The organism is Nonomuraea sp. NPDC003804 (assembly GCF_040610675.1).
Lineage (GTDB): Bacteria > Actinomycetota > Actinomycetes > Streptosporangiales > Streptosporangiaceae > Nonomuraea.
Map to the genome: position 1 here is coordinate 55949 of NZ_JBEXMT010000037.1, position 42615 is coordinate 98563.

Here is a 42615-nt window from a genome sequence, read left to right on the forward strand (position 1 = left end):
CGGGGCCGCCGCCGAGCGACTGCACGTAGGCGCCGAGCTGGCGGGTGGTGTCCTCGTTGACCCAGGCGGGCACCGGCTTGCGCGGTGCCTGGGCACCAGGGTTGGCGGCGGGCATGCGGCCGCTGCTCACCTGGAAGTCGACTGCCGCCGCGCCCACGCCGACGAGCGTGGGTCCGGTGGAAGTGCCCTCGGCGTTGAGGCCATGGCAGCTCGAGCAGTGCGCCTGGAACAGGCTCTTGCCTTCAGCGACGTCGTCGGCCTTGCCGGCCGCCAGAGCGGCGTCCGCCGGCCTGCCGGTCGGCGAGATGAGGGTATACACCCCCCCGACCAGCGCCAACGCGAAAAGCAGGACGGCGTATCTCGCGAGCGGATGCCGCCGCCGAGCGGTGATCCTAGTCACAGAGATCCCCGTTTCCTTACTGAATGATGTAGATGGTCGCGAAAAGGCCGATCCAGACCACGTCAACGAAGTGCCAGTAGTAGGACACGACGATCGCGCTGGTCGCCTGCTCATGTGTGAAGCGCTTCGCGGCGTACGTGCGTCCCAGCATGAACAGGAACGCGATCAGTCCACCGGTCACGTGGAGGCCGTGGAAGCCCGTGGTCAGGTAGAACACCGAGGTGTACGGGTTCGCGGAAAGCGTCGCGCCCTCATGAGCGAGCTGCATGTACTCGTAGATCTGGCCGCCGACGAAGACGGCGCCCATGATGAAGCTGACGAAGTACCAGAAGCGGAGCTTGCCGACCTGACCCTTTTCCGCGGCCCACACGCCAAGCTGACACGTCACACTCGACAGGACCAGGATGATCGTGTTGACCGTAGAGAACGGAATGTTCAGCTCTGCCTCTGGCCAGGCCTTGCCCTGACCGAGACTCACTGACCGGATGGTGAAGTACATCGCGAACAGCGCCGCGAAGAACATGAGCTCAGAGGACAGCCACACGATCGTCCCGACGCTGACCAGGTTCGGTCGCCGGGACGCGTGAGCTGTCGTCGTCGTAATTGCGGATGCTGTCGCCACGGGCAGCATTATTGCGGCTCTGGTGGTCGGGTCGCCGCACGACCCCCCGTTAGGGGGTCCGCCCACACCCCCAGCCTGGGAGAATTAGTGCAAAACGCCCGCCGACCCCGGCGGCCTGGGTTTCCGCCTGGAGGCACCGGTACGATCCCAGGTGACCATACTGCTACCACTGATAGTGAGCTGTGACCGTGAGCACCGACGACACCATGAGGGTCCTCGTCTACAGCGACGACGCCAGGACCCGCGACCAGGTACGGCAGGCCATCGGGCGCCGTCCCGCAGCCGACGTCCCGCTGGTGGAGATCGTGGAGTGCGCCACCCAGCCGAAGGTCCTGCAGTTGCTCGACTCGGGCACGATCGACGTCGCCGTGCTCGACGGTGAGGCCCAGCCCGCCGGTGGCATGGGAGTCAGCAAGCAGGCCAAGGACGAGGTCTACGACTGCCCGCCGATCCTGCTGCTCGTCGCCCGCAAGGACGACCGCTGGCTGGCCAACTGGTCGCGCGCCGACGCCGTCCTGCCGCAGCCGCTGGAGCCGATCGCGGTCGCCGACGCCGTCGCGACCCTGATGCGGCAGCGCTCCTCGACCCGACTCAACGCGAAGTAGGTTCTCCCATGGACGCTCGCACCACCTGGCCCGCACTGCTGTCAGCCCTCCTTGCGGGGGAACACCTGACCGCCGACGAGACGGCGTGGGCGATGCGGGAGATCATGTCGGGCTCGGCCACCCCCGCGCAGATCGCCGGGTTCGCGGTCGCGCTGCGGGCCAAGGGCGAGACCGTCGCCGAGGTGACCGGCCTGGCCAGGACGATGCTCGAGCTGGCCACCCCGTTGCGGGTGGAGGGGCCCGTCGTCGACATCGTGGGCACGGGCGGCGACCGCGCGCACACGGTCAACGTCTCCACGATGGCGGCCATCGTCGCCGCCGCCGCCGGCGTGCGCGTGGTCAAGCACGGCAACCGCGCCGCCTCCTCCTCCTGCGGCGCCGCGGACGTCCTGGAGTACCTCGGCATCAAGCTCGACCTGCCGCCCGAGGCGACCGCGCGGGTGGCGGCCGAGGCGGGCATCGCGTTCTGCTTCGCGCCCGTCTACCACCCGGCGCTGCGCTTCGCCGGTCCGCCCCGCAAGGAGCTGGGCGTCCCGACGATCTTCAACTTCCTGGGCCCCCTGACCAATCCGGCCCGCCCGTCCGCGCAGGCCATCGGCGTCTACGACGCCCGCATGCTGCCCGTCCTGGCCGGCGTCTTCGCCGAGCGCGGCGTCTCGGCCCTGGTGTTCCGCGGCGACGATGGGCTCGACGAGCTGACCATCGCCACCACCTCCACGGTGTGGGTGGTGCGCGACGGCAGCGCGACACAGACCGTGTTCGACCCTGCGGTGCTGGGGATCCCCCGCGCGGAGGTGGGCGCGCTGCGCGGCGGCGACGTGGCGTTCAACGCCCAGGCGGTGCACGACCTGCTGCGCGGGAAGACCGGCCCGGTGCGTGACGCGGTGCTGCTCAACGCCGCGGCCGCACTGGTGGCCGCCGACGGTCCCGGCGACGACCTCGACTCCGCGATGATCGACGGCTACGCGCGTGCCGTCCAGGCGGTCGACTCGGGGCGCGCCGCGGCGACGCTCGACCGGTGGGTCGAGGTCAGCCGCGCCCTCAGCATGGCCTGAGCCCCTTCCCCGGCGCGGTGGTGGCCGCGCCGGCCCGCCCTACGCTCGGGGGTGGAGTGAAGATCCACCGCCAAGCGGATGCGCCGCACGGGACCCGCGCCTACGCTCCCGGCCATGCCGCCTCTCCTGTCATGGCTGGCCGCCGTGACCACGGTAGTCCTGTGCCCCGCAGTCGTCCTCCTGCTCCGGCTGCGCGCCCGTTCCGCGGCCGAGCTGGCCGCCGAACGGCGCGCCCGCGCGCAGACCGTACGGCACGCCCTGATCGTGCAGGAGCTGCACGAGGTCGTGGCGCACCAGGTCAGCGTCATGACCCTCGGCATCGGCGCGGGCCGGATGACCATGGGCAGGGACGCGCGCAGGGCCGCCGGCACGCTCAAGGACGCGGAGGAGTCAGGCCGCCAGGCGCTCGGCGAGCTGCAGCGCATGCTCGGCGTCCTGAGCGCCTTCACCGGCGTCCCGCCCTCGCGCACCCCGCAGCCCTGTCTCGACGACCTGCCCGACCTGCTCCAGGAGATGCGCGGGAGGGGCCTGCCGGTGGACCTCGTCCAGGACGGCTCCCCCGCGCCGGCCGCGCCGGGGGTGGAACTGTCCGCCTTTCGGATCGTTCAGGAGGCCCTCAGAGACACCGAGGGCGCGTCCAGGGCCACGGTGACCCTGCGGTGGCGGCGGCGCCTCCTGGAGGTCCTGGTGAGCGACGACGGGCCTTCCAGGCCCATCGGGCAGGCGGCGCGGGAGCGGGCCGCCCTCGTCGGCGGCTCCCTCACGGTCGAGGGGCACGCCGACGGGCATGCGGTCCGCGCCCGTCTCCCGCTCCACTAGGGCGACGGCGTTACAGCGACTCGGTGGTCATCGACTTCAGCGAGCTCCACTGCAGCCACTCCTTCCAGTTCTCCTGCCAGTGGCCCCAGCCGTTGGTCGGCTCGAGCGGGCGCGGGGACCCGGTGATGACGATCGGGTCGCCGATCAGGGTGTTCTTGATGAACCACGCCGCGTTCTCGGGGCTGACGTTCACGCACCCGTGGCTGACGTTGGAGTACCCCTGCGACCCGACCGACCAGGGCGCGCTGTGCACGTACTCGCCCGAGTTGGAGATCCGCACGGTGTTGTAGACCGTCAGCTGGTAGTAGCCGGCCTGCCCGGGCCCGATCCCCGGCGAGGTCATGACCGTCACCGGTTCCCTCGACATCGCCAGGTGGATGCCGGAGGTGGTGTAGTACTTCCACTCCCCGCCCTGGCCGGCGCTCATCGGCATGTTCCTGACGACCTTGCCGTCGCGCTTCACCACGAGGTGGTGGTTGCCGGTGCTGCCGGAGGTGATCTGCGACCTGCCGACGGTGAAGTCGAGGGTGTAGTCGCGCTTGCCGTAGATGCCGGGGGCGCCGGGCACGTTGGCCAGGCGAGCCTCGAGGCGGACCTTGGTGCGGGCGGGCCAGTAGGTCTTCGGCCGGAAGTCCACGTGCCGGTCGTCGAACCAGTGCCAGGCGCCCTGGACCGGCTTGGACGTCTTGACGACCAGGTTCCGCTCGACGGCCACGCGGTCCGTGACGTCCTTGTCGAACGTGATCATGATCGGCATGCCGACGCCCACCGTCAGGCCGGTGTCGTCCTTGTGCGGCAGCAGCTGCTCGATGCCGAAGGTGCCGTGCGCCTTGACCGTGGTGAAGGTGCTGGTGGTCCTGGTCGTCTGACCGGCGGGGTTGGCCACGAGCGCGCTCACGGTGTAGGTCGTGCCGGGGCGGCTGTACCGCTTGCTGCGCCACTTCGTGCGGTCCGCGCTGAGCTCGCCCTCCAGACCGCCGGACGGTCCGGTGACGGTGACGTCCCTGAGCGTGCCACCGCGGGCCGTGACCAGGACGGTCTGGCCGGTCGGCACGTTGCCCGACCTGTCGGCAGGGACGATCGCCACACTCGCGGGCGGTGGCGCCGCGCTGGGCGAGGCCCCGCCCGTGGTGCTGCCTGCCGAGCACGCTGCGAGTACGGCGAGGGCCAGAACTCCAGCCGATCCTTGAGTCATCCGCCCCACGGGTACTCCCCTCTCCGTCGAAGCCCTAACGCCCCCTTACTACCCGCAGTGATCGTTTCGCCACATTCGGCATGGAGTAAAAAACACCAAAAGCGGGCGCCCTCGGACAGGGCACCCGCTTCTGTGCTGGTCGGATCAGTGGGAGAAGTTACCCCGGTAGTACTGGAAGACGAAGCCGACCATCGCCATGATCACCATGAAGACGCCGATCAGGAACATCCACAGGCCGATCACGAAGCCGACGAACGCGAACGCCGCCGCGAGGCAGACGAACAGCGGCCACCAGCTGCTCGGGCTGAAGAAGCCGATCTCCCCGGCGCCGTCGCTGATCTCGGCAGTCTTGTTGTCCTCCGGCTGGTCGCCGATACGGCGAGCCGTGAACATCAGGTAGTAGCCGATCATGAAGGCGAAGCCGACCGAGATGGCCATGGCCGTGGTGCCGACGGGCTCCTTCGACCAGAACCAGTAGACGACGTCCACGCCCGCGAAGAACAGTCCGCAGAGCAGGAACAGCCAACCCTGAACCTTCATCAGGCCTCAACCTCCTGCGGCTTGGCCGACACGTGCGGGTAGTGCAGGTCGAACGCGGGACGCTCGGACCTGATGCGCGGCAGCGAGGTGAAGTTGTGCCGCGGCGGCGGGCAGGAGGTCGCCCACTCGAGCGAGCCGCCGTAGCCCCACGGGTCGTCGACGGTGACCTTGGGCGCGCTGCGCCAGGTCTTCCAGACGTTGTAGAAGAACGGCAGGGTCGAGGCGCCGAGGATGAAGGCGCCCACCGACGAGATGAGGTTCAGGTCGGTGAAGCCGTCGGTCGGGGCGTAGTCGGCGTAACGGCGGGGGAAGCCCACCATGCCCAGCCAGTGCTGGACGAGGAAGGTGGTGTGGAAGCCGATGAACAGCAACCAGAAGTGCACCTTGCCGAGCTTGTCGTTGAGCATCCGGCCGGTGAACTTCGGCCACCAGAAGTAGAAGCCGGCGAACATCGCGAACACGACGGTGCCGAAGACCACGTAGTGGAAGTGGGCCACGACGAAGTAGCTGTCGCTGATCTGGAAGTCCAGCGGCGGGGAGGCCAGGATGACGCCGGTCAGACCGCCGAGGAGGAAGGTGATCAGGAAGCCCACCGAGAACAGCATCGGCGACTCGAAGCTCAGGTGGCCTCGCCACATCGTGCCGATCCAGTTGAAGAACTTCACGCCCGTCGGAACCGCGATGAGGAACGTCATGAACGAGAAGAACGGCAGCAGGACCTGGCCGGTGGCGAACATGTGGTGCGCCCACACGGTGATCGACAGACCGGCGATGGCGATGGTCGCGGCCACGAGACCGATGTAACCGAAGATCGGCTTGCGGCTGAAGACCGGCAGGATCTCGGTCACGATGCCGAAGAACGGCAGCGCGATGATGTAGACCTCGGGGTGGCCGAAGAACCAGAACAGGTGCTGCCACAGCATCGCGCCACCGGTCTCGGAGGCGAAGATGTGGGTGCCGAGCTTGCGGTCGGCCTCCAGCGCGAGCAGCGCGGCGGCCAGCACCGGGAAGGCCATCAGCACGAGCATGCTGGTCAGCAGGATGTTCCAGGTGAACATCGGCATCCGGAACATCGTCATGCCGGGCGCGCGCATGCAGATGATGGTGGTGATGAAGTTCACCGCGCCGAGGATGGTGCCCAGACCGGACAGCGCCAGACCCATGATCCACAGGTCACCGCCGACGCCGGGCGAGCTGATCGCGTTCGACAGCGGGGTGTAGGCGAACCAGCCGAAGCTGGCCGCGCCGTTCGGGGTCAGGAATCCGCTGACCGCGATGATGCTGCCGAACAGGTAGAGCCAGTAGCTGACCATGTTGAGCCGGGGGAACGCCACGTCGGGCGCGCCGATCTGCAGCGGCATCAGCTCGTTGGCGAAGCCGGCGAACAGCGGCGTCGCGAACATCAGCAGCATGATCGTGCCGTGCATGGTGAACAGCTGGTTGAACTGCTCGTTCGTGGTGACCTGCAGCCCCGGCTGGGCGAGCTCGGCGCGCATGATCAGCGCCATCACGCCGCCGATGAGGAAGAACACGAACGACGTGATGAGGTAGAGATGCCCGATGACCTTGTGATCGGTGGAGGACATCCACTTGGCGATGGCCAGGCCCTTGCGGGTCGGCCGCGCCGAGACTGAGGGTGCTTGGATGGCGGTCACTGGGCTCTCCCAGCCTGGGTCGTCATGTACTGGTCGAACTCGGCCTGCGAGACGAGCTTGACCCTGAAGAGCATGCGGCTGTGGTCGACGCCGCACAGTTCGGCGCACCGGCCCGCGTAGACACCAGGCTTGTTCAACGTGGTGATCACGAACTTGTTCTTCTCGCCGGAGATGCCGGGGATCACGTCACGCTTGAACATGAACGCGGGCACCCAGAACGAGTGGATCACGTCGTCGGCGTCGAGCTTGAACAGCACCTTCTTGTTCACCGGCAGCACCAGCTCCGGCGACTGGGGCGCCTGGTAGTCGCTGACCGGCATGCCGACGACCTTGGCGGTCTTGCCACCGGCGTCGGTGGTGAACCGCCAGCTCCACTGGAACCCTTCCACGTGGACCGTGACGTCAGGCTGCGCCGAGGTGTCCATGAGCACGTTCTCGTCGCGGGCGGTGAAGAAGAAGAACACCGACACCATGACGAGCGGCACGACCGTGTACAGGATCTCGATCGGCAGGTTGTAGCGAACCTGCGGAGGAAGCTCGGCCGACGCCTTGCGCTTGCGGTGGAAGGCGCACGCCCACAGGATCAGCACGATGACGACGAGCCCCGTGGCCAGCGCCGCGATCCAGGCCCCGTTCCACAGATTCGTGACGATGTCAGCCTGCTCGGTGGCACCCTCAGGAAGAAGACCACGCGACCAGTCGGCCTCGGGCACGTCATTTGCACAGGCCGTCGCGGAGGCCAGCAGCAACGCCAAACCGGCGGCGCTGGACACTCTGCGCCGGCCCAACGGACGCCGCTCAGTACGGCGGGTCGGACTCACGGATCGCCTACCCCACAGATGAAGCCCAGAAGTCTCTCCTGGGCGCTCGTATTTCCATATGCACAGCTGATTGCAGACACATTAGCGTGGGGGGTGGTCGGCTCCCCGCTCGCCCCCGTTAATGTCTCGATGTGGCTGTTTACTTCGACGCGGCATCGACCGAGCCCCTGCATCCCCAGGCACGCGAGGCGCTGATCGCGACCCTGGACGCGGGCTGGGCCGACCCCGCGCGGTTGTACGGCCAGGCCCGCCGTGCCCACCTGCTTCTCGAACAGGCGCGCACGGAGGTGGCCGAGGCGCTCGGCGCCAGGCCGGACGAGGTCTCCTTCACCTCTTCCGGCACCCAGGCCGTGCATCTCGGCGTCCTGGGCACCCTACACGGCAGGCGGAGGGCCGGACGTCACCTCGTCACCAGCGCGGTGGAGCACTCCAGCGTCCTGCACGCCGCGGCGGTCCACGAGAGCCAGGGCGGCACGGTCACCACCGTCGGCGTCGACCTGGCGGGCCGCGTCGATCTCGACGCCTTCACCGCGGCGGTCTCGGCCGAGGGCACGGCGCTGGCCTGCCTCCAGACGGCCAACCACGAGGTGGGCACGCTGCAGCCGGTCGCCGAGGCCGCGGCGGCGTGCCGGCGGCTGGAGGTGCCGCTCCTGGTCGACGCCGCCCAGACCGCGGGCCGGCTGCCGGTGCCGGAGGGTTGGTCGGTGCTGACCGCGAGCGCGCACAAGTGGGGCGGGCCCGCGGGGGTCGGGGTGCTGGCCGTACGCAAGGGCACCCGGTTCCGCTCGTTCCTGCCGGAGGACGAGCGTGAGCGGCGCCGGGTGCCGGGCTTCGAGAACGTCCCGTCGATCGTCGCGGCGGCGGCGGCGCTGACGGCGATGCGGGAGGAGGCGGCGCTGGAGAACGCCCGCCTGTCGGCCCTCGTCGACACGATCAGGGAGCGGATCCCCACGCTCGTGCCCGACGTGGAGGTGATCGGCGACCCGGTCGGCAGGGCGCCGCACATCGTCACCTTCTCCTGCCTCTACGTCGACGGGGAGGCGCTGCTCACCGAGCTGGACAAGGCGGGTTTCGCGGTATCGTCCGGGAGTTCGTGCACGGCTAGTACGCTTCGTCCATCGCACGTTTTGGAGGCGATGGGCGTGCTTACTCATGGAAACGTCCGGGTATCGCTGCCCAGGGGCGCTGCCGCCGCCGAGGTGGACCGGTTCCTGGCCGTCCTCCCTGAGATGGTGCGCCGGATACGTCAAGACGCAGGGGTCGTATGACCGGGTTCGGGGTCGTCGTTCATGGACGCGGCACGGGGGTCATGAGACCGACGAAGGGGGCCTCGTGACCGTCGCAGCTCAGCCGACCCTGACCATCGACGCGCTCGGCAAGAAGTGCCCGATTCCGATCATCATGCTCGCCGAGCGGATCAACCACGTCCCGCTGAACGCCATCGTCGCCGTCCTGGCCGACGATCCGGCCGCCTACACCGACGTGCCCGCCTGGTGCAGGCTCAAGTCGCATCCCCACGTGGGCACCTACGAGCTGCCCGCGGGCGGCTGGGCGATCCACGTGCGGCGCAACTACTGACCTGCCGGCGTTCCCGGTGCGGGACCCGCTCGCGCGGGATCCTGCGGGCGGGCCTGAAGTCTGTGCCGACGGTGCAGGCCACGGGCACGAACGCGGCCGGCATCACCTCGTCGTACGGCACGCCCGGCACCGCCGCCGGTTCGCGCTCCTGAGGCGCCCGCGCGTCGACATGGTCTGCACCACAAACGGTATGAGCACAGACGATCTGGCGTCAAACGAAGAGTGCTAGGCTGGACCTCCAGGGTGATGAGAGGTTTCGATGCAGGTCAGGCCGACGTACTTTCCCAAGCTGGCCGGCGAGCGGCTCGACATCGCGCTGTGCCGGGCCTCGGCCTCCGTCGCCCGCGCGGCCGACGCCCACGCGGCCGGGCAGGGCATCGGTGTGGGCCAGCACCTGGTGCTGAAGATGCTCGACGACGTCGGCCCCTGTTCCCAGCAGGCGCTCAGCGAGGAGCTGCGCATCGACCGCAGCGTGATGGTGACGATCTGCGACGACCTGGAGCGGGCGGAGTGCGTCAGGCGCGAACGCAACCCCCGCGACCGGCGCTCCTACGCGGTCACCATCACCGACGCGGGACGGCACCGGCTGGCCGCGGCGGAGGGGGCCGTTCCCGCGTTCCTCCACGACACCTTCCAGGTGCTCACCCCCGACGAGCGCTCGCAACTGGCGGCGCTCCTCAGCAAGCTGCTCAACCTCCCCGGCTGACGCCAGCCGCCGGGCCTGTTCCCGCGGCAGCCGGCCCGAGCATGTCGGCGACGTGGCGGAGTGGTGCCTTCCCAGGGTCACAAAGGGTGCAAATGGGTAGAAACCTCACGGACCACCGTCATCAACTTCAGGGGGGATCACATGACAAGCGGACATCCGCACAACACCGCGCGTGACCTCATGAACCCGGGCGTGGAGTGCATCGCCGCTCACGAAACCCTCGACCGCGCGGCTCAGATGATGCGCGAGATGAACGTCGGCGCGCTGCCCGTCTGCGGGCCCGACGACCGCCTCAAGGGCATCATCACCGACAGGGACATCGTCGTGAACTGCATCGCGTCGGGACGCGACCCCTCCCGCACGACGGCCGGCGACATGGCGACGGGCCTCGTCTGGGTCCCCGCCGACGCGACGGTGGAAGAGGCGCTGTCCCGCATGGAGGAGCACCAGATCAGAAGGCTGCCGGTGATCGACCAGCACCGCATCGTCGGCATGATCACCGAGGCGGACCTCGCCAAGCATCTGCCCGACGACAAGCTCGCCGAATTCTGCCACCGGGTCTACGCGACCTGACCGCGCCCGCGGCCACGGCGGAGACCGAAAGGTAGGCCGGGGACGGCCCGGCCTACCTGACCACCCAGGAGGCGGGCGCCCCGGCGGGCAAGCCGGAAGGAAGCGACGTGCCGCCGCAGCGGCGTGAAGGACCGACGGCCACCGGTGAACCCGGTGGCCGTCGACCGGCGGTCAGGCGTAGTGGCAGCGGAGGTGCTGGGCGACCTCGTCGGCGGCCGGCTGGCCGTACGCGGCGGCGAACCGCTCGAGGAACACCCGCTGGCCCAGCTCGTACTCCTGGCAGCCCACCCGCTCCAGGACGTGCGTGGCCGTCAGGTTGCCGATCTGGCCCGCCCGCTCCAGCGGCAGCCCCCAGGCGACGCCCGCGAGGAAGCCTGCCCTGAACGCGTCACCGACACCCGTCGGGTCGGCCTTGCCCAGCTCGGGAGCGGGGGTCACGTGGAGCGAGGGCTCCCCCTTGCGGTCGATGACCGCGCCCTTCGGGCCGAGCGTGGTGACCCGGACGCCGACCCGGTCGAGCACCTCGGCGTCGGACCAGCCGGTCTTCTGCTCGATGAGGCCCTTCTCGTAGTCGTTGGAGAACAGGTACGCCGCGCCGTCGACGAGCTGGCGGATCTGCTCGCCGGACATCCTGGCCAGCTGCTGCGACGGGTCGGCGGCGAACGGGATGCCCCGCTGGCGGCACTCGTCGGTGTGGCGCAGCATGGCGTCGGGGTCGTTCGGGCTGATCAGCACCAGGTCGAGGCCGCCCACTCGGTCGGCGATCGGCTGCAGCTCGATGAGCCGCGCCTCCGCCATCGCGCCGGTGTAGAACGAGGCGATCTGGTTGTGCTGCTCGTCGGTGGTGCACAGGAAACGAGCGGTGTGGTGGGTCTCGGAGACGTGAACCGAGTCACAGTCGACCCGATGGCGCTCCAGCCACGAGCGGTAGTCGGCGAAGTCCGCCCCGACCGCTCCCACAAGGATGGGGCTGAGGCCCAGACAGCCCATCCCAAAGGTGATGTTTGCCGCGCAACCACCGCGCCTGACCTGCAGATCGTCGACGAGGAACGACAGGGAGACCCGGTCGAGCTGGTCGGCGATGAGCTGGTCCCCGAAGCTTCCGGGGAAGGTCATCAGATGGTCGGTCGCGATGGAGCCGGTGACGGCGATGCGCACGGGGTTCTTCTTCCTCGTTGTCAGCAAGCCAATGAGCCCCAAGAGAATACGCGAAGGTCCCGCGCGCACAAAGGCGAGCGGGACCTGGAGGCGCCGACCTAGTTGAACGAGTCGCCGCAGGCGCAGGAGCCCGTGGCGTTCGGGTTGTCGATCGTGAAGCCCTGCTTCTCGATCGTGTCGACGAAGTCGATGGTGGCGCCGATGAGGTACGGCGCGCTCATCCTGTCGGTCACGACGCCGACGCCGCCGAAGTCGGACACGATGTCACCGTCCATCGAGCGGTCGTCGAAGAAGAGCTGGTAACGCAGACCGGAACAGCCGCCCGGCTGCACGGCCACACGCAGCTGGAGGCCCTCTTCACCCTGCTGCTCCAGCAGGCTCTTGACCTTGGCCGCGGCCGCATCGGTCAGGATCAGGCCCTGCGCCGTGGTCTCGCTGCTCTCAACCGTCATGTGCTGACTCCCGCGTCTGGATCAGCCGCAGTGTCACGGCTGTCTGTTTCTGACGTCCTACTAAGACGCTACCAACACCGGAGGCGAGCTATGCATTCCGCGTCTGTGAGGTTGTTATGGATCGTCCAGAAGAACCGGAAACCGACCCCTTCCCGTGACGCGCCCCACGGAACGCGGACCGGCGCCCACCTGCTCCTCCCGATACGGCCGGCGCGACCGGACCCCCTCCGGCCTGCGGCGATCACCTGAAACGGGTGGCCGGAACAAATCGCCCCAAGCCGTGTGTCATCATTAGTCGTCACTTCGACGATAAGGGGGTACGGCCATGGCCACCCAGACAGGGCTGCCGCTCTTCGTCCTCGGGCAGGGCACCGATCCGCACAGCGAGAAGGGCGTCGACTGTCCCGGCGAGCTTCCCCCGGCCTCCGACCCGGGGCTGGTGGAGCGCGCGCGCAAGGCGAAGGAGGCGCTGGGCGACAGGCTGTTCGTCCTCGGCCACCACTACCAGCGTGACGAGGTCATCCAGTTCGCCGACGTGACCGGCGACTCCTTCAAGCTCGCCCAGCAGGCCGCGGCCCGCCCCCAGGCGGAGTACATCGTCTTCTGCGGCGTGCACTTCATGGCCGAGTCCGCCGACATCCTGACCGGCGACTCCCAGAAGGTGATCCTGCCGGACCTGGCGGCGGGGTGCTCGATGGCCGACATGGCCACGTTCGACCAGGTCGAGGAGGCGTGGGAGCTCCTGGAGGACGCCGGCATCGCCGACGTCACCGTGCCCGTCACGTACATGAACTCCAGCGCCGACATCAAGGCCTTCTGCGGCCGGCGCGGCGGCGCGGTGTGCACCTCGTCCAACGCCAGGCGGGCTCTCGAGTGGGCCTTCGAGCAGGGCCAGAAGGTGCTCTTCCTGCCCGACCAGCACCTGGGCCGCAACACCGCCGTGCTGGAGATGGGCATGTCGCTGGACGACTGCGTCGTCTACAACCCCCACCGGCCGCCGAGCGTGGAGGAACTGCGCCGGGCCAAGATGATCCTCTGGAAGGGTCACTGCTCGGTGCACGGCCGCTTCACCGCCGACTCCGTCGACGACGTACGGCGCCGCATCCCCGGCGTCAACGTGCTGGTCCACCCCGAGTGCAAGCACGAGGTCGTGCTGAAGGCCGACCACGTCGGCTCGACCGAGTACATCATCAAGAAGCTCGAGGCGGCGCCGGCCGGCTCCCAGTGGGCCATCGGCACCGAGCTGAACCTGGTCAAGCGCCTGGCGCAGATGTTCCCCGACAAGGGCGTCTCGTTCCTCGACAAGACGGTCTGCTACTGCTCCACGATGAACCGCATCGACCTGCCGCACCTGGTGTGGGCGCTGGAGTCGCTGGTGCTCGGCGAGGTGGTCAACCAGATCACGGTCGACGCCGACACCACCCACTGGGCCAAGGTCGCCCTCGACCGCATGCTGGCCCTGCCGTAGACCGCCGGATGCGGGCCCTCCCGCGTGGGAAGGCCCGCACCGCCGTTCTTCGGCGGGCTACCTCAGCTCGTAGACCACCCGGACGTTGATGCCAAGGTTCTGGCGTCCGGGGTTCACCGACGCCTTGTCCTCCGCGAGCGTGGCGGAGACGTGCATCGGGATGGGGCCGCCGGTGATCTCCTCGGTGATCTCGACCACGTTGCCGAGCCGCCGTCCGGCCAGCGCCGCGTAGTGCCTGGCCTTGTCCGCCGCGTCCTTGAAGGCGGCGGCGCGGGCCGCCTCCATCAGCCTGGTGCGGTCGGAGACCTCGAAGGAGACGCCGTTGAGCCTGACCTCCTCGCCGACGGCGGCGGCCGCGTCGATGATCCGGTCGGCCTTGGAAAGGTCGCGGACCACCGCCTCGACGCCCTGGGCGCCGCGGTAGCCCGACACCTTCGGGTAGCTCTCGTACTCGGGGCCGAGCGACAGCTCGTTCGTCGTGAGGTCGTCGGCGGCCACACCGGCCCCGATCAGCGTCCTGGTGAGCTTCGCCGCCGCCGCCCTGGCCGCGGCGAACGCCTCGCCCGCCGTCGCCCTGCGGACCTCGACACCCGCCGTCAGGCGCATGACGTCAGGAGCGGCCGAGACCGCGCCCTGCCCGACGACCGCGATCTGGTTTCTCGTCTCTTCCACAACCACCCTCGCTGATTCCGGCGCCGCATGAGCCGTACCGCCGAGCGTGCTCGTCATTCCGATCGCGACGGCCGAAGCCGCGAGCGCGACAGCAAGTTTGATCATAGGCGCCATGTCACCATCGGTCCTGCCTGTCCCCATCGACCGACACGACCACTTGACCAGATCATGGACTGGTCTGCCCACCAGATGGCGGTTCGATCCTCGAACAGGCGGCCCGGCGCGGGCGGGAGCGTCACAAACCGGGCGCGCCCCAGACGGGGAACCACCGGCCGAGGTCCTCCTCGATCCTCAGCTCGCCCGCCAGCACCCCGCGCACCTGGAGTTCGAGCGCGGTGTCCCTGGTGTGGCCCGGCAGCGGGACGAACGGATAGAACGTCCCCCGCTTGTACAGGTAGACGACCGCCAGCCGACGCTGCTGCGGGTCGGCGAAGGACACCAGCGAGCACAGCAGGGACGGCCCGAACCCCGCCCCCTCCAGCGAGGAGTTGACCGCGTGCAGCTCGGTGACCAGGTCGCCGACCGCGTCGGGGTCGCGCCTGACCACCAGCCACGAGTACCCGTACTCGTCGCGCGTCTCCTCCACCCTGTCCCCCAGCAGCGCCTTGACGTCGGCGCTGAGCGTCGCGAAGGCGCTGCCCTCGGCCGCGCGGAAACTGACCGAGCCCACCCCCGTGGGCGCCAGACCGGTGGCGGCCTGCAGCGTGACGGCCGCCGACGGCAGCGCGAAGAGCGCGTCGAGGTTGGGCCGGACCGGCTTGGACCTGCCGAGGATCACGTCGAGCCAGCCCATCGCTCAGCCTTTCCCGAGTTGCGCGGAGATCTTCTCCAGGTTCTCCAGGCGCCGCTCGAGCGGCGGGTGCGTGGAGAACAGCTGCGCCAGCGCCTTGCCGGGAGCCAGCGCCGGCGCGAAGTAGAAGGCGTTGAACGGCTCGGCCTCGCGCAGGTCGCGCGTGGGGATCCTGGCCATCTCGCCGCTCACCTTGACCAGCGCGCTGGCCAGCACCGACGGCTGCTGCGTCAGCAGCGCGCCCGCCCGGTCGGCGGCCAGTTCCCGGTAGCGGGACAGGGCGCGGGTGAGCAGGAAGCTGACGGCGTAGACGGCGATGGAGACCAGCATCACGATCAGGCCGATGGGCAGGCCGCCCTGGTTGCTGTCGCGGCTTCTGCCCAGCCCGCTGTAGAGGGCGAAGCGGGTCATGAGGCCGGCCAGGATGCCGAGGAAGGAGGCGATGGTCATCACGGCGACGTCGCGGTGGGCGACGTGCGAGAGTTCGTGCGCCAGCACGCCTTCGAGCTCGCGGGGCTCCAGCCGGCGCAGGATGCCGGTCGTCACGCAGACGACGGAATGCTGCCTGTCACGGCCCGTCGCGAAGGCGTTGGGCACATCGGAGTCGGCGATGGCGACCCTCGGCTTGGGCATGTCGGCCATCGCGCACAGCCTGTCGATCAGGCCGTGGAGGGCCGGCGCCTCCTGCGGCGAGACCTCCCGCCCGCCCATCGCGAACAGCGCGATGCGATCGGACAGGAAGTACTGCACCAGCAACATGCCGCCGGCGATCAGCAGCACGCCCAGCGCCCGCACGCCCAGGGCGATGAGGGCGCCGACGAAGACGACGTAGAGCAGACCCAGCAGGAACATCGTCATGACCATGCGGACGGTGAGACCGCGGTCGGACGCGAACCGGGTGCTCACGGGCTATCCCGGGATGAGCCCCGAGTCGCCCAGCATCTCCCTGACTTCCTCGATCGAGGCGTCAGCGGGGGGAAGGATCAGCTCGGACGGCTCCAGGCTGTCGTCCGGCAGCGCCTTGCCCACATGGCGCACCTTGTCGAGCAGAGCGTGGAGCTTCTGGCGGAATTCGGGCTCGTCGCCGGCCTCGATGGCCGTCTCGAGCTCGCCGTCGAGTTCGTTGAGCACGCCGAGGTCGGAGTCGTCGATCTGGACCTGGCCCTCGCCCATGATGCGCACGATCATGCGGGCTCCCCCGGCTGGCGCAGCTGCTGGGTCTGGTGCTGCGGCTGGGCCTGCGGCTGCCCCTGCTCGATGGAGGCCTGGGGCGCCGGGCCCTGGCCGAGCTCGGCCTTCATCCTGGCCAGCTCCAGCTCGATGTCCCTGCCGCCGCCCATGCGGTCGAGCTCGGCCTGGATGTCGTCGCTGCGGCTGCCGCTGAAGTCGTCGAGCGCGCCGGAGGCCAGCAGCTCGTCGATGGCGCCGGCGCGGGCCTGCATCTGCGCGGTCTTGTCCTCGGCGCGCTGGATCGCCAGGCCGACGTCGCCCATCTCCTCGGAGATACCGGAGAAGGCCTCGTTGATGCGCGTCTGCGCCTCGGCCGCGGTGTAGGTGGCCTTGATGGTCTCCTTCTTGTGACGGAAGGAGTCGACCTTCGCCTGCAGCCGCTGGGAGGCGGTGGTGAGCTTCTCCTCCTCGGCCTGCAGGTTGTCGTGCTGGACCCGCAGGTCGGCGATCTGCGTCTGCAGGCTGGAGCGACGGGTCAGCGCCTCGCGGGCCAGGTCTTCGCGCCCGACGGACAGCGCCTTGCGCCCCTGGTCCTCCAACCGGCTGGCCTGCTGCTCGATCTGGTTGATCTGCAGCTCCACCCGCTTGCGCGAGGTGGCGACGTCGGCCACACCCCTGCGCACCTTCTGCAGCAGCTCGAGCTGCCGCTGATAGGAGTAGTCAAGGGTCTCGCGCGGATCCTCCATCTTGTCCAGGGCCTTGTTGGCCTTGGACTTGAAGATCATCGAAAGTCTCTTCATCACGCTCATGCGCGTCGGCCGTCCCCTTCTTAGGTCGTGCTGTGATCACCCAGTGCAGCGCAGCCGCCTTGGGATTACCCTACGCATAACGCACGGGGGCGTCACTAAGTTGCACTCCAGGTAGGGTTGACGCTGTGTTGCGACGCCGAACCCAGACCTCAGTGGACGAATCCCCCGTCCCCACTGACGATCCTAAGCCCCAGGGCAAAGGTCGTCCCACCCCGAAGCGCCGTGACGCCGAAGGGCGTCGGCGCCAGCCGGTGACCGCGCCTGCCAACCGCAAAGAGGCCTACAAGCAGATGCGGGCCAGGCAGACGGCCGACCGGGACAAGGCACGCCAGGGCATGCTGCGCGGCGAGGAGCGCTACCTACCGGCCCGTGACAAGGGCCCGGTGCGCAAGTTCGCTCGCGACTGGGTCGACTCGCGCCGCGTCCTCAGCCAGTACTTCCTGCCCTTCTCTCTGGTCATCCTGCTGCTGACGTGGATCCCGTTCCCGCCGGCGGCCCGCCAGTGGGTCTACTTCGGCGTCATCACGATCGGCTGGCCGGTCATGATGGTGGGCGTGCTGGCCACGTCGTTCTGGGTGTCGTGGAAGGTGAAGAAGGCCGCCGCGGACAAGTTCCCGAACGAGGACATCAAGGGCATCGGCTTCTACGCGGCCATGCGCGCGCTGCAGATCCGCAGGCTTCGCTTCCCGCCGCCGCAGTTCCTGCCCGGCGGAAAGCCGGCGCCGCCCAAGGCCTGAGCTCGCTTCATACCAGTACGGCCCGCGTCCCGCAGGACGCGGGCCGTACTGGTATGTGCGCCTGCCATCAGGAACTTAAAATTTCCTGAAAAACCAGCAAACCTGGGAGTCGTCACGTTCGTCCCACCCGTTGGGGTCCGGTTCTTCATTCACGGGGAGACCAGGTGCGAACGACAAGACGAGGGTTCCTCGGCGTCGCCGCGGGGGCCGCGGCCGCGGTGACCACGACCACGGCGGCCGCCGCCGAACCCGAACCACTCATCGGAGACGGCCCGGAGCTGGACGGCGTCGACCGGCCGACCACCGCCGCGCTCACGCCGTTCCTCGACGCCCTGCCCGTCCCTCGGGTGCTCAGGCCCAAGGACAGGGAGGTCGTGCTCGAGATGCGCTCGGTGCGCAGGAGGCTGCACTCCCAGTTGCCGCCCACGCGGCTCTGGACCTACGCCGGCAGCTTCCCCGGCCCGACCATCGAGGTACGGCGCGGCCAGAAGGTCAAGGTGGCGTGGACCAACACGATCAAGGACGAGACCGTGCCGGTCACCGCGGTCCAGGTGCCGGCCGGTCCGACGATCCCGATCAACCAGCCGGGAAGGGACGGGGCCACGCCGCGCGCCGACGTGGCGGCGATCCCGCCCTGGCTGGCCGTCCACCTGCACGGCGCGATCACCAACGCGGGCAACGACGGCTGGAGCGAGAACGGGCTGCTGGCCGGTGAGGCCGAGGCCGTGGAGTACCTCAACGACCAGCCGTGCACCGGACTCTGGTACCACGACCACGGCATGCACGTCGGCACCTGGACGGTCTTCTCCGGCCTGCTGGGCGCCTACCTGGTCAGGGACGAGGAGGAGGACGCGCTCGGGCTGCCCGCCGGCAGGCACGAGGTCCCGCTCATCCTGTGCGACCGCAACTTCGACACCGACGCGGCCGGGCTCCTCACCGGGGACCTGCTGCACAAGGTGCAGATCGCCGCGACCACGCCGAAGGTGGTGACCAGGCCCTTCGCCGGGCCGTACACGCTGGTCAACGGGGTGGTCTGGCCGTACATGGACGTCGAGCCGCGGTGGTACAGGTTCAGGGTGCTCAACGCGGCCAACGCCAGGACGTTCAGGCTGCGCCTGCTGGACGAGGCGAGCGGGCAGCCGGTGACCGGCGTGATCAAGCAGATCGGCAGCGACGGCGGGCTGCTGCCCGCGCCGGTGGCGATCGACGGGGATCTGGTGCTGGCGCCCGCCGAGCGGGCCGACGTGCTCGTCGACTTCCGGGCGCTGGCCGGTAGGCGGGTCAAGCTGGTCAACTGCGGGCCGGGCGCACCGGGCCAGCCCGCGCCGCAGGCGAACATCCCCTTCCCCGACGTGATGCAGTTCCGGGTGGCCGACCGCAGGCCGCACGACGCCTTCACGCTGCCCGCGGTGATCTCGCCGAACTTCGTGCGCACCACGCACGACAACCTGCCGGCCGACCACGGGCACCGGGTGGTGCTCACGATGGTGGGCGGCGGCGACCACGCGCAGATGTGGGAGATGGCCGAGGATCCGGCGGCGCCGGTCGGCACGGAGGGCGTCGTCCAGATCAAGGACGCCTCGGGCACGGTCAGGACGTACCGGCGGGTGGCGCGGATGCCCGACGACGCCGTCAACTTCTTCGCCGCGCTGGGCGGGACCGAGGCGTGGACGTTCGTCAACGTCGCTCCCGCGATGCACCCCATGCACATCCATCTGATGCGCTTCCAGATCCTCAGTCGCGACGTCTACGACATTTCCGGATTCAAGGTGGACAGGGGGACGACGGAGACGCCGGTGACCTTCAAGCAGGCGGGCGTGCTCGACCCGAACGAGCAGGGATGGAAGGACGTCGTCAGGGTCGGCGGGGCGGAGGTGGTCAAGGTCGCGGGACGGTTCGAAGGCGGCAGCGGGCGCTTCGCCTACCACTGCCACCTGCTCGAACACCAGGACGAGGGCATGATGCGGCCGCTGGTCGTCTTCCCGCCCGCCGTCCTGGCCCTGCGCGGGCAGCACGGCCACCACCGGCACGCCCTGGTGGACCAGGCCCGGCTGCACGGGCGCTAGGTCACTCGGTCACTCGGACTCGGTCACTCGGACTCGGTCGCCTCCGAGGAGGGTGGCCGCTTGACCACGCCCGAGTACGAGCCGTCCGGCGACTCCAGCATGTCGGCCACGGCGCTCAGCAGTGCGAGGTACGAGGGCCACCGGACGTCCTGCATGCCCGGAGCCTTGACGTCACCCACGACGGAGTCGATCACCCCGAAGTCGGGGCGCCGGTCGGTCCCGTTATGGGCGGCGTAGGGGATCATCCGGCCGTTCCACGTCTCGGCGCGCGGGTCGCCCCCGCTGTCGGTGGGATCCAGCGCGCACATCTGCCGCCACGCGTCGCGGATGCCCCTGATGCTGAGGTTGCGCGTGCCCTTCTCGGCGAAGCCGAAGCCGAAGGGGCCGGTCGAACCGTCGTGCCGGAGCAGGGAGGCCCGCAGGTCGTCGGGGAACTCCAGGCCCATCTGCGACTCGGCGACGGCGATCGTGCGCGCCCTGCCGGGACCGCGCAGGGAGGCGTAGCCGGCCGGGTCGTTGCGCCGCAACCACCGCTCGATGCGCCGCCACTGTGCGTTCACCTGCCGCTGGACCCGGCGGTCGAGAGGCCTGATCGTCACCGGACGCCGTTCAGGAGAGCAGGCGGGATCGGGCCGCGGCGTGGCCCCCGTCGCCGGAGACGACAGCCGGGACGGCTGGGGTGACGGCTGCGGAACGGCGGTCGCCGTGGGCTGCCCGGAGGGCTGGGGCGCCCCGCTCCTGGCGGCCTCGCCGGCCATCGGCATCCGCCCTGCCCGGACGTCCGCCTCGCGCGGCGAACGACCCGCGAGCGCGTACAGCCCGGCGGCCACCACACCGGCGACGAGCACTCCCACCAGCGCTCCCGCGAGGAAGCGGGCGTCCAGCCGCCGCCGGCGGCGCTCTGGTTGTCCCGGCTGCCCGGGCTGCCCCGGATGTGCTCGACGCCCCGGACGCTCTGGACGCCCTTGATGCCCTGAATGCCCTGGATGCTCGGTGGCAGGGAGGCCGGGCGTCGGCTCCTGGTCGGGAGCGGCCGTCCTGGCCCTTGTGTCGATCCTGATCGCGATCGCGGCGAGCACGGCGGCGGTCAGGGCCATCCGCAGGAGCTTGAGCACGCGCGGCACCCTACCGGACCCGCCCAGGGACCGGCGCCACGGAGATCACCGCCGACCGGTCTCGGCGTCTCTCCCTGCGCCCGCGCCTTGCCTTACATCTGCGCCGTGTTGCCTTACATCTGCGCCGTGCCCTACGTCGGCGCCGTGCCCCGCGTCGGCGCCTTTCCCTGCGTCCGCGTCTTTCGCTGCGCCTGCGCCTTCCCCGTGCCCGGCGACGTCGACATGCGGCGGCGCAGCCGTACGGCGATCGCGGTCAGGATGGCGGCGGTCAGCGCATGCCGTACAACCTTCACCACGCTGGGCACACTATCCCGAACCGATACAGTCGGGCGCATGGAATTCCGTCACCTCGGCCGCAGCGGTCTCCTGGTCAGCGAGATCAGCTACGGCAACTGGATCACCCACGGCTCACAGGTCGAGGAGGAGGCCGCCATCGCGTGCGTGAAGGCGGCGCTCGACGAGGGGATCACGACCTTCGACACCGCCGACGTCTACGCGGGCACGCGCGCCGAAGAGGTGCTCGGCAGGGCGTTGAAGGGCCTGCGCCGCGAGTCGCTGGAGATCTTCACCAAGGTCTACTGGCCGACGGGCCCCGGGCCCAACGACCGTGGCCTGTCCCGCAAGCACATCACCGAGTCGATCAACGGCTCGCTGCGCCGCCTGCAGACCGACTACGTCGACCTCTACCAGGCGCACCGCTTCGACTACGCCACTCCGCTCGAGGAGACCCTCAAGACCTTCGACGACCTCGTACGGCAGGGCAAGGTCCTCTACGTCGGCGTCAGCGAGTGGACCGCCGACCAGATCGCCCAGGCGCTGAAGATCGCCGACGAGATGGGCTTCGACCGGATCGTCTCCAACCAGCCGCAGTACAACGCCATCTGGCGGGTCATCGAGACGGAGATCGTGCCGCTGAGCGAGAAGGAGGGCGTCAGCCAGATCGTCTGGTCGCCCATCGCTCAGGGCGTGCTGACCGGCAAGTACCTGCCCGGCCAGCCCGTTCCCGCGGGCTCGCGCGCCACCGACGAGACCGGCGCCAAGATGATCGACAGGTTCATGACCGACGACGTGCTCGCCCGGGTCCAGGACCTCAAGCCGATCGCGGCCGACCTCGGGCTCAGCATGGCCCAGCTGGCGATCGCGTGGGTGCTGCAGAACCCGAACGTCGCCAGCGCCATCGTCGGGGCGTCCAGGCCGGAGCAGGTGCGTGACAACGTCAAGGCGTCCGGCGTGAAGCTCGACGCCGAGGTGCTCCAGAAGATCGACGACGTGCTCGGCCCGATCGTCGAGCGCGACCCGGCCAAGACGATCTCGCCGGCCACCAGGCCATAGCGGTTACGCATGAAAGAAAAACCCCTTGGCTCCCAAGGGGTTTTTTCATTCACTCCGTTCGCAACGACATACCCGCATATTCCACCCGGTCCTCCTCGAGCAGAGCCACCCGCTCGACCCCGGATTCCAGCAGCTCACGGTAGTTCTCACCGAGCCAGGACTCCGCGTCGGCCTGGCTGGGAAAAACCTCGCGCGGCAGCAGGCGGTCGGTCACTTCACCACCATTCGCGTTTTCATAACGCCAGCGCCAAGTCATGCCATACGCTCCTTTTCCGCGGGATCGCCCGAGCTCACATCGGCACCCGCACCATACCCCTGGAGCATGGAGGTTGATCGATGCTGCGCGCATTCGGGCTCGCCTTCGCGGCGACCCTCACCGTCTCCACCCCTGCCCTCGCCATCTCCCCCTCTATCTCTCCTTCAGCCACGACCGCTACCTCTCCTTCAGCCGCGACCGTCTCGGCCCTGGCCGCCGCTCCCCCAGCCTCCGCCCCCGCGGCTGTCTCCGCCGTCGCCGCCTTGGGTCATCGCGGCTCGGGTCATCGCGGCCGTGTCCTGGCCGATCCCGCCACGGGCGGGGTGGATCCGAACGCCGCCCGCCGGTGGAGCTACTGGCACAGCGACGGCACCGCATGGCTGTCCGGCGAGGCGGGCGCCGCCGTACGTGACGGGGCGGTGATCGGCTGGCGGTTCGCCGCGGCTCCCGACGGCTCGGCGCCGGAGTCCCCCCGCGGCGAGCTGCCCGCCTTCGACCAGGTCTGCGGCAAAGAGCCCGCCGCCTCGGGGCACCAGCGCGTGGCCGTCGTGACCGACTTCGGCGACCCGGACCTCGACGCCTACCCCGGCGAGCGACCGCCCGCGTCGCTCACCGCGTGCGTCACCGCTCCCGAGGGAGCGACGGGGGTGCAGGCGCTGGCCCTGGCTACCAGGGTGCGCGCGGAGCCGGCTGGAACGGTCCTGGCCGTCAACGACTATCCGGCGCGCGCGAAGGGCGGCGCCGCGCCGTCCCTCCCCACCACGTCGTCCGCCCCCGCCGTGAAGGATGGCGGACTGCCGGTGGCGTGGATCGCCGGCGGCGTGGCCGCGCTCGCACTCGTGGGCGCCGGGGTGCGGGTGGCGCGCAGGTCCCGCAGGCGCACCACGCTGTGACACGTGCCGGTCAGGTTCAACGGCGGGGTGCGGGTGACACCCAGACCCCGCGAGCGTGCCACGCTGTGACGCGTGCTTGTCAGGTTCATCGGTACGGCGGGGCGGGACGGCTGGCCCTCGCCTGGGTGCGCGTGCGCGTCGTGCGCGGGGTCGCCGCCGGGGCGGCGTTCGCCGCTGCGCGTGGAGGTCGACGGGAAACCGTGGCCGGGCGGTGGGGCGTGTCCCCCCGGCTACGCGGCGACGGGCCCGCTCCTCGTCGCCCCTGACGGCTCCCGGCTGCTCGACCTGTCCGACATCCGCTCCCTGGCCGACCTCGGCGCTGCTCTCAGCGGTCTTCCGGCCGGCTGTCGGCACGGCGGCGGTTCTCCTGGGTCGCGTGAGGTGCCGGGATCCGGGAATCCGACGTCCGGCGGCGAGAGCCCCTCGTGCGACCTCGTCCTGGTGGACCTGCTCGACGACCCCGCCGTCCTCGGCGACCTGCGACGGCGCGGATTCGTGACCGCCGGGACCCACGTCGTCGCCGTCGGCTTGGACCACCGTGTCAGGTCGGAGTCCGAGCTGGCCAGACGGCTGGCGCTGTGGGGGGCGCGGGCCGTACCGGACGGGACGGTCGTGGACACCGCGCAAGCTCCCCCGCCCCGCCCAGCCCCGCCGCGCCGCGCGTTGCTGCTGGGCGGCTCCCGGTCGGGCAAGTCCGACGAGGCCGAGCTGCGGCTGGCGGCCGAGCCGCACGTCACCTACCTCGCCACAGGACCCTCGGGCCACGGCGACCCCGAGTGGGCCGCGCGGGTCGCCGCCCATCAGGCCAGGCGTCCGGCGCACTGGGCGTGCGAGGAGACCACCGAGCTGGCCGAGGCGATCGCGCGAGCCACGACCCCGCTGCTGGTCGACGGGCTGGGGACGTGGCTGGCGGCGGTGTTCGACCAGGCGGGCGCGTGGGAAGACCCCACGCGTCGCGAGGAGGTCGTACGGCGCTGCGACGAGCTTGTGGCGGCCTGGCGCTCGACCCGGCACCGGATCGTCGCGGTGTCGGACGAGGTCGGGCTCGGCGTCGTCCCCTCCACCTCCAGCGGGCGAGCCTTCCGCGACGCGCTGGGCCGCCTGAACCAGCGGCTGGCGGCCGAGTCGGAGGACGTCACGCTCGTCGTGGCGGGCCGCCTCCTCCCCCTCGGCTGAACGCCACCCGCCGAAGAACGAAAACAAGACGCGGCCCGGATCAAGGCGGGCCGGGCCAGGCGGGCCGGGCCAGGCGGGCCGGGCCAGGCGGGCCGGGCCAGGCGGGCCAGGCGGGCCAGGCGGGCCGGGTCAGGCGGGCCGGGTCAGGCGGGCCGGGTCAGGCGGGCCGGGTCAGGCGGGCCGGGTCAGGCGGGCCGGGTCAGGCGGGCCGGGTCAGGGGTGTCGGGTGCGGACGGCGCGGGCGGACCAGCGGCCGTCCAGCCGGTCGACGCGCAGCCTGCGGCCGAAGCACTCCGACAGCGCCTCCTCGGTCAGCACCTCCTCCACCGGCCCCGCCGCCAGGATGCGGGTGTCGCGCATGAGCAGCGCGTGCGTGGTCGTGGCGGGTACCTCCTCCAGGTGGTGCGTGACGGTCACCGTGGTCAGCCCGTCGCGTGCCGCCAGGTCCTCGATGGAGGTGATGAGGTCTTCACGGGCGGGGAAGTCCAGTCCCGCGAACGGTTCGTCCAGCAGCAGCATGGCCGGGTCCGCCATGAGCGCCCTGGCCACCCTGATCCGGGCGCGCTCCCCCTGAGAGCACACCACGAAGAGCCGGTCGGCCAGGTCCTTGCAGCCCATCTCGGCCAGCAGCGCGTGGGCCCTGTCGTGCTCGGCCTGGCCGTACCTGTCCCAGAGCGGCGCGCTCGTGCCCGTGTGCCCGGTGAGGACCACGGTGTGCGCGGTCGCCGCCTCTTCCTCCAGCAGCCCCTCGTCGACCAGGCGCTGGCTGGCGGCGACCAGGCCGATGTCCCTGCGCAGCTCGCGCAGGTCGACCCGCCCCATGCGGCGGCCGAGGATGGTGGCGGTGCCCTCGCTGGGATGCCGTACGGCGGCGGCCAGGGACAGCAGCGTGGTCTTGCCTGCCCCGTTCGGGCCGAGGATCACCCAGTGCTGGCCGTAAGCGACCCGCCAGTCGATCTCCGCCAGCAGCGTCCTGGCGACCACCCTGACGCTGACACCTTCGAGTTCCACGGCGTGCATCCGGACACCCTAGCGACCGCGCGACCGCGCCGTTCCCCCGGGTGCGCCGGGAAACGCCGCCCTTTCGGTGTGCGCGCGGGCGCTGACGTCCACGTCCCCCGGGTGCGCCAGGAAACGCCACCATCGGTGTGCGCGGGCGCTGACGTCCGCGTCCCCCGGGTGCGCCAGGAAACGCCACCATCGGTGTGCGCGGGCGCTGACGTCCGCGTCCCCCGGGTGCGCCGGGAAGCTCTCCGCGTGTGCCCGGCTGCCCGGAAAGGGAGGCCACGAGGCCAGGAAGAAGGCCAGGGAGCCGGGCCGCAGGGGAAGTCTGAGGGGACCGTAGGATCGACGCTCATGGCCGGGTGGGTGGACGGGGTGCGGTTCGCGGTGGGGACGTTGAGCGTCTTCCCCGTCAGGGTGAACCGGGTCGACCGCGAGGTGGCCGGGCGGGCCATGCTCCTCGCTCCGCCGGCCGGGCTGCTGCTCGGCGCCGTGAGCTGCCTGCCGCTGACGCTGCCAGGCTCGCCGCTGCTCGGGGCGGCGCTGGCGCTGGGCCTGCTCGCGCTGCTGACCAGGGGCCTGCACCTGGACGGTCTCGCCGACCTGGCGGACGGTCTCGGCAGCGGCAGGCCCGCCGTCCAGGCGCTCGAGGTGATGAAGAAGTCGGACATCGGGCCGTTCGGCGTTCTGACGCTGGTGTTCACGCTGATCGTGCAGTGCGCGGCGCTGGCCGAGGCGGGTCCGGTCGCGCTGGTGGCCGCCTGCGTGACCGGGCGGCTGGCGCTGACGTGGGCGTGCACGCGCGGGGTGCCGCCGGCGCGGCCCGAGGGGCTCGGCGCCATGGTGGCGGGCACCGTACGGCCGGCCGCCGCGCTGGTCGCCACGCTGGTCGTGGTGGGCGCGGCGGTGCTGCTGGGAGGGCCGTGGGGGCCGGCGGGAGGGTACGGGTTGGTCCTCCCGCTGGCCGTGCTCGCCGGGCTGGGGACGGCGAGCGGGTTGCTCGCCCACGCGGTGCGCAGGCTCGGCGGGGTCACGGGCGACGTGCTGGGCGCGCTCGTCGAGACCGCGGCCACCGCCGTGCTGGTCGTGTGCGCGGTGTTCGGCTAGACCGGTTGCGCCTGCCGTTGGGGCTGTCTGGAGGCGGTGCTCGGCTGGACCGGTTGCGCCTGCCGTTGGGGCGGGCGCCTGGAGGCGGTGCTCAGCCGACCGGCTGCGCCTGCCGTACGGGCCAGCGCCTGAAGACGAGGGCCGCGAGGACGGCGAGCACGGCCCAGCCGACCAGCCCGGTGATGCCCGCGAAGAGGGCGTTGGGCGGGGCGGCCGCGTCCCCCAGCATCAGGGCGAGCGAGGCGGCGGGGTTGAGCGCCGCGTGGCCGATCACGGCGGGCCAGATGCTGCCGGTGCGCAGGCGCAGCCAGCCGAAGAGCATCCCGGCCGGCACGCAGAATCCCACGAACAGCAGCGCGGCCCACGGGCCGACGGCCGGGTAGTTGTAGCCGAGGCCGGTGGCGGGGGCGTGCCAGAGCCCCCAGATCACTCCGGAGAGGACCAGCCCGCCGAAGACGCCGTGCGATTCGACCAGCTTGGGCAGCAGCCAGCCGCGCCAGCCCCATTCCTCGCCCACCATGGGGATGATGTTGACGATCGGGGCCACCAGGGTCGTCACCACCAGCTGGACGATCAGGGCGGTGTGCGGGTCGCCCGGTGCTCCCGACGCGGCGCTGAAGAGGCTCAGGCGGTCGAGGTCGAGGGAGACCAGGCCGAGGGCGGCGGTGAGGGCGAGCGTGCCGTACACGACCAGGGGGACGGCCGCCCACGTGGCGAGCAGCAGGCCGACGGTGCGGCCGGGGCGCTCGCCGAAGGTGAGGCCGGTCTCCTTCGCCCAGGCGCGGAACGGCGTGCGCCTGGCGAGCCAGACGGCCAGGACGCCGAGGCTCGGGGTGAACATCATCAGCCCGACCAGCGGGCCGAACAGGGGGTCGGCCAGGCCGCCGCCGAGCCAGAGGGGAAGCGCGGCCAGCCACGCCGCGCCGAAGGCGACGGCGAGGAACAACACGATCATCTGGGACTCCAGGTGTAGGGGGGATCAGGACGAGGGCCCGAAGTCATGGGGATCGGCGGGCAGGAAGGGCTCGTGGCGGCGGGTCACGCGCCGGCTCGCTCCTCGATGAGGGCGTTGAGCAGGGCGGCGCCGCGCTCGGCGTCGTCGATGCTGATCAGCAGCTGGCCGCCCGAGCGGTAGCGAAGGACGAGGCAGTCGCCGCCGCGCAGCATGATGGCCGCCGCACCGGGGACGCCGCGGATGCCCCAGCCGCCCACCTGGCTGGGGAAGCGCTGTTCCGACCAGGCGCTGTCGATCTTGGAGAGCCTGATCCTGCGCACCGGCCAGCCGAACGGCCCGAAGCCGATGGCGAGGCCGTCCTCGGTGATCCGCGCGGTGATGGAGGAGGTCAGCAGCCCGACGGCGAGCAGGACCACCGACACGCCGAGCAGCGACCAGCCCGCGCCGCTCGTCAGCCCCATGAGGGTCAGGACGCCGACGGCGGCCGTCAGCAGCGCCGATCCCGCGGTGAGCGCGACCAGCCACGGGTTGGAGACGCGGCTGACCCACACCGAGCGCTGTCCGGAGCGCAGCCGCAGCCTGGGCGGCGCCTCACCCTCGGGTGCGGCCTGGTCGGGCTCGCCCCTGAGGAGGAAGCCCGCGAGCACGCCGACGGCGGCGGACGCGCCCAGGACGACCAGGACGTCCCAGCCGAAGCCTGTGGCCTGGGTCCAGACCGGGACGTCGAGGTTGGCGCGGAGGATGGACCATTCCATGCCGATGACGAAGACCGCGGAACCGAAGAGGATGCCCCACCAGTAGCCGCGGCTCAGCCTGCGCTCGAAGGCCTTGCCGTGGACGGCGATGCCCGCCATGACCGCCATGATCACGGCGGCCATGCCGACGCTGAACAGCATGTTCCGGGTGAAGGACATGTTCCCGTCGGGCGTGGCGCCGCTCCAGTGGGTGGCCAGCGGTTCGGGCAACCTGTCGCGCAGGGAGAGGGGGAGTGCCACGAGGGCGGGGATGACGGTCAGCCCCCACACCCCGGTGGCGAGCAACGCACGGGTCCTGCTGGTCATGACAGCTCCTTCAGTACTTCGATGAGGTCGTCGCGGCTGTAGCCGTACTTCTTGGCCTCCTCGAGCAGGTCGCGGGCGCGCTGGACGATGAGCGCGCGGCCCGTGGGCACGCCCGCGACGCTCACTCCCCTGCCTCTCCTGAACTCCAGGAGGCCCTCGTCGCGCAGGTCGCGCAGGGCACGCAACACGGTGTTGGCGTTGATGCCCAGCGCGTCGGCGAGGTCCTTGGCCGGCGGGAGGCGGTCGCCTGCCTGGTAGGAGCCCTCACCGATGGCGCGTCTGATCGCCCCGGCCACCTGTTCGTGCAGCGGCCGGGGATCGTTGAGATCGAGTGTGAGCAACATGGTGCTATTAACACTAGCACCATTCGACGACGCCGTATTGGTGGGATGAACCCCTGTTTATGAATAAGCCGCCAACCGTGGATAGCATCGGTCTACGTGACCACTGTGCGGCTGAACTCAGCAGATCCCGTCTCGTTCGACACCGACGCGCTGGTCGTCGGTTTCCTGTCAGGTTCGGAGGGCCCGCGCCCCACTGCCAAGGGCCTCGACGCCGCCTTCGACGGCAAACTGGCCGCCTCTCTGGACGCCGTCGGCTTCACGGGAAAGCCCGGCGAAGTGTCCAAGATCCCGACGTTCGGCGCCATCACCGCGCCGCTGCTGGTCGCCGTCGGGCTCGGTGAGTCCGCCGACGTCGAGGGGCTGCGCCGCGCCGCCGGTGCGGCCACGCGCGCCCTGGCCGGTACGGCCCGCGCCGCGCTCGCCCTGCCCGCCTCCTCCGCCGTCGAGGCCGAGGCGGTGGCGCTCGGCGGCCTGCTGGGCGCCTACAGCTTCGACAGGTACCGCACCAACGGCCTGCAGAAGGCCCCCGTCGGCGAGCTGGTCGTGCTGACCGCCGCCGAGGGCTCGGCCGAGCGGGCCGCCATCGTGGCCGACGCGGTCACGCTGGTGCGCGACCTGGTCAACACCCCGCCGAAGGACCTGTGGCCGGCCAAGTTCGCCGAGATCGCCGAGCAGGAGGGCGCCAAGGCGGGCCTGACCGTCGAGGTGCTCGACGAGAAGCAGCTCAAGGAGGGCGGCTACGGCGGCATCGTCGGCGTCGGGCAGGGCTCGGCCAACCCGCCGCGGCTGGTCCGCCTGTCCTACTCCCACCCCGAGGCGACCCAGACGCTGGCGTACGTCGGCAAGGGCATCACCTTCGACTCCGGCGGCCTGTCGCTCAAGCCGTCCGCGGCCATGGACTGGATGAAGTCCGACATGGGCGGCGCGGGCGCGGTGTTCGGCGCGCTCCTCGGCATCGCCCGCCTCGGCGTCAAGGTGAACGCCGTCGGCTACCTCTGCCTGGCCGAGAACCTGCCGAGCGGCACCGCCACCCGCCCCTCCGACGTGCTGACCAGCTACAGCGGCAAGACCGTCGAGGTGCTCGACACCGACGCCGAGGGCCGCCTGGTCCTCATGGACGGCATCGCCCGCGCCCTGGAGGACGACCCTGACCTGATCGTCGACGTCGCCACCCTCACCGGCGCGCAGATCGTCGCGCTCGGCTGGCGGACGGCCGGCGTCATGTCCAACGACGACGCCGTCCGCGAGCTGGTCGTCTCGGTCGCCGGCGAGGCGGGCGAAGGAGCATGGGGCATGCCGCTGCCGGAGGAGCTCCGCAAGGGCCTCGACTCGCCGATCGCCGACATCGCCAACCTGCAGCCCGAGCGCTGGGGCAGCATGCTGGCCGCGGGCCTGTTCCTCAAGGAGTTCGTGCCCGACGACCGGCGCTGGGCCCACATCGACATGGCCGGGCCCGCTTTCAACAAGGGAGAGCCGCACGGCTACACCCCCAAGGGCGGCACGGGCGCCATCACCCGCACGCTCATCGGACTGGCCGAGAGGGCCGCGACGGGCTTGAACAAGTGAAAAGATGACGGCATCACCATCCGACAAGGAGCTTTCCTGTGGCCTACGACATCGTCGTCCTAGGTGGCGGTAGCGGCGGCTACGCCTGCGCTCTGCGGGCGGCAGAGCTGGGCAAGACCGTCGCGCTGATCGAGAAGGACAAGATCGGCGGCACCTGCCTCCACCGCGGCTGCATCCCCACCAAGGCCCTGCTGCACTCGGCCGAGATCGCCGACGAGACCCGCGAGAGCGAGGCCTACGGCGTCAAGGCGCGCTTCGACGGCATCGACGTCCCCGGCGTCCACGCCTTCAAGGACAAGATCGTCAATCGGGCGTGGAAGGGCGTGCAGGGCCTGCTGAGGTCAGCGGGTGTCACGATCGTCGAGGGCGAGGGCAGGCTCGTCGGCCCCAACCGCGTCCAGGTCGGCGGCGAGGTCTACGAGGGCGGCAGCATCGTGCTGGCCACCGGCAGCACCCCGAAGACGCTGCCCGGCCTCGAGATCGACGGCGAGCGGATCATCACCAGTGAGCACACGCTGCGGATGGAGCGCGTGCCCACCTCGGTCATCGTGCTGGGCGGCGGCGTCATCGGCGTCGAGCTGGCCAGCGTCTACCGCTCCTTCGGCGCCGAGGTCACCATCGTCGAGGCCCTGCCCCACCTGCTCCCGGCCGAGGAGGAGTCGAGCTCCAAGCTGCTGGAGCGCGCCTTCCGCCGCAGGGGCATCTCCTACCAGCTGGGCGTCTTCTTCGACAGCGTCAAGACCACCGACACCGGCGTGATCGTCACGCTGGCCAACGGCAAGACCCTCGACGCGGAGCTGCTGCTGGTGGCCGTGGGCCGCGGCGCGGTGAGCGAGGGCATGGGCTTCGAGGAGCAGGGCGTCGCGATCGAGCGCGGCACCGTGGTCGTCGACGAGCACTGCCGCACCAGCGTGCCGGGCGTCTACGCGATCGGCGACCTGATCGCCACCCCGCAGCTGGCGCACGCCGGGTTCGCCGAGGGCATCCTGGTGGCCGAGCACATCGCGGGCCTCAACCCGCCGCCGATCGACTACGACGGCGTGCCGCGCATCACCTACTCCGACCCCGAGGTCGCCTCCGTGGGCATCACCTCCAAGCAGGCGGCCGAGCGGGGCATCGAGATCGTCGAGCAGGTCTACGACCTGGCGGGCAACCCCAAGAGCCAGATTCTCGGCACCGCGGGGGCCGTCAAGGTGCTGGCCAGGAAGGACGGCCCGGTCGTGGGCGTCCACATGGTCGGCCGCCGCATCGGCGAGCTCGTCACCGAGGGCCAGCTGATCTACAACTGGGAGGCGCTCCCCGCCGAGGTCGCCCAGCTGATCCACGCGCACCCGACCCAGTCCGAAGCCATGGGCGAGGCCATGCTGGCGCTGGCCGGCAAGCCCCTGCACGTCCACAACTAAGAACTCGAGGAAGACATACCCATGCCGGTCTCCGTACAGATGCCCCAGCTCGGCGAGAGCGTGACCGAGGGCACGGTAACCCGTTGGCTGAAGAAGGAGGGCGAGCGCGTCGAGGCCGACGAGCCGCTCCTCGAAGTGTCGACCGACAAGGTCGACACCGAGATCCCGTCGCCCGCGGCGGGTGTGCTGACCAAGATTGTCGTCGCCGAGGACGAGACCGTCGAGGTCGGCGCCGAGCTTGCGATCATTGACGAGGGTGGCAGCGCCGGCGCCGCCGCTCCCGCTCCCGAGGCGGCGGCCGCCCCGGCGCCCGCTCCGGCTCCGGAGCCCGAGCCCGAGCCGGCTCCCGCGCCCGTCTCCTCGATCCCGCAGCCGGCCCCGGCCCCTGCTCCGGCCCCGGCCCCGGCTCCCGCGCCCGCCCCGGCCCCGGTGCAGGCGCAGGCTCCCGCGCCGGCGACGACCACGCCCGCCACCGTGCCGGCACCGCTGCCGTCCTCGGGCGAGAGCCCCTACGTCACGCCGCTGGTGCGCAAGCTCGCCAACGAGCACGGCGTCGACCTCGACGCGCTGACCGGCACCGGCGTCGGCGGCCGCATCCGCAAGCAGGACGTGCTCGAGGCCGCCAAGGCGCAGCGTGAGCAGGCCGCTCCGGCCGCCCAGGCTCCCGCTCCGGCCCAGGCGGCGCCCGCCGCCGCTGCCCCCGCCGCGCCCGCGGCGCAGGCTCCGGTGGCGGCCACGCCCGAGCCGGTCCAGGTCGACACCACGCTGCGGGGCCGTACCGAGAAGATGTCGCGCCTGCGGCAGACCATCGCCAAGCGCATGGTCGAGTCGCTGCAGACCGCGGCCCAGCTCACCTCGGTCGTCGAGGTCGACGTCACCAAGATCGCCAAGCTGCGTGCGAAGGCGAAGGACGAGTTCCTGCGCCGCGAGGGCGTCAAGCTGACCTTCACGCCGTTCTTCGCGATGGCCACGGTCGAGGCGCTCAAGCAGCACCCGAAGCTCAACGCCACGATCAACAACGAGACCAACGAGGTCACCTACTTCGACGTGGAGAACCTCGGCCTCGCGGTCGACACCGAGCGCGGCCTGCTGGCCGCGGTGGTGAAGAACGCCGGTGACCTCAACCTGGCCGGCCTGGCCAGGAAGATCACCGACCTGGCCGAGCGCACCCGCGACAACAAGGTGACGCCCGACGAGCTGACCGGCGGCACGTTCACGCTGACCAACACCGGCAGCCGTGGCGCGCTGTTCGACACGCCGATCCTGAACCAGCCGCAGGTCGGCATGCTCGGCACCGGCGCGGTCGTCAAGCGTCCCGTCGTGGTCGACACGCCGGAGGGCGAGGTCATCGCCGTCAGGTCGATGGTCTACCTCGCGCTCACCTACGACCACCGCCTGGTCGACGGTGCCGACGCGGCGCGCTTCCTGACCACGATCAAGCGCCGCCTCGAGGAGGGCCGCTTCGAGGCGCAGCTGGGTCTGGCGTAACACCCGGTACACCCGGTACACCGGTACACCCGGTTCGGACGCGGGGCGTCCGCGGAGTCTCTCCGCGGGCGCCCCGCCTGTTTTCCCGCTTCCCCCCACTGTCCCCCACTGTTCCCTGCACTGTTCCCGCGGCTGTTCCCGTGAAGGGGCGTCCTCACCGGCACGGGCCGCTCCCCGGCCGCGGCGCAGGCCGGCGGGGGCCGGGTCCGCGGGCTTGCGGACGCCTGCGCGTAGGGTGGAGGAATGGCGATCATCGTGACGGGCGCGTCAGGTCTGCTCGGCAGGGCGCTGGTCGGCGCGCTCGCCGCGGAGGGCGAGAACGTCGTCCGGCTGGTACGGCGGACGCCGCGCCGTACCGACGAGTCGTTCTGGCAGCCCGACAAGGGCGTCGTCGACCGGGCCGTGCTGGAGGGCGCCCGGGCGGTGGTCCACCTGGCGGGCGCGGGCCTCGGTGAGCGGCGGTGGAGCGACGACTACCGGCGCGAGATCCTCGACAGCCGCGTGACGGGCACCAGGACGCTGGTCACCGCGCTGAAGGAACTGGAGAGCCCGCCGGAGGTGCTGATGTCCGCCTCTGGAGCGGGCTTCTACGGCGACACGGGCGACCGGGTGACCGACGAGAGCGGCCCGCGCGGCGAGGGCTTCCTGGCCGAGCTGTGCGAGCGCTGGGAGGCCGAGGCCGGCCAGGCGACGCAGGCGGGCGTCAGGACCACGACCCTGCGAACCGCGATCACGCTGTCGGCGCAGGGCGGGGCGCTCAAGCAGATACTGCCGATCTTCAGGATGGGGCTCGGCGCGCCGCTGGGCTCGGGCAGGCAGTGGTGGTCGTGGATCACGCTCGACGACTGGGTCCGCGCGGCCCTTCACATCCTGAACAACCGAGCCCTGGAGGGGCCGGTGAACGTGGCCGCGCCGGAGCCGGTGACCAACAAGGAGTTCACCCTGGCGCTGGGCAGGGCGCTGAAGCGGGCGACGATGCCGATCGCGGTTCCCGGGTTCGCGCTTCGGGCGGGGCTCGGCGGTTTCGCGGACGAAGGACTGCTGATCGGACAGCGCGCCGTTCCGTCGAAACTGCTTGACAGCGGCTTCAGGTTCCTTCATCCGACCCTCGACGAGGCGCTGGCGGCCGTACTCTAGTGAGCCGTTCGTCCGACTCACCGTGGGGGTAGCACATGACCAGGTCAGGACAGTCCCATATCCTCGCCATCGGCGGCGGGTCCTTCAAACCGACGGAGCGCTACGGCTTCCTGCAGGCCAGCCCGTTGCTGCGCTACGCGCTCGACCTCACCGGCCAGGACCGGCCCAAGCTCGGCCTGCTCGCCACCGCGACGGGCGACGACTCCGACTGGCTGCTGAAGATGTACGGCGCCTTCGCCGGTTGGGATGTCGAGGTGAGCCACCTGACGGTCTTCCCGATGCCCAACGTCGAGGATCCGCGGGCGTGGATCCTCGAGCAGGACATGATCTACGTGAGTGGTGGCAGTGTGGCCAACCTGGCGGCGTTGTGGCGCCTGCACGGCCTTGACGAGGCCTTCGAGCAGGCGTGGCGGTCCGGTGTGGTGCTGGCGGGGCAGAGCGCGGGCGCGCTGTGCTGGCACGTCGGCGGCAACACCGACTCCTTCGGCCCGAAGCTTCAGGTGTGGGCCGACGGCCTGGGCCTGCTGCCCTACTCCTGTGGCGTCCACTACAACTCCGACCCGCAGCGCAGGCAGCTGCTGCACGAGTCGGTGGCCAGCGGCGAGCTGCCCGACGGCTACGCCGCCGACGAGGGCGTCGGCCTGCACTACGTCGGCACCGAGTTCATCCAGGCGGTCACCGTCGATCCCGCGGGCTACGCCTACCGGGTGGAGCACGACGGCGCGGGCGGCGTGAAGGAGTTCAGGATCGAGCCGAGGCTGCTCACCGCCTGACGACGGTCGCGCCCACGGGGTCGTGATGACCTGGCGAGCAGGCCAGAGGAACCTCATTGCGGTCCCGTGGTCGTTTCTTGTGAGTAACCTTTATCTGTGGCGAAGCTGACGATTGTCCGTCTTGGTGTGGACGTGCCGTACGAGCAGGCCTGGACACTCCAGAGACGCGTCCACGCCCACAGGGTGACCGGCACGCTCGGCGACACCGCGCTGCTGCTGGAGCACGCGCCGGTCTACACGGCGGGCAGGCGTACGGCGGCGCACGAGCGGCCCGCCGACGGCACGCCCGTCGTCGACGTCGACCGGGGCGGCCGCATCACCTGGCACGGCCCTGGTCAGCTCGTCGGCTATCCGATCATGCGGGTGGGCGACGTCGGCGCCTACGTCCACGCGCTCGAAGAGGCCATGATCCAGATCTGCGCCGACTTCGGGGTGGCCGTCCACCGGGTCGCGGGGCGCAGCGGCGTCTGGGTCCGCGACGAGGGCGGCCCCGAGCGGGCGCTCGGGGCGGTGGGCATCAGGATCGTGGGCGGCGTCACCATGCACGGCTTCGCGCTCAACTGCGCCAACGACCCGAGCTGGTTCAGCAGGATCGTGCCGTGCGGCATCACCGACGCGGGTGTCACCTCGCTGTCGCAGGAGTCAGGCCGGCGGATCGTGGTCGACGAGGTCATGCCGTACGCGGAGAAACGTCTGGCGGAGGCGTTGGAAGCCGAGCCGCACGACATGCACGAGGAGGACCTTCTCCAAGCACTGGCAAAGCTGCGCTGACATCGGGGTGCGCCGCTTCTAGTATCGGCGACATGCGAAGGATTGCCGCTCTTGTCCTATCCCTCGCTGTCCATGCCCTGACGCTGGGGTTCGTGGTGCTCGGCGTGTCGATCATCCTCAACGGGCCGACCCGGATCGTGTCCTGGTTGATGGGCGCCGTGCTGGTGGGGATCGGGGTGCTGCTGCGCCCGCGCCTCGCCCGCCTGCCCGCCGACGCGGAGGTGCTCGACCGGGACGCCGCCCCCGCGCTGTACGGCCTGGCCGAGCGCGTGGCCGACGAGGTGGGGGTGGCCAGACCCGCCCAGGTGGCGGTGCTGGACCTGGCCACCGTCGCGAGCTGCCCCCGGATCGGGCTGCGCAGGACCCCCACGCTGGTCATCGGCCTGCCGTTGTGGCTGGCGCTGTCGCCGCGGCAGCGCGTGACGGTGGTCGCCGGCGCGTATGCCGCGGCCGAGACGCTCGACGGGCCGATCGTGGAGGGAGCGCTGTCGACGCTCGGCGAGTGGCGCCACACCCTGCTGGGTTCCGAGCCGCTGAGCGCCCGCACCGAGGCGGACGTGGCCATGGCGTTCACGCTCGGCGCCTGGGCCCCGAGCAGTTCCTACAACGTGGCGGGCATGCTCGGCCGTACCGTCGGCAGGATCTTCGGCTGGCCCGTGCTGGCGGCCGAGCACCTGCTGCGGTGGCTGATCCGTTCGGGCGACCCGCGCGCGGCCGAGCGGCGGCGGGCGATCACGCTGCGCGCGGTGACCGAGAAGGACCTGACCGAGCTGCAGGAGCTGATCGCGGGCCGCAGCTATCTGGCGCCGATGCAGGCGGCGGTGCTGCGCGGCGAGAGCGTGGAGCAGATCAGGCAGGCGGCGCTGACGCGGGCCCGGCTGTCCGACGACGGCGTGCTCACCTCCGCGCCGGGTTCGCGGCTGCTCGGCGCGGCCGAGTCGGCGGTCATCGACACCGAGCTCGCCGGCCACTATGTCAGGGCGGCCCGCGGGTTCGGTCTCATAAGTTGAGCGACGTAAGCTTTAACGGTGACCGTTGCTCCTGATGGCCGTAAGCTCCTCCGCCTGGAGGTGCGCAACGCCGAAACCCCTATTGAGCGCAAGCCCCCGTGGATCAAGACCAAGCTCAAGACCGGTCCCGAGTACACCGAGCTGAAATCGCTGGTGCGCCGGGAGGGCCTGCACACGGTCTGTGAAGAGGCGGGCTGTCCCAACATCTACGAGTGCTGGGAGGACCGCGAGGCGACCTTCCTCATCGGCGGCGACCAGTGCACCAGGCGCTGTGACTTCTGCCAGATCGACACGGGCAAGCCCAAGGAGTACGACAAGGACGAGCCGCGCCGGGTGGCCGAGTCGGTCCAGCAGATGGGCCTGAAGTACGCCACGGTGACCGGTGTCGCCCGTGACGACCTGCCCGACGGCGGCGCCTGGCTCTACGCCGAGACGGCCAGGCAGATCCACTCGCTGCTGCCGGGCTGCGGCGTCGAGCTGCTGGTTCCCGACTTCAACGCCAACCAGGAACAGCTGGAGGAGGTCTTCTCCAGCAAGCCCGAGGTGTTCGCGCACAACATCGAGACGGTGCCGCGGATCTTCAAGCGCATCCGTCCCGCCTTCCGCTACGAGCGCTCGCTGCTGGTGATCACCAAGGCGCGCGAGGCGGGGCTCGTCACCAAGTCCAACCTGATCCTGGGCATGGGCGAGGAGCGGGAGGAGGTGATCCAGGCGATGCGCGACCTGCACGAGGCGGGCTGCGACCTGCTGACGATCACCCAGTACCTCCGCCCGACGCCGCGCCACCATCCCGTCGACCGGTGGGTGAAGCCGGAGGAGTTCGTCGAGCTGCAGGCCGAGGCCGAGGCGATCGGCTTCGCCGGCGTCATGTCGGGTCCGCTGGTGCGCTCGTCGTACCGCGCGGGCCGGCTCTACCAGCAGGCCATCGCGGCCCGCCAGAACGCCTGACCACCGCACCGAGAAAAGGCCGCACGCCGTGCGGCCTTTTTCTTTTGCCCGGATACCCCGCCACAGGTAACGCAATGGCAACAAACCTAGTAGGCGGTAAGTTTTCTGGTTAACACTGGCTGCGTGGACTTCGACGAACTGATCACCCAGCTGGACCTGCCCACCAAGATCCGCCTGCTCACCGGCGCGGACATGTGGTCGCTGCCCGCCGTCCCCGAGATCGGCCTCGACCGGCTCGTCATGAGCGACGGGCCCATCGGCGTGCGCGGCGAGCAGTGGAGCTCCGCCGACCCCTCCATCGCGCTGCCGAGCCCCACCGCGCTGGCCGCCACCTGGGACGTCGGCCTGGTCCGCCAGGTCGGCCGGCTGCTCGCCCAGGAGGCCAGGCGCAAGGGCGTGCACGTGCTGCTGGCGCCGACCATCAACCTGCACCGCTCCCCGCTCGGCGGACGCCACTTCGAGTGCTTCTCCGAGGACCCCTACCTGACAGGGGAGCTGGGCGCCGCCTACGTGGAGGGCGTGCAGGAGGGTGGCGTCGCGACCACGCCCAAGCACTTCGTGGCCAACGACTTCGAGACCGACCGGTTCACCGTCGACGTCAAGGTCACCGACCGGGTGCTGCGGGAGGCCTACCTGGCCCCCTTCGAGCGGGTGGCGAAGGCCGGGGCGTGGGGCATGATGACCGCCTACAACGCGGTCAACGGCACCACGATGACCGAGCACTCGGCGCTGGTCAACGGTGTGCTCAAGGACGAGTGGGGCTTCGACGGCTACGTCGTGTCCGACTGGACGGCGGTGCGGTCCACCGAGGCGGCGGCGGTCGGCGGCACGGACGTGGCCATGCCAGGGCCGTTCGGGCCGTGGGGCGACCAACTGGAGGAGGCCGTCCGCGAGGGCCGGGTGCCCGAGTCCGTCATCGACGACAAGGTGCGCCGCATCCTACGCCTGGCCTCCCGCGTGGGGGCGCTGCGCCCGAGCGAGACGAACGCGGCCACACCGGCCGACCAGACCGTCCAGGCAGAGCAGGCCCCGCAGGCAGAGCAGGCCCTGGGGGGCGCGCGGGCCGGGTCGATCGACGGGATGGCGCTGGCCCGCGAGGTGGCCGCACGCTCCTTCACGCTGCTGAAGAACGAGGGCGGACTGCTTCCCTTCGCCGGGGCGCCGACCCTCGCGCTCATCGGCTCGGCCGCCGACGAGGCGCGGATCATGGGCGGCGGCAGCGCCCAGGTCTTCCCCGACCGCACCGTCTCCCCTCTGGAGGGGCTGCGCGCCCGCGGCGAGGTCAGGTACGCGCTCGGCACCGACCCCCGCGTACGGCTGGCGCCGCTGGCCGTACCGACGGCGGCGCAGTTCCTGGACGACGGCGGCGAGGTCCTGGCCGAGCACCCGCTGGCCACCACGGAGGCCCGGTGGGTCGGCCAGCTGCCGTCCAACGTGGACGGCGAGCGGCTGCGCGCGGTGCGGCTGCGCGCCGCCTACACGCCCGAGCTCACCGGGGCGCACGAGCTGTCGGTGGCCGGGGTGGGCCCCTTCACGCTGCGAGTGGACGGCACGACGGTGCTCGACGAGACGATCGAGCTGGAGGGCGACGACCCCGCCGCGGCGTTCCTGGCGCCGCCCGAGAAGCGCGTCGTCGTCGAGCTCACCGCGGGCAGGCCGTACGAGGTGGAGGTGACGCATCCGGCCGGCGCCTTCAGCGGCATGGCCTTCGTCGCCTTCACCCTCGGCCACGCCAACCCCTCCCCCGGCCAGGACGCGCTCATCGCCGAGGCCGTGGCCGCGGCGCGCGCGTGCGAGGTGGCCGTGGTCGTGGCCTCCACGACGCTGGAGGTCGAGAGCGAGGGCTTCGACCGCGAGGACCTGCGCCTGCCCGGCCGCCAGGACGAGCTGATCGCCGCCGTCGCCGCCGCCAACCCGCGCACGGTCGTCGTGGTGAACGCGGGCTCGCCGGTGGAGATGCCGTGGGCCGCCGACGTGGCGGCGGTGCTGCTGACCTGGTTCCCCGGCCAGGAGGCGGGCTCGGCGCTCGCCGACGTCCTGTACGGCGACGCCGAGCCTGGGGGCCGCCTGCCGACCACCTGGCCGGTACGGCTGGCCGACAGCCCCGTCGTCGACGTCACGCCCGTCGACGGGGCCGTCGCCTACGAGGAGGGCGTCTTCATCGGCTACCGGGCGTGGGAGCGGCTGGGCCGTACCCCGGCGTTCTGGTTCGGGCACGGCCTCGGCTACACGGACTGGTCGTACGACACCATCGCGGCCGAGGGGTCGACCGTGACGGTCGCGGTCACCAACGCCGGCACGCGTCCAGGGCGGGAGGTCGTGCAGCTGTACGTGTCGCCGGTGACGCCCGACGAGCGGCCCGCGCGGTGGCTGGCCGGCTTCGACGTGGTGGAGGCGGCGCCGGGCGAGACGGTGCTGACCACCGTGTTCCTGCCCGAGCGGGCCTTTCAGGTGTGGACGAAGGACGGCTGGCGCACCGTGCCAGGCGAGTACACGATCGCGGCGGGCCGCAGCCTGGCCGACCCGCGGGTGGCGGTCACCGTCAAGGTCTGAGCGCCGTCAAGACCTGAGCCGCCGACCGGGCGGCCGACCGGGCGGCCACCAGGACGCACGCCAGGATCGGCGCGCCGGTGGGGCGGGCGGGCTGCCGGTCATTTCCGCCGGGTTCGGCGCGCCCAGCGGGCCTTGGTGACCGTTCGATCCGCGCCTGAAGGGCAGGAAGAACCCGCTGTTCGAGGGGCCGCGCCGGCTTTTCCGCGAGGTGCGGCCGGCCCCGGAGAAAAACGTGGAGGGTCACGTTTTCATCTCCGGCGGGGGGTGTTTGTATCCTTCACAACATGGCGAAGCCCGTAGACCCAGAAAAGCCGGGGCGCATCAAGCAGCTCCGCATGATCGCGAAGATCATCCAGCAGGCCAATCCCAAGGGGATGCCGATCGTCTTCCTCTCGGCGGTCGCCACGCTGGCCGTGGTCATCGTGATCGGCATGGTCACTGGCTTCTTCTGGTATTCCATCTTCATCGGCGTCATGCTCGCGTTCACCGTGGGCCTGGTCGTCTTCGGCCAGCTCGCGCAGCGCGCCCAGTACAGCCTGCTCGACGGCCAGACCGGCGCCGCGGCCGCGGTGCTGCAGGGCATGCGGGGCAACTGGGAGGTGACCCCGGCGATCGCCGCCAACCGTGACCAGGACCTCGTGCACCTGGTCGTGGGCCATCCGGGCATCGTCCTGGTCTCCGAGGGGCCGGGCAACCGCGTGCAGAAGATGCTCGTCGGCGAGAAGAAGCGCCTGCAGCGCGTCGCCATGGACGTGCCCGTCTACGACATCCAGTGCGGTGACGGCGAGGGGCAGATCCCGCTCGGCAAGCTCCAGCGCCACCTGATGAAGCTGCCGCGCAACCTCAAGAAGCCCGCGGTCAACCAGGTGAAGGACCGGCTGCGCTCGCTGCCGAAGAACCTGCCGATGCCCAAGGGCCCGATGCCCAAGGGCGCGCGGATGCCGCGCGGCCCGAAGATGCGCTAGTGCTGTCGGCTTCGTCGCGGGCCAACCGTTCCTGGTGGGACGGCAACGCGGACGACTACCAGGTGGAGCACGGCGAGTTCCTGCGGGACGCCGGCTTCGTGTGGTGCCCCGAAGGGGTCGACGAGGCCGAGGCGCACCTGCTCGGTGACGTCGCGGGCAAGGACGTGCTGGAGGTCGGCTGCGGCGCCGCCCAGTGCTCGCGCTGGCTGAGCACGCGGGGGGCGCGCGTCGTGGCCTTCGACATCTCCCACCGGCAGCTTCGCCACTCGCAGCGGATCGACCTGGAGACGGGGTCGCGGGTGCCCGTGCTGCAGGCCGACGCCGAGAGCCTGCCATTCGGGACGGCCGTCTTCGACCTGGTGTGTTCGGCGTTCGGGGCGCTGCCGTTCGTGGCGGCGCCTGCGCGCGTCTTCGCCGAGGTCAAGCGGGTGCTCAGGCCGGGCGGCAGGTTCGTGTTCTCGGTGAGCCATCCGATCAGGTGGGCCTTCCCCGACGACCCGGGCGAGCGCGGCCTCACCTCCGACCGCTCCTACTTCGACCGCACGCCGTACGCCGAGACCGACGACGAGGGCAGGCTCGCCTACGTCGAGCACCATCGGACGATGGGCGACTGGATCGGCCTGATCGTGGCCGGCGGGCTCACCGTGACCTCGCTCATGGAGCCGGAGTGGCCGGAGGGCCACGACCGCGTCTGGGGCGGGTGGAGCCCCCTCAGGGGCCGCCACCTCCCGGGCACGGCGATCTTCACCTGTAGCGCGTAGCCGCCCCGCCGGCCGCGGCGCCGCGTGGGTCGCGGCGCCGCGATGGCCCACGCCGAGGCCACGACGCTGATCCTGGTCACCAACACCGTCTCGGCCCACCAGTGGAAG

General features: G+C 70.8%; 45 protein-coding genes (1 of these 45 running past the window's edge). 25 read left to right on the forward strand and 20 right to left on the reverse strand.

Going from position 1 to position 42615, the window contains the following annotated elements; all coding sequences use genetic code 11:
• Both ABZX22_RS37830 and ABZX22_RS37835 read right to left on the reverse strand, forming a co-directional pair.
• Positions 1-400, reverse strand: the 5' portion of a protein-coding gene (locus ABZX22_RS37830) for a c-type cytochrome (protein WP_354919441.1). The gene continues 410 nt to the left of window position 1, outside the view; 400 of the gene's 810 nt are visible here — the first part of the coding sequence; it begins with the start codon at positions 398-400; the stop codon falls past the left edge of the window.
• 16 nt (positions 401-416) lie between these two features.
• Entirely contained in the window at positions 417-1031 is a 615-nt protein-coding gene (locus ABZX22_RS37835; protein ID WP_354919444.1) for a heme-copper oxidase subunit III, read from the reverse strand.
• Between the two features lie 197 nt (positions 1032-1228).
• Here ABZX22_RS37835 and ABZX22_RS37840 point away from each other — a divergent pair, with 197 nt between their 5' ends.
• The 3 genes from ABZX22_RS37840 to ABZX22_RS37850 all read left to right on the forward strand — a co-directional run bounded on the left by ABZX22_RS37840 (position 1229) and on the right by ABZX22_RS37850 (position 3501).
• Positions 1229-1627, forward strand: a complete 399-nt coding sequence (locus ABZX22_RS37840) for a hypothetical protein (protein WP_354919574.1) — start codon at positions 1229-1231, stop codon at positions 1625-1627.
• Between the two features lie 8 nt (positions 1628-1635).
• The gene (gene trpD / locus ABZX22_RS37845; RefSeq protein WP_354919447.1) at positions 1636-2682 is read left to right on the forward strand and encodes an anthranilate phosphoribosyltransferase; all 1047 of its coding nucleotides are present in this window, start codon (positions 1636-1638) and stop codon (positions 2680-2682) included.
• Between the two features lie 114 nt (positions 2683-2796).
• Positions 2797-3501 (forward strand): histidine kinase, encoded by a 705-nt coding sequence (locus ABZX22_RS37850; RefSeq protein ID WP_354919450.1) that lies wholly within the window; start codon positions 2797-2799, stop codon positions 3499-3501.
• 10 nt (positions 3502-3511) lie between these two features.
• On the opposite strand, the gene ABZX22_RS37855 is transcribed toward ABZX22_RS37850, so the two are convergent.
• From ABZX22_RS37855 to coxB, 4 genes are all read right to left on the reverse strand, one after another.
• Positions 3512-4588 (reverse strand): Ig-like domain-containing protein, encoded by a 1077-nt coding sequence (locus ABZX22_RS37855; protein ID WP_354919453.1) that lies wholly within the window; start codon positions 4586-4588, stop codon positions 3512-3514.
• 252 nt (positions 4589-4840) lie between these two features.
• A complete protein-coding gene (locus tag ABZX22_RS37860; RefSeq protein WP_354919456.1) occupies positions 4841-5236 on the reverse strand; it encodes a cytochrome c oxidase subunit 4 in 396 nt (131 codons plus the stop codon).
• On the reverse strand, positions 5236-6891 hold the full coding sequence (gene ctaD, locus ABZX22_RS37865; RefSeq protein WP_354919458.1) for a cytochrome c oxidase subunit I: 1656 nt from the start codon (positions 6889-6891) through the stop codon (positions 5236-5238). Before ctaD ends, ABZX22_RS37860 begins: the two co-directional genes overlap by 1 nt.
• The gene (gene coxB / locus ABZX22_RS37870) at positions 6888-7646 is read right to left on the reverse strand and encodes a cytochrome c oxidase subunit II (protein ID WP_354919460.1); all 759 of its coding nucleotides are present in this window, start codon (positions 7644-7646) and stop codon (positions 6888-6890) included. The genes ctaD and coxB overlap by 4 nt, the downstream gene beginning before the upstream one ends.
• Before the next feature lie 197 nt (positions 7647-7843).
• Between coxB and ABZX22_RS37875 the strand changes: the two genes are divergently transcribed.
• From ABZX22_RS37875 to ABZX22_RS37890, 4 genes are all read left to right on the forward strand, one after another.
• Complete coding sequence (locus ABZX22_RS37875) at positions 7844-8980, forward strand: cysteine desulfurase family protein (RefSeq protein WP_354919463.1); 1137 nt, start codon at positions 7844-7846, stop codon at positions 8978-8980.
• 64 nt (positions 8981-9044) lie between these two features.
• Positions 9045-9290, forward strand: coding sequence for a sulfurtransferase TusA family protein (locus tag ABZX22_RS37880; protein ID WP_354919466.1), 246 nt, complete (start codon positions 9045-9047; stop codon positions 9288-9290).
• Between the two features lie 259 nt (positions 9291-9549).
• Positions 9550-9996 carry a MarR family winged helix-turn-helix transcriptional regulator gene (locus tag ABZX22_RS37885; RefSeq protein WP_354919469.1) on the forward strand — a complete coding sequence of 149 codons (447 nt, stop codon included), beginning with the start codon at positions 9550-9552 and terminating at the stop codon, positions 9994-9996.
• Between the two features lie 141 nt (positions 9997-10137).
• Positions 10138-10569: a CBS domain-containing protein gene (locus tag ABZX22_RS37890; RefSeq protein WP_354919472.1), complete on the forward strand. Its 432-nt coding sequence runs from the start codon at positions 10138-10140 to the stop codon at positions 10567-10569.
• A 171-nt stretch (positions 10570-10740) separates the two neighbouring features.
• Here ABZX22_RS37890 and ABZX22_RS37895 read toward each other — a convergent pair whose 3' ends face one another.
• Both ABZX22_RS37895 and ABZX22_RS37900 read right to left on the reverse strand, forming a co-directional pair.
• A complete protein-coding gene (locus ABZX22_RS37895; protein WP_354919474.1) occupies positions 10741-11727 on the reverse strand; it encodes a carbohydrate kinase family protein in 987 nt (328 codons plus the stop codon).
• Positions 11728-11825: 98 nt separating this feature from the next.
• Positions 11826-12179 carry an iron-sulfur cluster assembly accessory protein gene (locus tag ABZX22_RS37900; protein ID WP_354919477.1) on the reverse strand — a complete coding sequence of 118 codons (354 nt, stop codon included), beginning with the start codon at positions 12177-12179 and terminating at the stop codon, positions 11826-11828.
• Between the two features lie 325 nt (positions 12180-12504).
• Between ABZX22_RS37900 and nadA the strand changes: the two genes are divergently transcribed.
• Positions 12505-13647 (forward strand): quinolinate synthase NadA, encoded by a 1143-nt coding sequence (nadA, locus tag ABZX22_RS37905; protein WP_354919480.1) that lies wholly within the window; start codon positions 12505-12507, stop codon positions 13645-13647.
• Positions 13648-13704: 57 nt separating this feature from the next.
• Here the strand turns inward: nadA and ABZX22_RS37910 are convergent, their stop codons facing one another.
• The 5 genes from ABZX22_RS37910 to ABZX22_RS37930 all read right to left on the reverse strand — a co-directional run bounded on the left by ABZX22_RS37910 (position 13705) and on the right by ABZX22_RS37930 (position 17088).
• Positions 13705-14319 (reverse strand): SIMPL domain-containing protein, encoded by a 615-nt coding sequence (locus ABZX22_RS37910; protein WP_354919483.1) that lies wholly within the window; start codon positions 14317-14319, stop codon positions 13705-13707.
• A gap of 235 nt (positions 14320-14554) precedes the next feature.
• Positions 14555-15112, reverse strand: a complete 558-nt coding sequence (locus tag ABZX22_RS37915) for a hypothetical protein (protein WP_354919486.1) — start codon at positions 15110-15112, stop codon at positions 14555-14557.
• A gap of 3 nt (positions 15113-15115) precedes the next feature.
• Positions 15116-16015, reverse strand: a complete 900-nt coding sequence (gene htpX / locus ABZX22_RS37920) for a zinc metalloprotease HtpX (protein WP_354919489.1) — start codon at positions 16013-16015, stop codon at positions 15116-15118.
• Between the two features lie 3 nt (positions 16016-16018).
• Entirely contained in the window at positions 16019-16297 is a 279-nt protein-coding gene (locus ABZX22_RS37925) for a hypothetical protein (RefSeq protein WP_354919492.1), read from the reverse strand.
• The gene (locus tag ABZX22_RS37930; RefSeq protein ID WP_354919494.1) at positions 16294-17088 is read right to left on the reverse strand and encodes a PspA/IM30 family protein; all 795 of its coding nucleotides are present in this window, start codon (positions 17086-17088) and stop codon (positions 16294-16296) included. The genes ABZX22_RS37925 and ABZX22_RS37930 overlap by 4 nt, the downstream gene beginning before the upstream one ends.
• Before the next feature lie 152 nt (positions 17089-17240).
• On the opposite strand from ABZX22_RS37930, the gene ABZX22_RS37935 reads away from it, so the two are divergent.
• Together ABZX22_RS37935 and ABZX22_RS37940 are read left to right on the forward strand one after the other, a co-directional pair.
• Complete coding sequence (locus ABZX22_RS37935) at positions 17241-17825, forward strand: DUF3043 domain-containing protein (RefSeq protein ID WP_354919497.1); 585 nt, start codon at positions 17241-17243, stop codon at positions 17823-17825.
• A 164-nt stretch (positions 17826-17989) separates the two neighbouring features.
• Positions 17990-19891: a multicopper oxidase domain-containing protein gene (locus tag ABZX22_RS37940; RefSeq protein WP_354919500.1), complete on the forward strand. Its 1902-nt coding sequence runs from the start codon at positions 17990-17992 to the stop codon at positions 19889-19891.
• 23 nt (positions 19892-19914) lie between these two features.
• Here ABZX22_RS37940 and ABZX22_RS37945 read toward each other — a convergent pair whose 3' ends face one another.
• Both ABZX22_RS37945 and ABZX22_RS37950 read right to left on the reverse strand, forming a co-directional pair.
• Entirely contained in the window at positions 19915-21006 is a 1092-nt protein-coding gene (locus ABZX22_RS37945; protein ID WP_354919502.1) for a hypothetical protein, read from the reverse strand.
• Positions 21007-21137: 131 nt separating this feature from the next.
• Positions 21138-21302: a hypothetical protein gene (locus tag ABZX22_RS37950; RefSeq protein ID WP_354919505.1), complete on the reverse strand. Its 165-nt coding sequence runs from the start codon at positions 21300-21302 to the stop codon at positions 21138-21140.
• 37 nt (positions 21303-21339) lie between these two features.
• Here ABZX22_RS37950 and ABZX22_RS37955 point away from each other — a divergent pair, with 37 nt between their 5' ends.
• Entirely contained in the window at positions 21340-22338 is a 999-nt protein-coding gene (locus tag ABZX22_RS37955; protein ID WP_354919508.1) for an aldo/keto reductase family protein, read from the forward strand.
• A 49-nt stretch (positions 22339-22387) separates the two neighbouring features.
• Here ABZX22_RS37955 and ABZX22_RS37960 read toward each other — a convergent pair whose 3' ends face one another.
• On the reverse strand, positions 22388-22594 hold the full coding sequence (locus tag ABZX22_RS37960; protein ID WP_354919511.1) for a hypothetical protein: 207 nt from the start codon (positions 22592-22594) through the stop codon (positions 22388-22390).
• 80 nt (positions 22595-22674) lie between these two features.
• Here ABZX22_RS37960 and ABZX22_RS37965 point away from each other — a divergent pair, with 80 nt between their 5' ends.
• Both ABZX22_RS37965 and ABZX22_RS37970 read left to right on the forward strand, forming a co-directional pair.
• Complete coding sequence (locus tag ABZX22_RS37965) at positions 22675-23487, forward strand: SCO2322 family protein (protein ID WP_354919514.1); 813 nt, start codon at positions 22675-22677, stop codon at positions 23485-23487.
• 72 nt (positions 23488-23559) lie between these two features.
• Positions 23560-24663: a bifunctional adenosylcobinamide kinase/adenosylcobinamide-phosphate guanylyltransferase gene (locus ABZX22_RS37970; RefSeq protein ID WP_354919516.1), complete on the forward strand. Its 1104-nt coding sequence runs from the start codon at positions 23560-23562 to the stop codon at positions 24661-24663.
• A 213-nt stretch (positions 24664-24876) separates the two neighbouring features.
• Here the strand turns inward: ABZX22_RS37970 and ABZX22_RS37975 are convergent, their stop codons facing one another.
• Entirely contained in the window at positions 24877-25683 is an 807-nt protein-coding gene (locus ABZX22_RS37975) for an ATP-binding cassette domain-containing protein (RefSeq protein WP_354919519.1), read from the reverse strand.
• A 336-nt stretch (positions 25684-26019) separates the two neighbouring features.
• Between ABZX22_RS37975 and ABZX22_RS37980 the strand changes: the two genes are divergently transcribed.
• The gene (locus tag ABZX22_RS37980) at positions 26020-26772 is read left to right on the forward strand and encodes an adenosylcobinamide-GDP ribazoletransferase (RefSeq protein ID WP_354919522.1); all 753 of its coding nucleotides are present in this window, start codon (positions 26020-26022) and stop codon (positions 26770-26772) included.
• A gap of 91 nt (positions 26773-26863) precedes the next feature.
• Here the strand turns inward: ABZX22_RS37980 and ABZX22_RS37985 are convergent, their stop codons facing one another.
• From ABZX22_RS37985 to ABZX22_RS37995, 3 genes are all read right to left on the reverse strand, one after another.
• The gene (locus ABZX22_RS37985; RefSeq protein WP_354919525.1) at positions 26864-27727 is read right to left on the reverse strand and encodes a CPBP family intramembrane glutamic endopeptidase; all 864 of its coding nucleotides are present in this window, start codon (positions 27725-27727) and stop codon (positions 26864-26866) included.
• An 83-nt stretch (positions 27728-27810) separates the two neighbouring features.
• The gene (locus tag ABZX22_RS37990) at positions 27811-28788 is read right to left on the reverse strand and encodes a hypothetical protein (RefSeq protein ID WP_354919528.1); all 978 of its coding nucleotides are present in this window, start codon (positions 28786-28788) and stop codon (positions 27811-27813) included.
• Positions 28785-29132, reverse strand: coding sequence for a GntR family transcriptional regulator (locus tag ABZX22_RS37995; RefSeq protein ID WP_354919531.1), 348 nt, complete (start codon positions 29130-29132; stop codon positions 28785-28787). The genes ABZX22_RS37990 and ABZX22_RS37995 overlap by 4 nt, the downstream gene beginning before the upstream one ends.
• 96 nt (positions 29133-29228) lie before the next feature.
• On the opposite strand from ABZX22_RS37995, the gene ABZX22_RS38000 reads away from it, so the two are divergent.
• The 11 genes from ABZX22_RS38000 (at position 29229) to ABZX22_RS38050 (ending at position 42507) form a co-directional block, all read left to right on the forward strand.
• A complete protein-coding gene (locus tag ABZX22_RS38000; protein WP_354919534.1) occupies positions 29229-30698 on the forward strand; it encodes a leucyl aminopeptidase in 1470 nt (489 codons plus the stop codon).
• Positions 30699-30736: 38 nt separating this feature from the next.
• Positions 30737-32101 (forward strand): dihydrolipoyl dehydrogenase, encoded by a 1365-nt coding sequence (lpdA, locus tag ABZX22_RS38005; RefSeq protein ID WP_354919537.1) that lies wholly within the window; start codon positions 30737-30739, stop codon positions 32099-32101.
• Positions 32102-32122: 21 nt separating this feature from the next.
• On the forward strand, positions 32123-33589 hold the full coding sequence (sucB, locus tag ABZX22_RS38010) for a 2-oxoglutarate dehydrogenase, E2 component, dihydrolipoamide succinyltransferase (protein WP_354919540.1): 1467 nt from the start codon (positions 32123-32125) through the stop codon (positions 33587-33589).
• 243 nt (positions 33590-33832) lie between these two features.
• On the forward strand, positions 33833-34726 hold the full coding sequence (locus ABZX22_RS38015) for a TIGR01777 family oxidoreductase (RefSeq protein WP_354919543.1): 894 nt from the start codon (positions 33833-33835) through the stop codon (positions 34724-34726).
• A 35-nt stretch (positions 34727-34761) separates the two neighbouring features.
• Entirely contained in the window at positions 34762-35499 is a 738-nt protein-coding gene (locus ABZX22_RS38020) for a peptidase E (RefSeq protein ID WP_354919546.1), read from the forward strand.
• 96 nt (positions 35500-35595) lie between these two features.
• Complete coding sequence (gene lipB, locus ABZX22_RS38025) at positions 35596-36270, forward strand: lipoyl(octanoyl) transferase LipB (RefSeq protein ID WP_354919549.1); 675 nt, start codon at positions 35596-35598, stop codon at positions 36268-36270.
• Positions 36271-36302: 32 nt separating this feature from the next.
• A complete protein-coding gene (locus ABZX22_RS38030) occupies positions 36303-37280 on the forward strand; it encodes a M48 family metallopeptidase (RefSeq protein ID WP_354919552.1) in 978 nt (325 codons plus the stop codon).
• Positions 37281-37298: 18 nt separating this feature from the next.
• A complete protein-coding gene (gene lipA / locus ABZX22_RS38035) occupies positions 37299-38228 on the forward strand; it encodes a lipoyl synthase (protein ID WP_354919554.1) in 930 nt (309 codons plus the stop codon).
• A gap of 123 nt (positions 38229-38351) precedes the next feature.
• Positions 38352-40781, forward strand: a complete 2430-nt coding sequence (locus ABZX22_RS38040; RefSeq protein ID WP_354919557.1) for a glycoside hydrolase family 3 C-terminal domain-containing protein — start codon at positions 38352-38354, stop codon at positions 40779-40781.
• A gap of 284 nt (positions 40782-41065) precedes the next feature.
• A complete protein-coding gene (locus ABZX22_RS38045) occupies positions 41066-41746 on the forward strand; it encodes a DUF4191 domain-containing protein (RefSeq protein ID WP_354919560.1) in 681 nt (226 codons plus the stop codon).
• Positions 41746-42507, forward strand: coding sequence for a class I SAM-dependent methyltransferase (locus ABZX22_RS38050; protein ID WP_354919562.1), 762 nt, complete (start codon positions 41746-41748; stop codon positions 42505-42507). The genes ABZX22_RS38045 and ABZX22_RS38050 overlap by 1 nt, the downstream gene beginning before the upstream one ends.
• The last annotated feature ends 108 nt before the right edge of the window (positions 42508-42615 follow it).

What these genes read in the sequence shown, in the direction of transcription:
- ABZX22_RS37835 (WP_354919444.1), bottom strand. Translation starts at nt 1,031, where the DNA reads ATGCTGCCCGTGGCGACAGCATCCGCAATTACGACGACGACAGCTCAC.
- ABZX22_RS37840 (WP_354919574.1), top strand. Translation starts at nt 1,229, where the DNA reads ATGAGGGTCCTCGTCTACAGCGACGACGCCAGGACCCGCGACCAGGTA.
- trpD (WP_354919447.1), top strand. Translation starts at nt 1,636, where the DNA reads ATGGACGCTCGCACCACCTGGCCCGCACTGCTGTCAGCCCTCCTTGCG.
- ABZX22_RS37850 (WP_354919450.1), top strand. Translation starts at nt 2,797, where the DNA reads ATGCCGCCTCTCCTGTCATGGCTGGCCGCCGTGACCACGGTAGTCCTG.
- ABZX22_RS37860 (WP_354919456.1), bottom strand. Translation starts at nt 5,236, where the DNA reads ATGAAGGTTCAGGGTTGGCTGTTCCTGCTCTGCGGACTGTTCTTCGCG.
- ABZX22_RS37885 (WP_354919469.1), top strand. Translation starts at nt 9,550, where the DNA reads ATGCAGGTCAGGCCGACGTACTTTCCCAAGCTGGCCGGCGAGCGGCTC.
- ABZX22_RS37890 (WP_354919472.1), top strand. Translation starts at nt 10,138, where the DNA reads ATGACAAGCGGACATCCGCACAACACCGCGCGTGACCTCATGAACCCG.
- ABZX22_RS37900 (WP_354919477.1), bottom strand. Translation starts at nt 12,179, where the DNA reads ATGACGGTTGAGAGCAGCGAGACCACGGCGCAGGGCCTGATCCTGACC.
- nadA (WP_354919480.1), top strand. Translation starts at nt 12,505, where the DNA reads ATGGCCACCCAGACAGGGCTGCCGCTCTTCGTCCTCGGGCAGGGCACC.
- ABZX22_RS37915 (WP_354919486.1), bottom strand. Translation starts at nt 15,112, where the DNA reads ATGGGCTGGCTCGACGTGATCCTCGGCAGGTCCAAGCCGGTCCGGCCC.
- ABZX22_RS37925 (WP_354919492.1), bottom strand. Translation starts at nt 16,297, where the DNA reads ATGATCGTGCGCATCATGGGCGAGGGCCAGGTCCAGATCGACGACTCC.
- ABZX22_RS37930 (WP_354919494.1), bottom strand. Translation starts at nt 17,088, where the DNA reads ATGAGCGTGATGAAGAGACTTTCGATGATCTTCAAGTCCAAGGCCAAC.
- ABZX22_RS37955 (WP_354919508.1), top strand. Translation starts at nt 21,340, where the DNA reads ATGGAATTCCGTCACCTCGGCCGCAGCGGTCTCCTGGTCAGCGAGATC.
- ABZX22_RS37960 (WP_354919511.1), bottom strand. Translation starts at nt 22,594, where the DNA reads ATGACTTGGCGCTGGCGTTATGAAAACGCGAATGGTGGTGAAGTGACC.
- ABZX22_RS37965 (WP_354919514.1), top strand. Translation starts at nt 22,675, where the DNA reads ATGCTGCGCGCATTCGGGCTCGCCTTCGCGGCGACCCTCACCGTCTCC.
- ABZX22_RS37975 (WP_354919519.1), bottom strand. Translation starts at nt 25,683, where the DNA reads ATGCACGCCGTGGAACTCGAAGGTGTCAGCGTCAGGGTGGTCGCCAGG.
- ABZX22_RS37980 (WP_354919522.1), top strand. Translation starts at nt 26,020, where the DNA reads ATGGCCGGGTGGGTGGACGGGGTGCGGTTCGCGGTGGGGACGTTGAGC.
- ABZX22_RS37985 (WP_354919525.1), bottom strand. Translation starts at nt 27,727, where the DNA reads ATGATCGTGTTGTTCCTCGCCGTCGCCTTCGGCGCGGCGTGGCTGGCC.
- ABZX22_RS37990 (WP_354919528.1), bottom strand. Translation starts at nt 28,788, where the DNA reads ATGACCAGCAGGACCCGTGCGTTGCTCGCCACCGGGGTGTGGGGGCTG.
- ABZX22_RS37995 (WP_354919531.1), bottom strand. Translation starts at nt 29,132, where the DNA reads ATGTTGCTCACACTCGATCTCAACGATCCCCGGCCGCTGCACGAACAG.
- sucB (WP_354919540.1), top strand. Translation starts at nt 32,123, where the DNA reads ATGCCGGTCTCCGTACAGATGCCCCAGCTCGGCGAGAGCGTGACCGAG.
- ABZX22_RS38015 (WP_354919543.1), top strand. Translation starts at nt 33,833, where the DNA reads ATGGCGATCATCGTGACGGGCGCGTCAGGTCTGCTCGGCAGGGCGCTG.
- ABZX22_RS38020 (WP_354919546.1), top strand. Translation starts at nt 34,762, where the DNA reads ATGACCAGGTCAGGACAGTCCCATATCCTCGCCATCGGCGGCGGGTCC.
- ABZX22_RS38030 (WP_354919552.1), top strand. Translation starts at nt 36,303, where the DNA reads ATGCGAAGGATTGCCGCTCTTGTCCTATCCCTCGCTGTCCATGCCCTG.
- ABZX22_RS38045 (WP_354919560.1), top strand. Translation starts at nt 41,066, where the DNA reads ATGGCGAAGCCCGTAGACCCAGAAAAGCCGGGGCGCATCAAGCAGCTC.